The sequence below is a fragment of the Marinospirillum minutulum DSM 6287 genome, from assembly GCF_000422325.1.
Taxonomy (GTDB): Bacteria; Pseudomonadota; Gammaproteobacteria; order Pseudomonadales; family Halomonadaceae; genus Marinospirillum; species Marinospirillum minutulum.
In genome coordinates this window covers 287,577-344,730 of the sequence record NZ_AULO01000011.1, presented here as the reverse complement: position 1 = coordinate 344,730, position 57,154 = coordinate 287,577, and the positions used below count along the sequence as shown (strand labels likewise).

At 43.1% G+C, this 57,154-nt stretch carries 55 protein-coding genes, 1 other RNA gene and 3 pseudogenes (2 of these 59 only partly in view); 39 read left to right on the top strand and 20 right to left on the bottom strand.

The window, feature by feature from the left end:
* Positions 1-446: the 3' end of an ATP-dependent RNA helicase DbpA gene (dbpA, locus tag H571_RS0106950; protein ID WP_027848668.1), read on the top strand. 937 nt of this gene lie to the left of the window's left edge; the window shows 446 of its 1,383 coding nt (coding positions 938-1,383); its start codon lies off the left edge, out of view; the stop codon is at positions 444-446.
* 61 nt (positions 447-507) lie between these two features.
* Here the strand turns inward: dbpA and H571_RS0106945 are convergent, their stop codons facing one another.
* From H571_RS0106945 to H571_RS0106930, 4 genes are all read right to left on the bottom strand, one after another.
* Positions 508-1,683 (bottom strand): RNA-guided endonuclease InsQ/TnpB family protein, encoded by a 1,176-nt coding sequence (locus H571_RS0106945; protein ID WP_027848667.1) that lies wholly within the window; start codon positions 1,681-1,683, stop codon positions 508-510.
* A gap of 90 nt (positions 1,684-1,773) precedes the next feature.
* The gene (locus H571_RS0106940) at positions 1,774-2,772 is read right to left on the bottom strand and encodes a sensor domain-containing diguanylate cyclase (protein WP_036217806.1); all 999 of its coding nucleotides are present in this window, start codon (positions 2,770-2,772) and stop codon (positions 1,774-1,776) included.
* Positions 2,765-3,760: a response regulator gene (locus H571_RS0106935; RefSeq protein WP_027848665.1), complete on the bottom strand. Its 996-nt coding sequence runs from the start codon at positions 3,758-3,760 to the stop codon at positions 2,765-2,767. Before H571_RS0106935 ends, H571_RS0106940 begins: the two co-directional genes overlap by 8 nt.
* A 15-nt stretch (positions 3,761-3,775) precedes the next feature.
* Positions 3,776-5,281 carry an aldehyde dehydrogenase gene (locus H571_RS0106930; RefSeq protein WP_027848664.1) on the bottom strand — a complete coding sequence of 502 codons (1,506 nt, stop codon included), beginning with the start codon at positions 5,279-5,281 and terminating at the stop codon, positions 3,776-3,778.
* A 134-nt stretch (positions 5,282-5,415) separates the two neighbouring features.
* Here H571_RS0106930 and H571_RS0106925 point away from each other — a divergent pair, with 134 nt between their 5' ends.
* From H571_RS0106925 to ffs, 6 genes and pseudogenes are all read left to right on the top strand, one after another.
* Positions 5,416-6,294: a mechanosensitive ion channel domain-containing protein gene (locus H571_RS0106925; RefSeq protein WP_027848663.1), complete on the top strand. Its 879-nt coding sequence runs from the start codon at positions 5,416-5,418 to the stop codon at positions 6,292-6,294.
* A gap of 34 nt (positions 6,295-6,328) precedes the next feature.
* The gene (locus H571_RS16010) at positions 6,329-6,667 is read left to right on the top strand and encodes an MliC family protein (RefSeq protein ID WP_027848662.1); all 339 of its coding nucleotides are present in this window, start codon (positions 6,329-6,331) and stop codon (positions 6,665-6,667) included.
* A 6-nt stretch (positions 6,668-6,673) separates the two neighbouring features.
* Complete coding sequence (locus H571_RS15820) at positions 6,674-7,336, top strand: glutathione S-transferase (RefSeq protein ID WP_027848661.1); 663 nt, start codon at positions 6,674-6,676, stop codon at positions 7,334-7,336.
* Between the two features lie 37 nt (positions 7,337-7,373).
* Positions 7,374-7,505: pseudogene (locus tag H571_RS15905) on the top strand (YaeQ family protein); the annotation flags it as partial.
* A 27-nt stretch (positions 7,506-7,532) separates the two neighbouring features.
* The gene (locus tag H571_RS0106905) at positions 7,533-8,108 is read left to right on the top strand and encodes a DUF1415 domain-containing protein (protein WP_051168201.1); all 576 of its coding nucleotides are present in this window, start codon (positions 7,533-7,535) and stop codon (positions 8,106-8,108) included.
* A gap of 128 nt (positions 8,109-8,236) precedes the next feature.
* Positions 8,237-8,333: signal recognition particle sRNA small type (gene ffs, locus H571_RS15815), an RNA gene on the top strand.
* 40 nt (positions 8,334-8,373) lie between these two features.
* Here the strand turns inward: ffs and H571_RS0106900 are convergent.
* Positions 8,374-8,841, bottom strand: coding sequence for a flavodoxin family protein (locus tag H571_RS0106900; RefSeq protein ID WP_027848659.1), 468 nt, complete (start codon positions 8,839-8,841; stop codon positions 8,374-8,376).
* A 79-nt stretch (positions 8,842-8,920) separates the two neighbouring features.
* Between H571_RS0106900 and H571_RS0106895 the strand changes: the two genes are divergently transcribed.
* Complete coding sequence (locus H571_RS0106895) at positions 8,921-9,382, top strand: YaiI/YqxD family protein (RefSeq protein ID WP_027848658.1); 462 nt, start codon at positions 8,921-8,923, stop codon at positions 9,380-9,382.
* Between the two features lie 222 nt (positions 9,383-9,604).
* Positions 9,605-9,808 carry a cold-shock protein gene (locus H571_RS0106890; RefSeq protein WP_027848657.1) on the top strand — a complete coding sequence of 68 codons (204 nt, stop codon included), beginning with the start codon at positions 9,605-9,607 and terminating at the stop codon, positions 9,806-9,808.
* Positions 9,809-9,911: 103 nt separating this feature from the next.
* Here the strand turns inward: H571_RS0106890 and H571_RS0106885 are convergent, their stop codons facing one another.
* Positions 9,912-11,291 (bottom strand): class II fumarate hydratase, encoded by a 1,380-nt coding sequence (locus tag H571_RS0106885; RefSeq protein WP_027848656.1) that lies wholly within the window; start codon positions 11,289-11,291, stop codon positions 9,912-9,914.
* 198 nt (positions 11,292-11,489) lie between these two features.
* Between H571_RS0106885 and H571_RS0106880 the strand changes: the two genes are divergently transcribed.
* Positions 11,490-12,245: an EI24 domain-containing protein gene (locus H571_RS0106880; RefSeq protein WP_027848655.1), complete on the top strand. Its 756-nt coding sequence runs from the start codon at positions 11,490-11,492 to the stop codon at positions 12,243-12,245.
* A 22-nt stretch (positions 12,246-12,267) separates the two neighbouring features.
* Positions 12,268-13,032, top strand: a complete 765-nt coding sequence (locus H571_RS0106875) for an SIR2 family NAD-dependent protein deacylase (protein WP_027848654.1) — start codon at positions 12,268-12,270, stop codon at positions 13,030-13,032.
* 19 nt (positions 13,033-13,051) lie between these two features.
* Here the strand turns inward: H571_RS0106875 and metG are convergent, their stop codons facing one another.
* Positions 13,052-15,109 (bottom strand): methionine--tRNA ligase, encoded by a 2,058-nt coding sequence (gene metG, locus H571_RS0106870; protein WP_027848653.1) that lies wholly within the window; start codon positions 15,107-15,109, stop codon positions 13,052-13,054.
* Between the two features lie 195 nt (positions 15,110-15,304).
* Between metG and dmeF the strand changes: the two genes are divergently transcribed.
* The 4 genes from dmeF to H571_RS0106850 all read left to right on the top strand — a co-directional run bounded on the left by dmeF (position 15,305) and on the right by H571_RS0106850 (position 19,827).
* Positions 15,305-16,282, top strand: a complete 978-nt coding sequence (gene dmeF, locus H571_RS0106865; protein WP_027848652.1) for a CDF family Co(II)/Ni(II) efflux transporter DmeF — start codon at positions 15,305-15,307, stop codon at positions 16,280-16,282.
* Between the two features lie 154 nt (positions 16,283-16,436).
* Positions 16,437-17,624, top strand: coding sequence for a thiamine pyrophosphate-dependent dehydrogenase E1 component subunit alpha (locus tag H571_RS0106860; RefSeq protein ID WP_027848651.1), 1,188 nt, complete (start codon positions 16,437-16,439; stop codon positions 17,622-17,624).
* Entirely contained in the window at positions 17,621-18,598 is a 978-nt protein-coding gene (locus H571_RS0106855; RefSeq protein WP_027848650.1) for an alpha-ketoacid dehydrogenase subunit beta, read from the top strand. The genes H571_RS0106860 and H571_RS0106855 overlap by 4 nt, the downstream gene beginning before the upstream one ends.
* 11 nt (positions 18,599-18,609) lie before the next feature.
* Entirely contained in the window at positions 18,610-19,827 is a 1,218-nt protein-coding gene (locus tag H571_RS0106850) for a 2-oxo acid dehydrogenase subunit E2 (protein ID WP_027848649.1), read from the top strand.
* Between the two features lie 8 nt (positions 19,828-19,835).
* On the opposite strand, the gene H571_RS0106845 is transcribed toward H571_RS0106850, so the two are convergent.
* Positions 19,836-21,515, bottom strand: a complete 1,680-nt coding sequence (locus H571_RS0106845; protein WP_027848648.1) for a sensor domain-containing diguanylate cyclase — start codon at positions 21,513-21,515, stop codon at positions 19,836-19,838.
* Positions 21,516-21,772: 257 nt separating this feature from the next.
* Between H571_RS0106845 and H571_RS0106840 the strand changes: the two genes are divergently transcribed.
* The 8 genes from H571_RS0106840 to H571_RS14530 are packed head-to-tail and all read left to right on the top strand — an operon-like array spanning position 21,773 to position 31,514.
* On the top strand, positions 21,773-23,767 hold the full coding sequence (locus H571_RS0106840) for a methyl-accepting chemotaxis protein (RefSeq protein ID WP_027848647.1): 1,995 nt from the start codon (positions 21,773-21,775) through the stop codon (positions 23,765-23,767).
* Complete coding sequence (gene cheB, locus H571_RS0106835; protein WP_027848646.1) at positions 23,764-24,846, top strand: chemotaxis-specific protein-glutamate methyltransferase CheB; 1,083 nt, start codon at positions 23,764-23,766, stop codon at positions 24,844-24,846. Before H571_RS0106840 ends, cheB begins: the two co-directional genes overlap by 4 nt.
* On the top strand, positions 24,843-26,294 hold the full coding sequence (locus H571_RS0106830; RefSeq protein ID WP_027848645.1) for a CheR family methyltransferase: 1,452 nt from the start codon (positions 24,843-24,845) through the stop codon (positions 26,292-26,294). The genes cheB and H571_RS0106830 overlap by 4 nt, the downstream gene beginning before the upstream one ends.
* Before the next feature lie 2 nt (positions 26,295-26,296).
* Positions 26,297-28,438: a hybrid sensor histidine kinase/response regulator gene (locus H571_RS0106825; protein WP_027848644.1), complete on the top strand. Its 2,142-nt coding sequence runs from the start codon at positions 26,297-26,299 to the stop codon at positions 28,436-28,438.
* Positions 28,439-28,468: 30 nt separating this feature from the next.
* A complete protein-coding gene (locus H571_RS0106820; protein WP_027848643.1) occupies positions 28,469-28,831 on the top strand; it encodes a response regulator in 363 nt (120 codons plus the stop codon).
* 32 nt (positions 28,832-28,863) lie between these two features.
* Positions 28,864-30,552: a diguanylate cyclase gene (locus H571_RS0106815; protein ID WP_027848642.1), complete on the top strand. Its 1,689-nt coding sequence runs from the start codon at positions 28,864-28,866 to the stop codon at positions 30,550-30,552.
* Positions 30,549-31,073, top strand: a complete 525-nt coding sequence (locus H571_RS0106810) for a chemotaxis protein CheW (protein ID WP_027848641.1) — start codon at positions 30,549-30,551, stop codon at positions 31,071-31,073. The genes H571_RS0106815 and H571_RS0106810 overlap by 4 nt, the downstream gene beginning before the upstream one ends.
* Positions 31,074-31,514, top strand: coding sequence for a hypothetical protein (locus tag H571_RS14530; protein ID WP_036217804.1), 441 nt, complete (start codon positions 31,074-31,076; stop codon positions 31,512-31,514).
* On the opposite strand, the gene H571_RS0106800 is transcribed toward H571_RS14530, so the two are convergent.
* From H571_RS0106800 to ppsR, 5 genes are all read right to left on the bottom strand, one after another.
* Entirely contained in the window at positions 31,444-34,968 is a 3,525-nt protein-coding gene (locus H571_RS0106800) for a hypothetical protein (protein ID WP_027848640.1), read from the bottom strand. The two genes, H571_RS14530 and H571_RS0106800, sit on opposite strands and share 71 nt — an antisense overlap.
* A gap of 12 nt (positions 34,969-34,980) precedes the next feature.
* Entirely contained in the window at positions 34,981-35,262 is a 282-nt protein-coding gene (locus tag H571_RS0106795; RefSeq protein WP_027848639.1) for a hypothetical protein, read from the bottom strand.
* 3 nt (positions 35,263-35,265) lie between these two features.
* On the bottom strand, positions 35,266-38,670 hold the full coding sequence (locus tag H571_RS0106790; RefSeq protein ID WP_027848638.1) for an AsmA family protein: 3,405 nt from the start codon (positions 38,668-38,670) through the stop codon (positions 35,266-35,268).
* Positions 38,671-38,757: 87 nt separating this feature from the next.
* Positions 38,758-39,177 (bottom strand): hypothetical protein, encoded by a 420-nt coding sequence (locus H571_RS0106785; protein WP_027848637.1) that lies wholly within the window; start codon positions 39,175-39,177, stop codon positions 38,758-38,760.
* Positions 39,178-39,217: 40 nt separating this feature from the next.
* A complete protein-coding gene (ppsR, locus tag H571_RS0106780) occupies positions 39,218-40,048 on the bottom strand; it encodes a posphoenolpyruvate synthetase regulatory kinase/phosphorylase PpsR (RefSeq protein ID WP_027848636.1) in 831 nt (276 codons plus the stop codon).
* 146 nt (positions 40,049-40,194) lie between these two features.
* Between ppsR and ppsA the strand changes: the two genes are divergently transcribed.
* The 5 genes from ppsA to H571_RS14525 are packed head-to-tail and all read left to right on the top strand — an operon-like array spanning position 40,195 to position 46,148.
* A complete protein-coding gene (gene ppsA / locus H571_RS0106775; protein ID WP_027848635.1) occupies positions 40,195-42,567 on the top strand; it encodes a phosphoenolpyruvate synthase in 2,373 nt (790 codons plus the stop codon).
* A 16-nt stretch (positions 42,568-42,583) separates the two neighbouring features.
* A complete protein-coding gene (gene rraA, locus H571_RS0106770) occupies positions 42,584-43,072 on the top strand; it encodes a ribonuclease E activity regulator RraA (RefSeq protein WP_027848634.1) in 489 nt (162 codons plus the stop codon).
* A 5-nt stretch (positions 43,073-43,077) separates the two neighbouring features.
* Positions 43,078-44,913, top strand: coding sequence for a gamma-glutamyltransferase (gene ggt / locus H571_RS0106765; protein WP_027848633.1), 1,836 nt, complete (start codon positions 43,078-43,080; stop codon positions 44,911-44,913).
* Positions 44,906-45,508, top strand: coding sequence for a Maf family protein (locus H571_RS0106760; protein ID WP_245562331.1), 603 nt, complete (start codon positions 44,906-44,908; stop codon positions 45,506-45,508). Before ggt ends, H571_RS0106760 begins: the two co-directional genes overlap by 8 nt.
* A 58-nt stretch (positions 45,509-45,566) precedes the next feature.
* Positions 45,567-46,148, top strand: coding sequence for an IMPACT family protein (locus H571_RS14525; RefSeq protein WP_051168200.1), 582 nt, complete (start codon positions 45,567-45,569; stop codon positions 46,146-46,148).
* Here H571_RS14525 and H571_RS0106750 read toward each other — a convergent pair.
* A complete protein-coding gene (locus H571_RS0106750) occupies positions 46,131-46,697 on the bottom strand; it encodes a glutathione peroxidase (protein WP_027848631.1) in 567 nt (188 codons plus the stop codon). The genes H571_RS14525 and H571_RS0106750 overlap by 18 nt on opposite strands.
* A gap of 70 nt (positions 46,698-46,767) precedes the next feature.
* Here H571_RS0106750 and H571_RS0106745 point away from each other — a divergent pair, with 70 nt between their 5' ends.
* The 3 genes from H571_RS0106745 to yghU are packed head-to-tail and all read left to right on the top strand — an operon-like array spanning position 46,768 to position 49,368.
* A complete protein-coding gene (locus H571_RS0106745; protein WP_027848630.1) occupies positions 46,768-47,376 on the top strand; it encodes a hypothetical protein in 609 nt (202 codons plus the stop codon).
* Positions 47,357-48,520 carry a DUF3095 domain-containing protein gene (locus tag H571_RS14520; protein ID WP_051168199.1) on the top strand — a complete coding sequence of 388 codons (1,164 nt, stop codon included), beginning with the start codon at positions 47,357-47,359 and terminating at the stop codon, positions 48,518-48,520. The genes H571_RS0106745 and H571_RS14520 overlap by 20 nt, the downstream gene beginning before the upstream one ends.
* A gap of 14 nt (positions 48,521-48,534) precedes the next feature.
* Positions 48,535-49,368 (top strand): glutathione-dependent disulfide-bond oxidoreductase, encoded by an 834-nt coding sequence (yghU, locus tag H571_RS0106735; protein ID WP_027848629.1) that lies wholly within the window; start codon positions 48,535-48,537, stop codon positions 49,366-49,368.
* A 29-nt stretch (positions 49,369-49,397) separates the two neighbouring features.
* On the opposite strand, the gene H571_RS0106730 is transcribed toward yghU, so the two are convergent.
* Entirely contained in the window at positions 49,398-50,639 is a 1,242-nt protein-coding gene (locus H571_RS0106730) for an MFS transporter (RefSeq protein WP_051168198.1), read from the bottom strand.
* Positions 50,640-51,027: 388 nt separating this feature from the next.
* Between H571_RS0106730 and H571_RS15900 the strand changes: the two genes are divergently transcribed.
* Positions 51,028-51,219: a hypothetical protein gene (locus H571_RS15900; RefSeq protein ID WP_156887849.1), complete on the top strand. Its 192-nt coding sequence runs from the start codon at positions 51,028-51,030 to the stop codon at positions 51,217-51,219.
* Between the two features lie 18 nt (positions 51,220-51,237).
* Here H571_RS15900 and H571_RS0106720 read toward each other — a convergent pair.
* Positions 51,238-51,585: pseudogene (locus H571_RS0106720) on the bottom strand (IS66 family transposase); the annotation flags it as partial.
* 154 nt (positions 51,586-51,739) lie between these two features.
* Here H571_RS0106720 and H571_RS15810 point away from each other — a divergent pair.
* Positions 51,740-52,900 (top strand): annotated as a pseudogene (locus tag H571_RS15810) (IS3 family transposase).
* Positions 52,901-52,993: 93 nt separating this feature from the next.
* On the opposite strand, the gene tnpA reads toward H571_RS15810, so the two are convergent.
* On the bottom strand, positions 52,994-53,359 hold the full coding sequence (gene tnpA, locus H571_RS14505) for an IS66 family insertion sequence element accessory protein TnpA (protein WP_051168196.1): 366 nt from the start codon (positions 53,357-53,359) through the stop codon (positions 52,994-52,996).
* A gap of 10 nt (positions 53,360-53,369) precedes the next feature.
* Between tnpA and H571_RS0106700 the strand changes: the two genes are divergently transcribed.
* The 3 genes from H571_RS0106700 to H571_RS0106690 all read left to right on the top strand — a co-directional run bounded on the left by H571_RS0106700 (position 53,370) and on the right by H571_RS0106690 (position 54,998).
* Positions 53,370-53,702, top strand: coding sequence for a hypothetical protein (locus H571_RS0106700; RefSeq protein WP_156887848.1), 333 nt, complete (start codon positions 53,370-53,372; stop codon positions 53,700-53,702).
* A gap of 2 nt (positions 53,703-53,704) precedes the next feature.
* Positions 53,705-53,893 carry a hypothetical protein gene (locus H571_RS0106695; RefSeq protein ID WP_027848624.1) on the top strand — a complete coding sequence of 63 codons (189 nt, stop codon included), beginning with the start codon at positions 53,705-53,707 and terminating at the stop codon, positions 53,891-53,893.
* Between the two features lie 76 nt (positions 53,894-53,969).
* A complete protein-coding gene (locus H571_RS0106690; protein WP_027848623.1) occupies positions 53,970-54,998 on the top strand; it encodes a toprim domain-containing protein in 1,029 nt (342 codons plus the stop codon).
* Positions 54,999-55,255: 257 nt separating this feature from the next.
* Here the strand turns inward: H571_RS0106690 and H571_RS0106680 are convergent, their stop codons facing one another.
* From H571_RS0106680 to H571_RS0106670, 3 genes are all read right to left on the bottom strand, one after another.
* On the bottom strand, positions 55,256-55,558 hold the full coding sequence (locus tag H571_RS0106680) for a helix-turn-helix domain-containing protein (RefSeq protein ID WP_027848622.1): 303 nt from the start codon (positions 55,556-55,558) through the stop codon (positions 55,256-55,258).
* A 5-nt stretch (positions 55,559-55,563) separates the two neighbouring features.
* A complete protein-coding gene (locus H571_RS16305) occupies positions 55,564-55,752 on the bottom strand; it encodes a type II toxin-antitoxin system RelE/ParE family toxin (protein WP_425411350.1) in 189 nt (62 codons plus the stop codon).
* Between the two features lie 334 nt (positions 55,753-56,086).
* Entirely contained in the window at positions 56,087-56,290 is a 204-nt protein-coding gene (locus H571_RS0106670) for a toxin-antitoxin system HicB family antitoxin (protein WP_156887846.1), read from the bottom strand.
* 158 nt (positions 56,291-56,448) lie between these two features.
* Between H571_RS0106670 and H571_RS15890 the strand changes: the two genes are divergently transcribed.
* The 3 genes from H571_RS15890 to H571_RS14495 form a co-directional block, all read left to right on the top strand.
* On the top strand, positions 56,449-56,619 hold the full coding sequence (locus H571_RS15890; RefSeq protein ID WP_156887845.1) for a hypothetical protein: 171 nt from the start codon (positions 56,449-56,451) through the stop codon (positions 56,617-56,619).
* Positions 56,620-56,965: 346 nt separating this feature from the next.
* The gene (locus tag H571_RS15800) at positions 56,966-57,118 is read left to right on the top strand and encodes a type II toxin-antitoxin system RelE/ParE family toxin (protein WP_084482731.1); all 153 of its coding nucleotides are present in this window, start codon (positions 56,966-56,968) and stop codon (positions 57,116-57,118) included.
* A 29-nt stretch (positions 57,119-57,147) separates the two neighbouring features.
* Positions 57,148-57,154 carry the 5' end (the start) of an addiction module antidote protein gene (locus H571_RS14495; protein ID WP_084482721.1) on the top strand. Its footprint extends 173 nt past the window's final position, so only the first 7 of its 180 coding nucleotides appear in the window; its start codon is at positions 57,148-57,150; its stop codon lies beyond the right edge, outside the window.

Below are 57,154 nucleotides of genomic sequence, written 5' to 3'. Positions count from 1 at the left end.
ATATGGTGTTTAACTATCAGCTTTCTTTAGACCCAGAAGTGCATGTTCACCGTGTGGGTCGTACTGGCAGGGCAGGCGAGCAGGGCATTGCTTGTACACTTTACAGCGCTGCCGAGGAGTTCCGCTTAGCCGCTTTGGCAGACTATTTACAGCAAAGCCTAATGGCAGAACCCTTGCCTGATGAAAAGGCCTTACAAAAGCAGCCTAATAGCGCCTTAATGCAAACCCTGTTGATTGATGGTGGTAAAAAAGACAAGCTACGTCCAACGGATATTCTAGGTGCGTTAACTGCTAAACAGCAGCTAGCAGGAGCGCAAATAGGCAAGATTAACGTCACAGCTAGACGCACTTTTGTAGCAGTAGAGCGTAAAATTGCTAAACAAGCTTTAAAGTTAATGAGTGAAGGCAAGCTTAAAGGGCGTAGTTTTCGAGCCCGTTTGCTTTAGTTAATTTTGTGACTGCTCCCCGCCCTAGCGCTAAAGCGCCACGGGCGAGGCTTCCAACTTCTCAGGCAGCAACTGGTGCGTGACCAGATTGACGCTTGCCTCCATTGGCAGAAACCGACAGTCCTTCGGCCTTTAATTTCAAAATACCCTGCGCCTTGATATTCAATGCGGCATTGATGTCTCGATCATTCTGTGCTGAGCAGGCTGGACACTGCCATTGACGGATGGTTAACGGCAAATCATCCAGCTTGTGTCCGCAGCAAGAGCAGGTCTTCGAGCTGGCAAACCACTGGTCAATCTTGATCAGGTGCTTGCCTTGCTCTTTGGCCTTGTATTCCAGCTTCTGGATCAAGCCCGTCCAACTGGCATCGGCAATATGCTTGGACAGTTTTCTGTTCTTCAGCATATTTTTGACTTTTAATGTCTCGACAATCACCGCTTGGTTTTCGTCAACAATCGCTCGAGACAGCTGGTGCTGAAAATCAGCACGGGTATTGGTCAGGCGCTGATGGGCTTTAGCCACCAGTAACCGGGCTTTTGCACGACCTTTGCTGCCTTTTTTGCAGCGGGACAGGGCTTTTTGCTTACGGCGCAGGTTCGCGCTGGCTTTCTTCAAAAAACGTGGATTCGGAGTTTTCTTGCCTCCAGAGTCAATGACCAGGTGCGTTAAACCCATATCCAGAGCCAGCACTGCGGATTCATCGAGACTTTGTATGGGTGCTGGAGCCTCTGCACCATCCTCATGCAGCAGCGAGGCATAGTATTCACCCGTCACGGTGCGAGACAGGGTGATGCTTTTCAGCCTGCCCTCAACCTTGCGATGAATTCGCGCTTTGATCGGCCCCATTTTCGGGATTTTGATCCAGTCATCACCACAACTGACACTCATGCAGTGATAGCTGGATTGCTTGCCGTGCTTGCGCTTGAACTTGGGGTAACGCACAGGCAGCTTGGGATCAAAGAAGTTGTTAAACGCCTTATCAAGATTGATCACGGCCTGCTGAAGCGCAATAGAATCGAAGCCTTTGAGCCAGTGATATTTGCGAGACTTTTTCGCCACGGCCAGCAAGGGTTTCATATCCCTTTTGGCATTCAGCTTGGTGCCATGACGCTTGTACTGACTGCTGATGATATGCAAAGCCTTGTTGTACGCAAAGCGCACAGCACCGAACTGGCGGTTTAAAAACTCCGCCTGCTCAGGTGTGGGATAAATGCGTACTTTTGTGGCTTTGATCATGCTGTATATAATGCCAGTGATCGCTGCGACCAGCAACCCATGACTGCTACGCAGTCATCCGCTTATATCCCCGCCCGATTGGGCGAGGGTTTACGCGGGGGTTGCTAAGTCTTTACTCCAAACACTCGATTGGTTACGGCCTTGGTGTTTGGAGTGATAAAGCGCTTGGTCAGCCCTTTCCAACCATAGGTTAAAACTGTCTAGCTCGGGGGTGAAATCACATATACCAAGACTTACGGTAACGTTTAACTCTAAATCTTCGTGCTTGACCACTAAAGATTGAATTTTTGTTCTTAACCGTTCAGCAACACCTAAAGCACCTTCCACACCTGTATCGGGTAGCAGTAATACAAACTCTTCACCACCATAACGGCCAGCAAAGTCTGTGTCTCTAGCTGTTTCTTTTAGGCATTTAGCAACGGCTCTAATCACTTCATCGCCCGCAAGGTGGCCGTGGGTGTCGTTGACAGGTTTAAAATGGTCAATATCAAAAATAATTAAGCTAGATTCTACCTTGCCTAGCTCGCTGGCACGTTTGCTGCGTCTATATTCCTGCTGTAAGCACTCTTCCCAATAGCCACGGTTGTTTAAGCCTGTTAAGCGATCGGTACGGCTAAGTTTTTCTAACTGAATATTGGCTTCTTCAAGCTGTAATTTGCTGGTAACGCTTTCTGTTACATCATAAACCAGTAAGCACACCTGATTAACCTTACGGCTAGGGTCAAGCAAAGGCATGAAAGTAATGTTTTGATACATGCGTTCTGAGTGCCCAGTTAAAGGGCGGTAGCTTTTAAAAGGAAATAAATGCGGACGTTGTTCCCATGTTGAATAGGCTGGGCTGCCCAGTTTAAAAACCGACTCAACCTTACGCTCTATCCAAGTTCTAGGTAGGTTAGGAAAAATACTGAAGATTTCTTTATCAATTAATTGCTTGTTGGTGATGCCACTGTGGTTTTCCATAAAGCCATTCCACAGTTTAATGCGGTAATCACGTTCTAAAATAACGAGGCCTACGTCTACCGTTTGTAGCATTTGCAGCATCCAGTAAAAGTCAGCAATTTCAGGTGGTTGTTGTTCTGGCTTATTCATTTAAGCATCCCATGCGTTCTGTTAAAGCGGGTAAAGAATCTTCAGTAAAAACCAGTAGTAAATCACATTGAATGTTTTTATCGGGTAGTTGGTAGTCTAAATCTATCGCTAAAACCTGTTGTTGTTGATTATCACCTAACAGCCTGTGTAATTCTGTATGTTGCCCCAGTAAGGTAGGGTGACCTAGGCTAAATTGCACGTCTAATTGCTGTGAAATACCCTTTAAACACGCGCCTGCAAGTAAACCCGCTAAGTCGGTTAGAATTTCTAGTTCGCTGGCTTGTAAACCCTGTTGGCCTGTAGGTATCAATTTAGCTAGAACAGGTAGGTTGTCTGTGCTGATAATAACAATAGCTTCGCCTGCAATGCCCGAGCCTATAAAACCTTGCGAAACACCTGAATAGGTAAGTGCCTGACGAGTGCTAATTAAGCTAGGTAGGAGTTGATAAGGCTGCAAATGCACCCTAGGTATAGGTAGGTGAACAAAAGTTCCTAGAAGCTCGCCTAGCTGCTTGCCTTCTTGCCCCATAGCCACGTTAACAACTTCTTGCACTAGGTCAGTTAAGTCAGGCTGTTGGTCATCAAAGCGGGCTAGTTCAGTGGGGTTTTGTGGTTGGCTATCACTAATAATGCCGTAGCTCAGCAAAATACTAGTGACGAGCTCTGAGTTAATGGGTTTATTTATAAAGTCTAAAGCACCTAAAGCCATAACGCGCTTTTTGGCTTCGGGTTGAATGTCACCAGAAACTACCAGCACTAGGCTAGATAAATCTTCACGGCGGATAACTTCTAAGGTTTCATAGCCATCCATTACCGGCATATTAAGGTCTAAAAATAATAGATCACCTTTTCCCTGTTTAATGGCTTCTATTGCCTCTTGCCCATTATTGGCAAAAGTAATGCTGATATCCCAGCCACCAGGCAAAGACTTGGCTAGCTGCTTACGTGCTAGCGCTGAGTCATCACAAATAACTACCGGTAATGTCATTGATTTAATACCTTTTTATTCTAAGCTCAACCAAGTTGCTTTTATTTCAGTGTATTTATCAAAGGCATGTAAAGATTTATCGCGTCCATTACCCGACTGTTTGTAACCACCAAAGGGTGCAGTCATATCGCCACCATCGTAGTTATTAATCCATACACTACCGGCTCTTAAGGCTTTTGCTGTTTTATGGGCTTTGTTTAGATCTGCTGTCCAAACCGCAGCAGCCAAACCGTAAACCGTTGCATTGGCTTGAGTAATTGCCTCTTCCATGGTGTCAAAGGTTAGTACGCTGAGTACCGGACCAAAAATTTCTTCTGCTGCAATTTGCATAGTGTTTTTAGCTTCAGTAAAAACGGTTGGTTGTACGTAATAACCACCGCTGGTTTCAAAAAGCTGTTCGCCACCAGCCGATAAATGAGCACCTTCTTGCTGACCTTTTTCGATATAGCCCAAAACTTTAGTTAACTGCTGCTTATCAACAATTGCGCCGTTTAAAGTGGCGGGGTCTAGTGGGTGTCCTGGCTGCCATTTAGTTAAGGCTTTGTTTACTAAAGCAACAAACGCATCTTTAATGCTGGCTTCTACTAATAAACGTGTACCTGCGGTGCACACTTGCCCCATATTAAAAGCCATGCCTTGGGCTGCTGCTTCTGCTGCTTTTTCTAAATTGGGTGCATCGGCAAAAACAATATTAGGGCTTTTGCCACCGGCTTCTAACCAAACCCGTTTCATGTTGGATTCACCAGCATAAACCATGAGTTGCTTAGCTACGGCTGTAGAGCCAGTGAAAGCAAGGGTGTCTACATCCATGTGCTGTGCTAGTGCTTTGCCAACTTTAGTACCAAAGCCAGGCAGTACATTGAATACACCATCAGGAATACCCGCTTCTTTTGCCAAGCCTGCAATGCGTAAAGCCGTTAAAGGGGATTTTTCAGAAGGTTTTAAAATAACCGAGTTACCCATAGCTAGGGCAGGTGCAAACTTCCAACTAGCCATTAATAAAGGGAAGTTCCAAGGTACAATAGCAACAACTACACCCACAGCTTCACGGGTAATCATGCCAATTTGGTTGGCGGGTGTTGGGGCAACTTCACCGTACACCTTGTCTATAGCTTCGGCTGTCCAGCGAAGGACACGTGCAGTGCCACCCACATCAACGCTACTGGAAAAACGTATAGGTTTACCCATATCTAGGGTTTCTAGGAGGGCTAATTCATCTTTATTCGCTGCTATTAGATCTGCAAATTTAAGCAATATTTGCTTACGCTTGGCGGGTGGTAAATCACGCCATACGCCCGATTCAAACGCTGTGCGAGCCGCTTTAACGGCACGGTCTGCATCAGCAGTATCACAGCTGGCAACTTGGGTTAAAATACGGCCATCAATGGGGCTTTCACAAGCAAAGGTTTCTCCGCTTAAAGCGTCTAGGTATTCACCCCCAATAAAGGCTTGGTGGGGGAAGGTTAGGTCTGCAGCAAGTTTTTCCCAGTCTTCACGGGTTGGATGTTTCTTTTTATTCATTTTGGCCTCATTGAACTGTTTTAATGCTTTCTGCTTAGTAGTGAGTGGCATAAACTCTAGTATTGAATGGTCTAAATCTAATGCTACTTTAAATTAACGGTTTTTGTTAGAAGCTTAAAGGAAGTAATACACCCATGTTGGAATCTCTAATAAGTTGGTTTGAAAATTTTCCAGTTTCTCACGAATTAACTCGGTTACTTGCCAGCACCTTGTTTTTAATTACTTCCATGCTGGTGTTACGTGCCTTGGCGAATCGGCTTATACGTCGTAGTGTGAATTCTACTGATTTACGACGAAAATGGTTAGTCCAATCTCGAAATGGGTTATTACTACTAACCCTGCTGGGGTTGTTTATGATTTGGGGCGAAGAACTGCGTACCCTTGCACTTTCTGTGGTGGCTATAGCCGTTGCTTTTGTGGTGGCAACCAAAGAATTAATTATGTGCATTACTGGTAGCCTACTAAAAACAGGTGCGCGTTCTTTTGATATAGGTGATCGTATTCAGGTAAAAGACTTTAGAGGGGATGTAATAGATCAAAATTTGCTTGCCACAACTATTTTAGAGGTGGGGCCAGGTAAGCTAACCCATCAGCGCACAGGGCGAATGATTGTATTACCCAATGCCTTGTTTGTTTCTGAGCCGGTGATTAACGAAAGCTTTACCCATGACTATGTTCTCCATGCCTTTACAGTACCTTTTATGCGCGAAGATAATTGGCGAGCAGCCCAACAAGCCCTGTTAGCAGCAGCAACCAAACACTGTGCTCATAACTTGGAAGCCATACGTCGCCACATGCAAAGGGTGGCGACCCAGCGTGGTTTAGAAGTACCGACAGTTGACCCAAGAGTTACTTTGCAGTTCCCTGATGCAGAAGAGGTGCATTTAATTGTTCGGGTACCAGCCAATGCCTCCCAAAAAAGCTTTATAGAGCAGTCGATTTTAACGGAAGTCTTTGCTGAGAAGGATTACTTGCCCGCAGAAAAACTAGCGCAGGATGCGCTACAATCCTAGTTAAAGTTTTTTACTATATAAAATAGAGGCTTGTATGAGATTTTTTTTACCTTTGTTGCTAGTTCAAACATTGTTTTTAGCTGCTTGTGCTAGCAGTTCCTTAACTAGCGAAACACCCGCAAAAATTTATAGCTATCAGTGCGAAAGTGGAGAAGTGGTAGAGGCAAGTTACCCTTCGACTGAATCAGCAATTATTGAATACAAGGGCAAGCAGCATTATATGAATATTAGTGTAGCTGCTAGTGGTTCACGTTATGTAAACGATGACTTGGTTTGGTGGACTAAAGGGCAGGGAAAAGGCGCAGCTGGAACACTTTTTCTACATCAAAAAAGTCAGACAGGCGATCTTCTAGAAACCTGTCGAGTTGAGTAATTAAACGTGTCTTTACCCTGCCTCTATTCTTTTCGCCGCTGTCCTTATGCTATGCGAGCTCGGCTTGGTATTTTGTTTGCTGGGCTTGAAGTTGAATTACGAGAAATTGCCTTAAAAAATAAGCCTGCACAGCTACTTGCTGTTAGCCCCAAGGCTACTGTCCCTGTTTTAGTCCTAGCGGAAACTAAGACGAGTCAGGGAAGTGTTATAGAAGAAAGTAAAGAAATATTGGAATGGGCACTAGCCCAGCAAGATCCACAAGGGTTATTGACTAGGCATTTAACCAGAGCCAAGGCACTGATTGATAAAAACGATAATGAATTTAAGCCTTGGCTAGACCGTTATAAATACGCTGATCGTTACCCAGAGCTAACCCAGCTAGATTACCGGCAAAAAGGCGAGGTATTTTTGCAGCTATTAGAAAGCCTGCTAGCCAAACATCACTACTTACTGGGCGATAACCCTAGCCTTGCTGACTTAGGCATTATGCCTTTTGTACGCCAGTTTGCTCATGTTGACAGAGAAGTGTTTTACAGCTTGCCTTACCCCAAGCTACACAAGTGGCTAAAAGACTGGTTAGAACATCCTCTGTTTCAGCTTACTATGGTTAAGTTTCAACCCTGGCAGGAAGGCGATGCACCCTTAATATTTCCAAGGCCACTCATTTAAATGCTTATGCTATGAACCCTAAGGTTATCAGTTTGATTGGAGCCAAATTCAAGTCTTGGCTGGTTTTGCTGAACGAACGATGAGCTGGTCGCTAAGTATTAGTGACGATACGGTTTATGTTACGGCAGGTGAACAAGAGTGCCAGCTAGTTGTTACTGAACTAGCTTAATTTTATAACTAACCAACTGGAAGACAAATGAAAGCACTGCTTAAAGTTAACGAACCCGCCAAGGATGAATCCATTATTTTAGCGGTGCGCCAGTGGGTTGATACCCTAGTGGTGGGTATGAATCTCTGCCCTTTTGCCAAGCGTGAGCTAGTAAAAGACCGTGTACGCTTTATTAGTACTGAGGTAACCACAGAAGAAGAATTGCTAGTTCTTCTACAGGCTGAATTAGAGTTGTTAAATTCAGACCCCTCCATTGAAACCACTTTGTTGATTCATCCTGAAGTGTTGCAAGATTTTTACGACTTCAATGATTTTTTAAATTTTACAGACCACCTCTTAGTTGAAATGGGTTTAGAAGGTGTTTATCAGATAGCTAGTTTTCATCCTGATTACCAGTTTGGTGGTACTGAGCCAGAAGATGCAGAAAACTATACTAACCGTTCGCCTTATCCGGTATTGCATCTAATTCGCGAAGAAAGCCTAGAGCGTGCAATAGCCAGCTATCCTGATGTGAATAAAATTCCAGAACGCAATATTGCCTTAATGAATGAGTTAGGAAGTGAAAAGTTACAAGCCTTATTAAAATCCTGTTACAAAAACTGATTACGACCCTTTGATTTTTCAGTCTTTTCTTACTTGGGTCTTGCCAAGGCTGGTTACTCTTGTTAGTATGCTGCCCGCAATCAAGCAGTAATAGGTTGCAGTTTTTAGTAAGTATTTGTGGTGGCCCTTATTGGTCCTCCCGCAACACGAAATCATGAACCCCGCCAGGCCCGGAAGGGAGCAACGGTAATGATGGAGCTGTGTGCCGGGATGTGGCTGGTAGGGGCCATCTCCATTTAGACTTTAAGAATCTGTTCCAAAGAATTTAGAAAATCCCATTTTCTAAACCAGCCGCCATCGTTAAGCCTAGCTCTTCAACCCTTTCCAAAAACTCGCTTTGCCACTCGCCTTTAAGGGTGAGAGGTTCTTGTACCCAATTCCAGCGCAAGCCAGTGACTATGCTTTCTACTGCGCGGCGTGTGCCTGTGCCATCTAAACCAGCACGTATATAAAGTGCGCAGGGTAAACCTTGCTTCTTTTCTAGTACTGGGTAATAGCAACGGTCAAAAAAATCTTTTAACGCACCGCTCATATAGCCTAAGTTTTCTGTAGTACCTAAAATAATCCCGTCAGCGGCTAGCACGTCTTCGGGTGTGGCTTCTAAAGGCGGTATCCAGTGGCTAGAAACGCCTTCAATATCTGAATGCTGTGAACCTTTCAGTAGAGCCTCAACCAAAGCTTGAGTATTGGGCGAGGGCGCATGAGCAACAATAAGCAGTTGTTTTTTAGCCATGATAAAACTCCTTAAAAAGTAGACACTTGTAGTAGAATAGCAGCAATTAATTAGGTTTCAGCTTAACTTAGGAAAGTGAATGAAAATTTGGGTGGATGCAGATGCCTGTCCTGGCGTGCTGCGAGAAATTTTATTTAAAGCGGCAGAGCGGGTAAAAATTCCCCTAATTATGGTGGCTAATCAACCTTCACGTGTACCAGCGAATTCAGAATGGATTAGTGCTATTCAGGTGATGCAAGGCTTTGATGTGGCCGATGATGAAATAGTGCGTAGGGTTGAAGCAGGGGATCTAGTAATAACTAGCGACATTCCTTTAGCGGCTGAAGTGATTGAAAAAGGTGGCTTGGCACTGAATGCCAGAGGCGAGCTTTACACCCTAGATACGATTAAAGCACGGCTGAATATGCGCGACTTTATGGATACGATGCGCAGTAGCGGTATTCAAACGGGCGGGCCTGCTGCTTTAAGTCAGGCAGATAGACGAGAGTTTTCTAATCAGCTAGATAGAATTTTAACCCGTTACTTACGTCAGAAGAAGTAAAGTAAGATAGTGGTTGACTTAAGTTGTGGATAGGCGCACTATTCAATTCGTTGGTTGCAAGGTAGTAATAAGTGTTTTGAAGTACTGTGATCGAAGTTTAGCATTAGCTTTATTTTTTCGGTAACCCCAGTCCTTGATTAGGCCTATCTTGATTCCCGCAACATTGAGCTTTGGAAATCATTCCTAACAGTTCTGAATTTAATTTTTTAAGGTATTATCGAAATGGCTAACGGCACAGTAAAATGGTTTAACGACACTAAAGGTTTTGGCTTTATTACTCCTGATGATGGCGGCGACGACCTATTTGCTCACTTCTCTGAAATTCAATCTTCAGGCTTCAAGTCTCTAGCAGAAAATCAGAAAGTTTCCTTTGATGTGACCACTGGTCCTAAAGGCAAGCAAGCTGCGAACATCCAAGTTATCTAATAACTTAGAGTTCAACTAGTTTTTAACTAGTTAGCTGCTTAAAAACCCACCTTATTTGGTGGGTTTTTTTATGCCTGCTATTTAGTAGTCAACACTGGTAGCCTTACACACCGCCTTGCGTTAGGCGTGCTGGGTCAAGCAACACTGCTAGTTCTTCTCGTGAAATATCTGTCTGCTCTGCTGCTACATCAATTATTGCTCTACCTTCTTTATAAGCTTGTTTGGCTAGTTGTGCGGCTTTTTCATAACCAATTAAAGGGTTAAGCGCAGTCACCAAAATTGGATTGCGAGCTAAGGCTGCTTCTAGCTGAGCTGTATTTACTTTAAAGCTACTGATGGCTTTATCTGCCAAAAGTCTGCTGGCGCTACTAAGAATCTCTAAGCTATCAATTAAGCAGGCAGCAACCAGTGGCAGCATCACATTCAGCTCAAAGTTACTCGACTGCCCCGCAATACCAATGCTAGCGTCATTGCCTATCACTTTAGCAGCCACCATAGCCACTGCTTCGGGTAAAACTGGGTTTACTTTACCAGGCATAATCGAAGAACCAGGCTGTAAAGCTTCGAGTTCGATTTCACCTAAACCCGCTAAGGGACCTGAATTCATCCAGCGTAAATCATTACTGATTTTCATAAGGCTAACTGCGGTGGTTTTTAACATGCCAGATAAAGCAACAGCGGTATCTTGCGAACCTATCAAAGTAAAAAGGTTATTACCGGGTTTAAAGCTAAGCCCAGTTTGTTCGCTTAATAGTGCAGAAAAGCGTTCAGCAAATTCAGGATGAGCATTTATACCAGTACCTACCGCTGTGCCGCCTTGGGCTAAACTTTGTATTTGTGGCTGAAGGTTCGTTAGGCGTTCAATGTTTTGTTGAATTTGTGCAGCCCAGCTACCTAGTGTTTGCCCCAAAGTCACTGGCATGGCATCCATTAAATGCGTACGTCCCGTTTTAACCAAGTGGCCAACTTTTTTAGATTTTTCTAAGCAACTTGTTTCTAAATGCTTCAGTGCTGGTAATAGGCTTTCATTTAATAATAATGCCGCACTTAAATGAATGGCGGTAGGAATCACATCATTACTGCTTTGGCTACAATTAATATGGTCATTAGCACTAACGGTCTGGCCTAAAATACGTGTTGCTAGGGTAGCTAACACCTCATTGGCATTCATATTACTACTAGTGCCAGAGCCGGTTTGATAAATGTCGATGGGGAAGTGACGCATCAAATCGTCATCGGCTAGCAGCACATCAGCTGCTTCTTCGATGGCTTCAGCCATTTCTGGGGTAATTAAACCCAATTGTGCATTAGCTTTAGCGGCGGTTATTTTTACCAACAATAAAGCACGAATAAAGCTTTCTGGCAGGGGTTGCCCACTAATAGGAAAGTTGTTAATTGCACGTTGAGTTTGTGCGGCATACAGCGCCTTAGCAGGCACTTCGATTTCGCCAAGGCTGTCTTTTTCTATACGTAAACTAGTCATAATAGTTGAACCTTTTGATAATTAATCGCATTTACCTAGTTAGTCTAGAGCAAGCCAAGCAAAAGAGTAAGGCATTATTTAAATAAGCAATATAATGCCGATTAATAGCCTTTTTTTGGTATTTTAGGCATTAAATTGCCTGCTTTAAGGGCTTGTGTTCAAATTATAGATTCTTATATCTAAAGGGTGAATCAACAAATGCTACCTTTACTTTGGAAAACGCTACTCGACCTTAAGCACCCCGCTATTTTGTGGCGGTTGTTTTTGCCCTTTCTAATTTCTATGGCCTTAGTGTCTTTAATGGGTTATGGCTTTTTAGCACTATTTTTAACGGGCGATTGGATAACTCAAAACGCTTATGTTGTCGAGTTTAATGAAACAGCAACGCAGGCTGAACAGTGGGTTGCTGGCATTCCCTTGGTGGGTGGTCTGTTGGTTTGGGCTGTTACGCTCATGTTTACTTTAATGGTGGGCGTGGTTGGTCTTTTGCTAGGCAGTTATCTGGTTTTGCTCTTAGCGATGATGATTACTGCTTTTATGACCGATAGCCTGATTAAAGCCATAAGGGATATTCATTACCCAGCTATTGATTACCAAGGCCACGGTAGTTTTTTTGGTTTATTAATAAAAATGCTGGGTTATGGTGCTCTGTTGCTTTTGCTACTGCTTTTAGGGCTTCCGTTATTATTTATTCCTTTAGTGAATATTGTCTGGCTGTGGTTCTTGGGCTTTTTGTTTTTCCGCTATGCGCTGGTGCTAGATGTGGGTCAGGTCATTTTAAGTGAACCAGAGTTTCAGCGGGTGCGTTCTATTTGGCTAACCACGCCAACTTTAGGCTTAATGCTGTTATATTCTGCTACTATTTTGCCTTTGGTTAGTTTTTTTATACCCATAATTGGAGTGATTTTTTTAGCTCACTGGATGCTGAGCAATAAAGCAAGGGAAGTAAACTAATTCATTTAAAGGAGCAGAAATAATGCAACTGCCTAAAGAAGTTGTTAAAGCCGTCGCAGAAGCGAAGCATTTGGTTGTTTTTACTGGTGCTGGGGTGTCGGCTGAAAGTGGTATGCCAACCTTTAGGGATGCTTTAACTGGCCTGTGGTCGAACTTTGACCCTATGCGCTTAGCAACTCCCGAAGCATTTTTGCAAGATCCGCCCTTGGTTTGGGGTTGGTATGAGTGGCGGCGGCAGTTATTGTTAGCAATAGAGCCTAATCCTGCGCATTTGGCGATTGCTCAACTGACTAAAAAAGTACCTAAGCTAACGCTAATTACGCAAAATGTGGATGACTTGCATGAAAGGGCAGGCAGCCAAGGGGCGCTGCATTTGCATGGCAGTATTTTTGAGCCACGTTGTTTTACTTGTGCGAAGCCTTATGTTTTTGAAGGTGTGCCTGCAATGGATGAAGAACAGGCCATTACACCGCCTCCTTGTAAAGCCTGTGGCGACCCAGTGCGCCCCGGCGTGGTTTGGTTTGGGGAAGCCTTGCCTGAAACAGAATTAGACGCAGCTTTTGCAGCGGCTGAGAACTGCGATTGTTTCTTGTCGATAGGAACTTCAGGGGTAGTGCAGCCAGCGGCGCAATTGCCAGTATTAGCCGTTGAAGCAGGTGCTTGGGTGGCACACATTAACCCCGAAGCGATTGATGTTGAAGGAAGTAAAGAATTTAGCCTAGTGGGTAAAGCAGGAAGCTTGCTACCCCAACTGCTGAAGCAGGTTGAGGCTTGGCAAGCTTCTTAGTATTTTTGGCTAGAAATAACTAAACCACCCGCATACCTGGCTGTGCGCCTTCGTGCGGTTCTAGGATATAAATCTCACTACCATCGCCAGCGGCTAATACCATGCCTTCCGACAAACCAAACTTCATTTGGCGGGGGGCAAGGTTCGCCACCATCACGGTTAGCTTGCCTTCCAATTCTTCTGGTTTATAAGCACTTTTAATACCTGAGAAAACTGTGCGCGTTTCGCCACCTAAATCTAGGGTGAGTTTCAGTAGCTTATTCGCCTTAGGAACGGCTTCACACTTAATGATTTTGGCAATGCGTAAATCAACCTTCATAAAATCATCAAAGTTAATTTCAGCAGCAATAGGCTCTTTTTGTAGCGGGCCATCTTCCTGAGCGGCTTCTTCAGTACCCGCCTGTAAAGCCAGTTCTTTGGCCACATCTTCGCGGCTAGCTTCTAGCAAGGCTTCAATTTGTTTATCGTCAACCCGCTGCATCATAGGCTTAAAAGTTTCTATGGCATGGTCTTCTAGCGGCTGAATACGGCTCTGCCAATCCATGCTGTCGACTTTCAAAAAGTCAGCGGTGGTTTTAGACATGGCAGGCAACACAGGCGTTAAATAAACCATCAGCACACGGAAAAGGTTAATACCGGTAGAACAAATGCCTTGCACTTGGGCAGCTTGGTCTTCTTGCTTGGCAACCACCCAAGGCGCTTGGTCGTTTATCCAAGTATTGGCTTCATCGGCCAGCTCCATAATTTGACGCATAGCACGGCCAAATTCACGGCGTTCGTAATCAGCGGCAATGCTTTCACCAGCATCTACAAAACGCTGGTAAAGTGCTGGCTCGCTCATTTTGCTTAATACACCGCCGCCTTTTTTAACAAAACCAGCACAGCGGCTGGCAATGTTGACTAGTTTGCCGACTAAATCAGAGTTCACACGGAAAACAAAGTCTTCAAAGTTAAGGTCTAAATCATCAACACGGCTGGTGAGCTTGGCAGCAAAGTAGTAGCGCAGGTGCTCAGGGTTTAAATGGTCTAAATAGGTGCGGGCTTTAATAAAAGTGCCGCGTGATTTAGACATTTTAGCGCCATTGACCGTTACAAAGCCGTGGCAGTAAACGCTGTTGGGCGTGCGGAAATTAGCACCTTGCAACATGGCAGGCCAAAATAAGGCGTGGAAATAAACAATGTCTTTACCAATAAAGTGATAAACCTCAGCAGTTGAATCTGGCTTCCAGTAGTCATCAAAGTTTAAGTCATCACGCTGGTCACACAGGTTTTTAAAACTCGCTAAATAACCGATCGGGGCATCTAGCCAAACGTAGAAGTATTTACCCAGCGCATCAGGAATTTCAAAACCAAAATAGGGCGCATCACGGGAAATATCCCATTCTTGCAAATCAATGCTGAACCATTCTTTTAGCTTGTTGGCGACTTCATCTTGCAGGCGGCCATCTTGCGTCCATTCGGCTAAAAACTGCTGGAAATCGGGTAGTTTAAAGAAGTAGTGTTCAGAGGTTTTTAAAACTGGCGTTGCACCTGAAATGGCAGAACGTGGATTAATCAGTTCTGTGGGCGAATAGGTGGCCGAGCACTTTTCACAGTTGTCGCCGTATTGGTCATCTGCTTTGCATTCTGGGCAGGTGCCTTTAATAAAACGGTCGGCTAGAAAAATGCCTTTTTCTGGGTCGAACATCTGCTCTATGTCACGCCTTGCAATGTGCCCAGCATCACGTAAACGGGTATAGATTAGCTCTGAAAAATAGCGATTTTCTTCTGAGTGGGTGGAATGGTAATTATCAAAATGAATGTGGAAGTTTTTAAAATCTTCGTGGTGTTCAATTCTCACCCGATCAATTAGCTCTTCAGGTGTAATACCTTCCTGTTCAGCACGCAGCATAATGGCAGTACCGTGGGCATCATCGGCACAAACAAAGGTACACAGGTTGCCACGGCTGTTTTGAAAGCGTGACCAGATATCGGTTTGAATGTATTCCAGCAGGTGGCCTAGGTGAATAGGGCCGTTGGCATAGGGTAAAGCGCTGGTAACCAGTATTTTGCGTTGGGTGGGCTGTTGTTGGGGCATGGGGTTCCTGAATTCTTGATAAGCATAAATGAGGTATAAAAATAATGGCTCTATCTTAGCGATTTTTTATCTTGTCTGCACCAGTGAACTGCTTGAAATATAAGGTGTCTTCATTCTTAATGGTGGAATTAACCGATTAGACTTAAGTTTTAGGTCTTTAGCTATTTTTTCTTGAGGTGTTGCTTGGATAAAAATATGCAGGCTTGTACAACAGCAGAGAAGCTACATTTAGCCCACGACTTTGGGCAGGGTAAAAAGCGCAAAGCTGAGCAGCGAACCTTATTTGTCACCCTTTTAACCCTAGTAACCATGGTGGCAGAAATTTTTGGCGGTTGGATAACCGGCTCTATGGCATTGTTGGCCGATGGTATTCACATGGGCGGTCATGCGCTGGCGCTAGGTTTGGCTACTGCGGCTTATTATTTTTCACGCCGCCATGCCAAAGACAGGCGCTTAAGCCTAGGCAGCGGTAAAATTGCCGACCTAGCTGCTTACACCAGCGCCTTGTTTTTAGGTGTTTCAGTGGTTTGGCTAGTATTTGAGTCGATTAATCGCCTGCTTAACCCCCAAGCCTTGATGGCTAAAGAAGCTTTGTTAGTGGCAGTCATAGGCTTGGTAATTAACTTATTATCGGCTTGGCTGTTAGCCGGTAGTGAAGAGGCTTGTCAGGGGCATAGCCATAATACTAGCCACAGCCATGATCACGGTCACCAGCATAATCACGGCGCTTCGCAGGACAACAATTTAAAAGCCGCCTTGGTGCATGTTATTGCCGATGCTGTTACTTCTGTAGCAGCGATTTTAGGTTTAATTGCCGCTTGGTTGTGGGGTTGGTTATGGCTAGACCCAGTAATTGCCTTGGTTGCTTCGTTAGTGGTGTTGCGCTGGGCGGTGGGCTTATTGCGCCAAACCGGTGCTATTTTGTTAGATGCTGAAGCACCTGAAAAATTAAGAGCCGATGTTTTAAAGCACTTAAATGCGGTAGAAGGCACACAAGTGATGGATTTACACCTTTGGTCAGTCGGGCAAGGGGCGTGGACTTTAACCGCTAGCCTAGTCAACCACTTGCCTACTTCGCCCGATGCCTACAAAGAACAACTGAAGCATTTATCTAGCTTACACCACCCAGTAATTGAAGTATATATTTGTGAGGTATGCGATTTTCCTGTTTGAAGAGGCTTGTCAAAAAAATACCAATGCTGTTAATCTGAATTGAAGCAACAAGTTACAAGCTTAGGGTGGGAATGATCTTCTCGCCTTCCGGTAAACCTAGCTGACACAATCGGCAGGGTTTAAAAAACAATAAAGTAACTGAGTAGGTGATCTTATGAGTGACCAGCGCAGTCTGTTTCACCAGCAGGTTTATCAGCCTGATTTCTTAGACCCTAAGGCATCAGCGATTCCCACTTTTAGTCTCTTGCAACAAAAGGGTGAGCTTTACCCCACAGCTAAAGCCCCAGACCTTTCTAAAGAAAAAGCTTTAAAAATTCACGATACTTTTTTATTTATACGCGCCCTAGATGAGCGAATGCTCGCCTCGCAACGCCAGGGGCGTATTAGCTTTTATATGACAGAAATAGGTGAAGAAGCGGCAGATATTTGTAGTGCTGCGGCGCTTAAGCCAGAAGATACTATTTTTGCTCAATACCGTGAACAGGGCGCTTTGGCTTACCGAGGCTTTAGTGTTGATCAGTTTATGAACCAAATTTTTGCCAATGAATTGGATTTAGGCAAAGGCCGACAAATGCCGGTGCACTATGGTTCTAAAGCACTTAACTACGTCACTATTTCTTCCCCTTTGGCCACGCAAATTCCGCAAGCCACAGGTTATGCCTATGGTTTAAAGCAGGATAAAAAAGACCAAGTAGTGATTTGTTATTTTGGAGAAGGTGCTGCTTCAGAAGGTGATTTCCATGCAGGTTTAAATATGGCTGCGGTTTTAAAAGCACCGGTTATTTTCTTTTGTCGTAATAACGGTTATGCCATTTCAACCCCAGCGCATGAACAATTTGCTGGTGATGGCATTGCCAGCCGTGGTACTGGCTATGGTATTAAAACTTTAAGGGTCGATGGTAACGATGCTCTAGCCGTTTATGAGGCAACGCGTTTAGCTCGAAAAATAGCCCTAGAAGAACACCAGCCTATTTTAATTGAAGCCATGACCTACCGTTTAGGCGCTCACTCTAGCTCAGATGACCCGAGTGGTTATCGAAGCAAAGCAGAAGAAAGCAAATGGCAAGAACAAGACCCTGTGGCACGTTTTAGAAACTGGTTAATTAAACAGGGTTGGTGGAGCCAAGAAGAAGATGAAGCCAGCCTTGCCAAGCACAGAAAGCAAGTAGCAGAAGCCATGAAAAAGGCTGAAAAGTTACCTAAACCTGCTTTAGATACGCTGTTCAGTGATGTTTACGACGAGCTACCTTGGCATTTAGAAGAACAGCTTGAAGAAGCCAAAGCGCATATTTTACGCAATCCAACGGCTTATCCAGCAACCGCAGGGAGGCTAGTTAAATGAGCAAAATGAATTTACTCCAAGCCGTTAACTCAAGTCTAGAAACTGCCATGCAGCAAGATGAGCGGGTGTTATGTTTTGGTGAAGACGTGGGTGCTTTTGGTGGGGTTTTTCGTGCAACCAGTGGCTTACAAGAAAAGTTTGGTAAGAGTCGTTGCTTTAACACCCCTTTAACCGAACAAGGCATTATTGGCTTTGCTCTAGGGTTAGCCGCACAAAAACAAGTACCAGTTGCTGAAATTCAGTTTGCTGACTATATTTTTCCAGCTTTTGATCAGCTAGTAAACGAAGCTGCTAAGTACCGTTACCGTTCAGGCAACGAGTTTAATGTGGGCAGCTTAACGGTGCGTGCTCCTTATGGTGGCGGCATTAACGGTGGCTTGTACCATTCCCAATCCCCCGAAGCTTATTTTACCCATACACCGGGTTTAAAGGTGGTAATACCACGCAATCCACATCAGGCCAAAGGCTTATTATTAGCTTCAATAGCTGATGACAACCCAGTATTATTTTTTGAACCTAAAAAGCTTTACCGTGCTTCTACAGGTGAAGTACCAGATGAGCATTATCTTTTACCCTTAGGTAAAGCAGAAGTGGTTAGAGAAGGCACAGATATTACTCTGGTGGCTTGGGGTGCTCAGGTACAAGTAATTGAAGCAGCAGCCGATTTAGCGGCAGAAAAAGGCATTTCTTGTGAAGTGATAGATTTGCGTACCCTGTTGCCTTGGGATAAAGCCACTTTAGTTGCTTCCCTTAAAAAAACAGGCCGTTTAATTATTAACCATGAAGCACCCAAAACTAGCGGCTTTGGTGCCGAACTAGCAGCGAGTTTGCAAGAAGCCTGCTTTCTTCATCTTGAATCTCCCATCTTGCGGGTGACTGGTTGGGATACACCCTTCCCACTGGCATTAGAAAAAGAATACTTCCCTAATGCTTTACGCACCCTAGATGCCATTCAATCCAGCATGGATTTTTAAGGAGATAACTAATGAAAATCGATTTTATTCTGCCAGATATTGGTGAAGGCATCGTTGAGTGTGAACTGGTTGAGTGGCATTTAGCTGAAGGTGCTGCCGTTGAAGAAGATCAACCCGTAGCTGATGTAATGACCGACAAAGCCTTAGTTGAAATTACCGCTATGCATACGGGAATCATTACCAAGCACTATTGGAAAAAAGGGGAAATAGCCAAGGTGGGTCAGCCACTGTTTGAAATTCAAGTGGCAGGTGAACAAGCTGCTAATACAGGAACAGCAGAAGCTGTAACGGCACAAGTTGAAGAACAGAAAGCGCCTGAAGCAAAAACTAATGATCAAACACCCCTGGGTAGCAATGCCAAAGCCTTAGCCAGCCCAGCGGTCAGACGTATAGCCAGAGAGTTAGAGTTAGACCTAAACCAAGTAGCTGGTAGCGGTAAAGAGGGGCGAGTGCTTAAAGAAGACCTTTTACCCTATCAGCAAACACAAGTGGCTCAGTCTGTAAACCAGCCTGTAAACCCAGCCGTTAATCGAACCGAACCGATTACTGGCATTAAAGCGGCTATGGCCAAACAAATGCAGGCAGCCTATTCCAGTATTCCACATTTTACCTATGCTGAATCCATTGATGTAACTGAGCTAGAAGCACTACGTCAAGAACTTAAACCTGAATTTGAGCAAGCAGGTCAGCGACTGAGCCTGATGCCTTTTATTATGAAAGCACTGGCTTTAGCGGTTAAACAGTTCCCAATTTTAAATAGCCAGGTGAATGCAGATTGCACCCAGCTAACTTACCTAAGCGATATTAATATAGGTATGGCAGTGGCTAGTGCTAAAGGTTTGCTAGTACCCAATATAAAACAGGTACAAAACAAAACTTTAAGAGAGTTAGCGGCTGAAATAACTCAGGTAACTGAGCTGGCGCGGCAAGTGCGTTTACCACCAGCTAGCATGAAGGGCGGCACAATAACCATTTCTAATATTGGCGTTATAGGCGGTACAGTTGCTACGCCGATTATTAATAAGCCAGAAGTGGCTATTGTGGCTTTAGGGCGGATGCATAAGCTGCCACGTTTTAATGTGGCAGGTGAAGTAGAAGCACGCTTAATCATGGATATTAGTTGGTCAGCAGATCATCGCGTTGTTGACGGTGCAACCCTGGCGCACTTTTGTAATCTATGGAAAAGCTACCTAGAAAAGCCAGCCAGAATGCTGGCGGAGCTAAGTTAAGCTGACTGCTATACTACAGGCATTTCCTGATAAATAGCCACGCGATTACGGCCTTGCTCTTTAGCTTGATAAAGCGCAAGGTCAGCTTTTTGCATAAGGTTATCTAGCTGCTGTGCTTCATTGGTTAAGTGGGTTAAGCCTATAGAGACAGTAAAGTTAATTGAGCCACCTTCAGGCAAAAAGACTTGGCAAGTAGCAAGGTTAGATCTGAGGCGTTCAGCCACTTGTTGCGCTTCTTCTAAAGGTGTATGAGGAAGTAAAACAGCAAACTCTTCACCACCAACCCTGCCTAATAAATCTACATCACGTAGAGTAGATTTTATGGTACTAGCTAGGTGTTTCAGTACTAGATCGCCAATAGCATGACCATGCTTATCATTCACTTTTTTAAAGTGGTCGGCATCTAACATTAAGACGGCTAAAGGCGTATCTTTGCGTTTAGCTTGTTTAAGCGCTTTTTCAGCTTGCTCATAAAAACTACGGCGGTTATTAATGCCTGTTAATGCATCAATGTTGGCTTGTTTTTCTAAAATTAAGCGAGTTTCTTTATCTTTTTGCACAGCAAACTTTTGTTGTACTCGGTAGGAAGCAGCAAAAAAAGACAAGACACCAATTAATAGTAAAATTAAAGCCGTTAAAGCACGCCCTAAAGGCTGGTATAAAAAAGTGTGCTGGTTAATTACTTCTTGTGGAATAAAAATTACCAATTTCCAGCGAGTATTAGCAAAAGATTCTTTAGATAATTTTGGGTGATGCTCTAGGCGAAAGTGGGCTGGCTGATCGTCTAGGTAATTGAGTGGTTCAATAGCTTGGTAACGAAAAATGCCACTGTCCATTTCAAGAATACCTGAGTTATTTGCCTTAATACTTGGCCAAGCTTTGGGATAAAAGCTTGCAAAGGTGTGGTCAGGCTTACCTAAATCGGCACCCCACTCATTGCTTCGTACATGATTACTAAGCCAGTAACCTTGATGATTGAGCAGCATACCTTGCTGGCTAACTCGTTGCGTCATTAAATGCCGAAAACGTTTTAACATACCCTCGGCTAGGTAGTTAATAACAAATACACCCACTGCTTCGCCCTGTTCATTGTAAAGGCGAGTCGAAATGCGCAAGGTGGGCTTATAGGGTAGCTCTATTGCTCCTTGCTCTATGTTTAAATCCATAGGAGAAACGTAAATTTGGCCAGCAGGCATTTGCAAAACTGAATTAAAGTAATAGCGGTCAGCTTTATTTTGTAATTCATTGGCCGCTACCAGCACACCCTGGCCATTGACTAGATTGACTCTAATTTTTTCTTGACCTGAGTTATCGAGTAGGCGAATTTGATCAAAGCGATGAAAAGAGGTTGAAATACTTGTAAAGAAATCTTCTAACCTAAGCTGGTTTTCTAAGCTGTTATCATTAATATAAGTGTTTAAAATATTAGATTTAACTACCATATCGAATATATGTAGCTGTTCGTACATTTCTCTTTGAATCATCTGCCTAGCAGCTACAACAGAGGTTTCTTCTTGGGCAATTAGCTGATCTTCTATGCCTTGCACATACTGTAGGTAAATAGGTAGGCTAATAGAAAATAAAAAAAGCGAAATGGTTGAAAAAAATGCAAAAAAATACCTCAAGGTTAAATGCCTTAACCTTGGGTTGGGGGGCAAAGTTTCTGTGTTTGCTAGGTTTTGATTCAAAGAGGGTTCCTGTTTAGAGCGTTCCTTTTATCCTACTTTAACAGCTTTAAAAATATAGCATCCTTTGCTCTTTTTAAAACAATGTGCGGATTATAAGCCTTAAAGCACCAATGTAAACCCAGTTGAGCTAAGACTTTATTGCTAGGGGCTTGTGTTAAGTTTCTTTATTCAAGGGTAAATCGAATTTCCTCTTGCTTTATTGCACTATAAAAATTAGCTTTGTCTCTACCTCTATCTACCCTAGTAAAAGGCTATCTATGCTGCTTTTTTGGAAAAAACTGTCTTTACGTTTACGGTTATTTTTGTCTTTTGGTGTGCTTTTTGGCTTGATGACAGTGCTTACACTGGTTATACAAACAAGCCTTTACACCAAAAGTCGTGTTGAAGGGCTTATACAGCAAGAACTACCAGCCCACCTTGCACACTTAGGTACTGAGGTGGCTTTAGAGTTGGCACCTAGCATCTACTTGTCTCGGGGTCTGGCAAATAATCCGCTGATAGTGCGCTGGGTTGAAGAAGGTCGGCCAGATGCTGAGTTAGCCAAGGTTAGCAATGAAATGGCTAAGACCTTTCAAGATTTAAGTTATGCTTCAGTTTTTTTTGTTGTTAATGATGGCGAAGAAATTAGCTACTATTATTTTTCTAACACCCTTAATACCACTAAGTTAACCAAAGCCAATGCTGATGATGCTTGGTATTTTGATTACTTAGCTAGTTTGAAACCTTATGAGCTGAACTTAGATAGCAACAAGTTCACTGGCAAAGAATTACAAATGTTTGTGAACTATAGCGGTAGTGAAATCAATAGCTTAGGTCAGCCGCTTATAGTTGCGGGTGTTGGCTTAGATATGCAAAAGCTAGCTGATTTAATTAGCAACTACCGTTTAGGCGAACAGGGCAGGGCATCACTTGCTAACCATAAGGGTTTAGTTGAAGTTAGCTCAAAAGATTCAACGATTACCAACCTAGCAGCGACACCCGAATTAGAGTCCTTGTTGGGCCATGATGAGCTACTAGTTAAGCAGGTCACTTTTCAAGGGCAAGCACTTTTTGTTGGTGTAGTGTGGCTTGAAGACTTGCAACGCTACTTGGTTGTTGAAGTACCCCGCAGCGAATTTATGGCACCCATAATGCAACAGCTTTATCAGTCTTTACTGGTGGGTGGCTTGTTTTTATTGCTTAGCTTGGCTTTATTTTACCCTTTAGCTGTTTCTTTAAGTCGTCCTCTGGTTCACTTTCAAAGGCAATTGGGTGTTATAACTCGTACTTTAGATTTATCCAAACGCTTGGAAACTACTGATCAGGCAGAGCTAGGTGATCTGGCTATTCAAATTAATAGCCTACTTGAGCGCATCGAAGTTGCTATTAGTGGTGTATTAGGTAGCTCTAAACGTCTAACCACAACGGCCACATTACTGGCACAAACGGCTGGTTTGGTTGGACGTAATACCGATAAGCAACAAGAAGTTAGCCAAACCATGGCGGCTGCAGTTGAGCAAATGTCTTCTTCGGTGGCAGAAATTACCTCAACTATGGAAGAATTATCAGCTTCTTCTACGCAAATAGCCGACCATTCCCAATCAGTTGTTGAAGTTGCTAACCTCACCCTAGATAGCAGTAAAAAAGGTGCTGAGGCTATGCAGCATTTACAGGCACGTATGGGCGATATCCACCAAGACAGTGCCACTAGCCTGCAAGAAATTATTCAACTGGGCAGCAAATCTAAAGAAATTAGTAAAGTTATGGATTTAATCAATACCCTGGCTGATCAAACTAAGTTAATTGCTTTTAATGCGGCTTTAGAAGCCTCAAGCGCAGGCGAGTCAGGTAAACGCTTTTCTGTGGTTGCCAGTGAAATTCGTCGCCTAGCCGATAGTGTGACTGATTCCACTCATGAAATAGAAGATCGTATCCAAGAAATCCAAGATTCCATTAGTCGGTTAGTTATTACCTCAGAAAAAGGTGCTCACTCCATTCAACTAGGTATGCAGGTAAGCTCTGAAACAGCCGAGGATTTAAACGCGCTCGTTCAAGCAGCTAGTAAAACCAGTAATGCAGCACAACAAATTTCACTTTCAACCAAACAGCAAAAAACCGCCAGCAACCAGGTGGTGATTGCCTTGCACGATATAGCCAATGCTAGTAGCCACAATGCCGAGTCGGTTAGAGGTATAACGGAAGTTAGTAAAGAAATGATCGAAATGTCGCAGCAACTTAATGAACTGGTGCATGAGTTTAAGGTTAAGCAATGATTAAACCCAAACTAATCAGGGTATTGATTGTTGATGACTCTAGTGTTGCAAGGGCAATACTGCGTGAAATACTAGAAGGGCAGGAAGATATAGAGGTGATTGCTGAAGCGGTTAATGGTAAAGAAGCAATCAGCCTAGTGGAACAGCTACGCCCAGATTTAGTAACTATGGACCTTAATATGCCAATTATGAATGGTTTGGAAGCCATAGAGCATATTATGCACCATAAAGCAGTGCCTATTTTGGTGGTGAGTAGTGAAACCGATGCCGATTTAGCCTACCAAGCCTTATCTAATGGGGCTTTAGAAGTTATTGCTAAGCCCAATTTTGATCCAGAACAAGTTGAGCAGTTTATTCACCAAATACGTCTTTTATCGGGTGTGCCTGTTATTACGCGAATGAAGCGTTTCAACCCTAATGACAAGCTAGACAAAATGGCCACACAAGTTTGTTTTGTTGAAAAAAATGCCACTGAACACCCCATCTTTGCTATAGCTTCATCCACTGGTGGCCCTAAAGCCTTAGCTAACTTACTGTCTTTGCTACCTAAAGATTTTCCAGCCCCCATATTAATAGCCCAGCATATAAGCAATGGTTTTATTGAAGGTATGGCCTATTGGCTTTCCACACTTAGTTTATTGCCTGTTAAGGTGGCTGAAGAAGGTGAACTGCTAGAGCCTGGTAAGGTGTATTTATCCCCTTCTGAACAACACCTCACCATTACTCCAGACTATCGAGTAAAACTTCAGACCCGAGCAGAAAAAGATATTTATCACCCCAGCTGTGATGTCATGCTTAATTCGGTAGCCGAGGTTTTTGGAACAGAAGCAATCGGTATTATTATGACTGGCATGGGGCGTGATGGCACTAAGGGAATGACTGCTATTTATAATCGTGGCGGTATTACTCTAGCTCAAGATGAAGCCAGTTCAGTTATTTATGGTATGAACGCTGAGGCAGTTAATGCAGGTGTGATTCACCGTGAGTTACCTTTAAGTTGCTTAGCCGATGAAATGCTGCGTATTTTGCTTTTAAAGCCAGCAGGTTATCTAGCTGCTATGCGGCGAGGTGACTTATGACCAGCAGTGAGCTAACAAGCATAAAAAAAATGGTGTACCAGCATTGTGGTTTATTGTTAGAAGGTGTTGCTGAAGAACGCTTACGCAAAGCTATACAAACTAAGCTAGTAAAAGAAGGTTGTGCCGATCTAACCGCCTACCGCAAGTTAATAAGCCAAAATAGCCAAGCTTTTGATCAGCTGGTGAACCATTTAACTGTAAATGAAACCTATTTTTTTCGTGAACCAGAACAAATTCAGCTGCTGGTCAATCACCTTTTACCCCAAGTTTTGGCGAATAAAAGTTCAAATGAACCAGTGCGGATACTCAGTGCAGGTTGTTCCTCAGGTGAAGAACCCTATAGCCTTGCTATCGCTATTCGTGAAGCCTTGGGTGTTAATCTAGCCAAGCGGGTAGAGCTAGACGCTGGTGATTTAGACCAAAATATTCTCAAAAAGGCGCGTGCAGGCTTTTATTCTGAATTTTCTTTTCGAGGCGTCACAGCAGACCTGCGTAAACGTTATTTTTTACCCCAAGAACGTGGCTTCCAGCTAATTCCAGAAATACGCCAACAGGTTAATTTTTATGAACTTAACCTCTTAGCACCTGTGTTTCCTAAACAGCTACACAACTACGATCTTGTATTTTTTCGTAATGTATCTATTTACTTTGATTTAGAAACACGCCGAATTATTCAAAAAAAGTTTTATGAATTAATGCCAAGCGATGGGCTACTAATTCTTGGTAGCTCTGAAACACTAGGCAATAACCTAGGTGTGTTTGAGCTAGTAGAACAGCATGACCAATACTACTTTGTTAAAGGAAGTCGCTACCTTCCCAAAAGCAGTGCGTTGGAAGTTAAGCCAACCACAATAACAACAAAGCCTGAAGTTAAATTACCCAGTTTAAACAACCCCATTAAGCCACCCCTTGGTGACTTTCCTTTGCCTGATATTCAAACAGTTCAGCAATTGGTTGCCGACAAAGAATACCCACGAGCCTTGCACTTGTTAGCTAGCCTGCTAGTAAAAGATATAAACAACCTGCCAGCGCTGCTACTAAAAAGTTGGATACTTTTAAATAGCCAAGACTTTATCGCTACTGACCAGCTTTTAGAAGAAGCCTTTGCGCTAGATGCTTGGTCCATTGATATGATGTTTATGAAGGGGTTAAGTGCCAAATGGCAAGATCAGCAAGCCGTTGCTATTGAATGGTTTAAAAAGGTGGTTTACACCAACCCAGAATGTTGGCCAGCCCATTATTATTTAGCTGAGATATACCGAAGTCAGCTGCAGCCAGAAGCAGCTTTGAGAGCCTACCAAACCCTGGTGCGTACTTTAACAGCCAATATTAAGGCCAGTGATGCTATGCAATGGATACCCCTATCTCTTCCAGCAGGTGATCTATTATTTTTAAGTCAACGTCATTTGCAAAGCTTAACTGATGACCTGCAAGTGAAGGAGAAATAAACATGGCTTTAGATATTAAAAAGTTTATTTCGCGCTTTATAGAAGAAGCTAGAGATCACCTAGGTCGTTTAACACAAGGCTTAGCAGACTTAGAGCAGGGAATAGATACAGAACAGATTAACAGCCTTTTTCGTTCTGCTCATACGCTGAAAGGCTCTTCTAGAATGCTCAAGTTAGAGCCTATAACGCTGGTCGCTCATAGCCTAGAAGACCTATTAAGTGCTTTGCGAGATAAGCGTCTTGGTAGCTCAGCCGGGGTGAGTGCTTTACTTTACCAAGCGGTAGACACCTTAACAGATCAAGTCGAAGCCTTAGAAGCTAAGGGTGAGGTTGCCGAGCTAAATGCCACTCAACTAGAATTTTGTAAAAAGTTAAGTGCGCTTGCTGAAAACCCAGACTTGTTAAACACCCCAGTAACTCCAGCAACAACAGCATCGCCAACAGTCGTTAGTGAAGCTAAAGCAGAACAAGATAAACCCGCTTTAAAATCAACTGATACTGTCCGTATTAAGCTAAGCAAATTAGAAGAGTTGATTAAACTCATGGGTGAGCTGGTTTCTAATCATGCTGGTATGCGCGAGCTAGCTACGAGTGCACGCCAGTTAGAGAAAACAGCAGAAAGTAAGCCTAATAGTCATTTAGAAATGCAGCAATTTTCTCGAAATATCCGAGAAACAGTGCTAGCACAAGAAGACTTAATGCAAGAGTTACACGATAAAGCCTTGCAGATGCGAATGCTGCCTCTAGGCATAGTATTAGACTCAGCTTCGCGACTGGTTAGAGATATGGCACGTTCGCTAGATAAGCAGGTAGAGTGCCGCATACAAGGCAGTGAAATAGAGCTAGATAGACAAATGATTGATCAACTAGCCGACCCTATGATTCACCTGTTACGTAATGCACTAGATCATGGTATAGAACCGCCTGCTGAACGTCAGAAAAAAGGTAAGCCAGCGAGAGGACTAATAAAAATTACTGCTCGCCAAGATGCAGGTTGGGTTGTTTTAGATATAAGTGATGATGGTGCAGGGTTATCTTTAGAAGCTATACGTGACAAGGCACTAAAAAAAGGTTTGGTTACTGAAGCTGACCTAGCAGAAATGAGTGATCAAGAAGTTACCGATTTAATCTTTTTGCCGGGCTTTTCAACGAGCGCTTTAATAACCGAAGTATCAGGGCGTGGTGTGGGCATGGATGTTGTTAAGCGCTCTATTGTTGATGAGCTGCAAGGCGTTATTAGTGTGCGAACCCAGCTAGGAAAGGGCGCTTGTTTTACCTTGCGCCTACCCTTGTCCTTAGCCAAAATGCGTGTTCTAACCATAAGCGCGGCAGGGCATGAACTAGGCTTTACAGCACAATACATAGCAGAATTACTAAGCGTACCAGAAGCCTCGTTAATCAAAGTAGCCGACCGTAATGCGGTTATAATTCGTAACGAGTTTGTGCCAGTGGTAAAGTTAGCCGACTTAATTGGTTTACCGGTTAAAGCCAAGCAAGCCAGTAAACCTATAGCAGCCAACAAGAAAGCGCTATTACTGCTAGTAATACGTGTGCACACCGAGAAGCTAGCTTTAATTATTGATAAACTGTTAGATGAACGTGACCTAGTAATAAAACAGCTGCCTGAACACCTACACAGCAATACACTTATTTCTGGTATGGTTACTACAGGGCAGAACAAGTTAGTTAGCCTCTTGCATGTACCCTACCTTTTAGCCAAAGCACGTAAGGTAAGAGGCACAGCTAAGAATGAAACCCCAACGCTCGGTAAAGAGCAACGCAAGCGTATTCTAGTGGTTGATGATTCACTGAATACCCGTGAAATTGAGCGAGATGTGTTAGAAGCTTGGGGTTACCAAGTTACCCTAGCAGAGCATGGGCAAGATGGTTTAGATAAAGCGCGTGCAGAGGTTTTTGATGCGGTATTAACCGATGTGGAAATGCCAATTATGGATGGTTTTACCCTAACAGCACGTTTACGAGAAGAAGAAAATTACCGAGATAAACCAATAATAATTATTACTTCTCGTGCTAAGGAAAGTGACCGTCGCAGAGGAATAGAAGTGGGAGCAGATGCCTACATAGTTAAAGGCAGTTTTGATCAAAATAGCTTGGTTGATACGTTAAAAATTCTGCTGGATTAAAAGTAAGCAAACCCAATTAAGAGACAAAGTATGCAAATTTTAGTTGTAGATGACGACCCTTTAGCAGGTGAAATGATAGCAGCTGTTCTTGAAGATCAAGGACATCAAGTTTTCCAAGCAGAAAATGCAGTGGTAGCCCTTGAACTATTAAATGCGCAGCCTGGCGTTGAGCTAGTTGTTAGTGATATGAATATGCCCCTAGTCAGTGGTGTAGAGCTTTACCGTGAACTCCAAACCCAAGGGCGTAAACTACCTTTTATACTACTAACAGGTGATGACCCTGAAGCAGCCAGAGCACAAGAACCAGCCATTGATGCTTGTCTGATGAAAGATTTTAGTATGGAAGAAACCCTTCCTGCTGCTATTGCCAAGGTTATGGCAGCATCTAGCTAAATAATCCCATATTTGGGAGGGAGTCTTCATACATGAGTATGAGCAAGCCAACACTACAAGAAAAAATTGCACGCTTAAGGGCCAGTTTTGTTAATCAATTACCTGCTCGGCTAGAAGAAGCTCAAGAGCAGATGAAATTATTAAAGTCTGACCCTGAAATGAATAGGGTAAGTGCCGTTGAGCTACACCGTGCTTTTCATAGTTTAAAAGGTACGGGTAAATCTTTTGGTTTTATCGATTTAGCCAAAATTGCAGAGCAAGCAGAAAGCTATACCCAGCAGCTAATCGACTTACCCGTTAATCGCACACCTTCTGGCTGGCCAGACACCCTAGAAGATTTATTGCACCAGCTAGCATCGCAAGTACAAATACTTGCTTATGCAGATTTGCAAAACGGTCACCCCCAAGATGCGCCCTTTTTTGATGTTGAAAAAACATCAAGTATGCAAATTTCGAGTGATAGCCCACTTATTTACCTTTGTGATGATGAACCCGAACAGGTCGATCACCTAGCGAATCAACTCCGCTGTTTTGGTTATCAAATAGAGCATTTCAACGATACCCAGTCTTTTCACAAGGCAGTGATTAATAAGCGCCCAGATGCGGTTATTATGGATGTGTACTTTCCGCAAGGTCGCACCGCAGGTACGGATGAACTGGCCAGCCTAAAAGAAGTAACCGGCCAGCAGCTACCTTCCATTGTTTTATCGGGTCGTGATGACTTTGAAGCAAGGCTAAGTGCTGTAAGAGCTGGGTGTGCGGCTTATTTTCTCAAGCCAGCTAAGCCGTTAGAGTTAGCAGCCGTGCTTGATGATTTAATGAATGATAAGCCCGATGAGCCCTATCGCATTCTGCTTGTTGATGACGAGCCAGACGTAGCTGAGTACCACAGTTTAATTTTAGAAGAAGCGGGTATGCTGGTTTATCAAACCCATAAGCCAGAAGTCATTCTTGAAACACTGCGAACCTTTAACCCTGATCTAGTGTTAGCCGATATGTACATGCCTGTTTGTGATGGCGTAGAAATGGCCGCCATAATAAGGCAAGTACCTGAATACGTGGGTTTACCCATAGTCTTTCTTTCAAGTGAAACTAACCGCAAAAAACAGTTTAAAGCCATGCAGGTAGGGGTAGAAGGATTTATTACTAAACCAGTCATCCCAGAAGAGTTGGTTGCTTCTGTTGCGCTACGTGCCGAGCGTATGCGTACTCTGCGTAGCCTAATGGCTAGAGACAGCCTAACGGGCTTGTATAACCACACAACCACTACAGAAATGATGAATACAGCCTTGGCTCATGCGATGCGTCAGGAAGAAACCCTAGCTGTAGTAATGATAGATTTAGACAAATTCAAAGCAGTGAATGATACCTATGGCCATATGGCAGGTGACCAAGTCATTGTTGCTTTGGCAAGGTTGTTTAAGCACCGTTTAAGAAATACAGATGTTATCGGTCGTTATGGTGGCGAAGAGTTTGCTTTATTGCTTAAAAACTTAACACCTGAAAAAGCTAAAGGGCTGGTTAACGAGCTAAGAGAAGACTTCTCAAAAATTATTTTTAATGCAGGCAATAAACAGTTTAAAGTAACTTTTAGTGCGGGTATTAGTTTTTATCCGGGCTGTAGTCGATCCGAAGACTTGCGTATGGCAGCCGATGCAGCACTTTACAAGGCAAAAGAACAGGGACGTAACCAAGTTGTTGTGAGCAAGGAAAAAACATGACCACTAGCCAGTTAGATCAACTGCTGAATGAGCGTGCAGGTAACGACCAAGAAATTGTCGACGTTGATGAACCCGTTGTTAAATTGGTTATTTTTAGGCTAGGTGAACAACACTTCGCCTTTGCTGGCGCTAACATAACAGAGGTTTTACCTGGTGAAGAAGCCGTACACTATTTACCCGGTATGCCCGCATCTGTTGAAGGTGTAATGAATGTCAGGGGCGATATTGAATCTGTAATTCGCCTAGATGACTTATTACAACTAACCACTAATACCAACCAAAGTAAGGCTGAAAACTCGACTATTTTATTGGGTAGAACCAAAGCCATGCATAGCGGCTTAAGGGTGGATCAGCTACTGGATGTTGTTGATCTGCCAGAAAGCCAATTAAAAGCACCACCTGAAGCCTTGCCAGAGCATTTAAAACCCTATGTAACTAGCCTGTTTAATTTTAATAACCTAGCCATAACTCTGCTAGATTTAGACGCTGTGTTTACGGCTTGGTTAGCAGGGCAGGGGTAAATGATTAAGCAGCTAACAGTTGTTCTCTTTTGCCACCAAAACCAGTGGTTTGCATTTGAAGCCAGTTTGGTTAAAGGCCAAGGGAGTTGTTCTTTTTATGACCCTAAGGCGTTGTTATTGCCTTTTAATCAGTTTTTAAACCAGAGTACCGCTAAGGACAAAGCTCAGCAGACTACCCACTGGTTGCGTTTAGCTGCTCAATCAACTGACGCAAAGCCTTGGTTGTTAGGCATAGCAAGCGAAGCTGAGCTGATTGAGTTGCCTGCAGAACAAATCCATACCCTGCCACCTCACTTGCTTGCTCGCCGTACCTTCCCAGCCTTACAAGCCGTTGCTTGGTATCAGCAACGGCTGGTTAGTATAATTGATGCTAGGGTTTTGCAAGGGCTAGCACACCCTTGGCTAGCAAGTGTAACTCCCGATGCAAGTCAGGCCGAGTAACTGCTAAACCTTGCCAGCTAGCTGTTTCTTCTAAGACAAGTAGCTGAGCCTTTAACTGGTTTGCTGTTTGCTCTTGTAAGCGAAAGCGATAACCTGCCTCTAATAATTTTAGTTTAAGCTGCTGTGCTTGGTTATAAGCCGGTGTTTGAGGTTCAACGACCCATTCTTTATCTATTTTCTGAATAAACTCAGCTAAAAGCTGGGGCTCTTCTTTAAATGCTGCTGGGTGATCAGTGGCCAAAACTAGGTAGTTATAAACACTCTGCAAAACGGGTTGACCAATTAAACTACCACCATTTTTTTGCCAAGCGACTAGGTTGTTTAGGTTGTTTTGCATTAGCTTAGCTAGCTGTGCTGGGCGGTTCATCTTTTCAAGCAGAAGCGCTGCCTGCAACTGTGTTTGTATTAGCTGGCTTATACGACCTGCCTCATCAAACCCATAGCGTAAATCTTGTACTTTTAAGCCAGCCAGTAGCTGACTACGTTTTTCTAGCCAGTCTAGCTTTTCTTCAGGGTTATTGGCTAACTGGGCTAAAAAACCATAGCTTTGTAACTTTAAACGCTCTGGTGAAAAATCAGGTAAATCACCTACTTTAAAAGGTTTTGCCGCCAGCTTAGGTAGGGCTTGTAAAACCTGCTTAAACCCTGCTTCTGCTAGCGCTGGTTGGCCCAGCTTAAAGTTTAAATAGGCGAGGCTGAAGTTAGCTTTGGTTAGGTTTAAACCCTGTAATTTATTGGTTGCTAATAAAGCTTGGTAATGTTGTTTAGCTAATAAAAAGTCTTCAGCTTGTAGGGCATAAAATCCGGCTTTTTCTAAAGCAGCTAGTTGTTCAACTTCACCTAACTGTTGGCTAGAAGCCAGTGCTATTTCAGCCTGTTCAGAAGCTTCTTGCAGACGGTTACTGTAAAAAAGGCTTTTCGCTAGCTGCCAATGCGTTAAAAGCTGTTCTTCAGAAGTAATAAAAGGTAGCTGCAAGCGCTGCGCAAAAAACTCACTGGCTAGGCCGTAGTTGCGTACAGTTAAATGCAACTGACCTAGGTTGTTTAACACTGCAACTTGGGTTCGTTGGTTATTCCAAGCTAGGTCTAAACCCAACATATAGTGGTAATGGGCTTGCTGGTAATAGTTTTTATTGTGGTTATAGCCAGTTTGGGTAGCCAGTAGTAGCCGATGATAAATACTGCCTGTCAGTAGATCGGCCGCACCTCGGTTAAGTCCTTTAGGTTGATAAGCTTGTAACCCAGCGGCAAGTTCTTCTAAACGCTTAATGCTCAGTTGCGGATTTTTTAATAACTCTAAGCTGGCCGCAGCTACTGGGTCATCTTTAGGAATTAATTCTTCTGCCATTAGCTGGTTTAGCAATAACTCCATACGCGGTTGCAGGCTGGTATCTAGTTGTAAGGCAATATAAATTAGCTGATAAATTGCCTCAGGGTCAGAGGTTTGTCTAACCAGCGCATAAAAGCTATTGAGTGCAGTTAAATTTTCTTGCTGCTGCAAACTACCATAGGCACGGCTAAGGTTAATGCTGCCGTAGTATTCAGCGGTTTGCGCAAAGCCAGGGTCGTTAATGGCGGTATGGGTTAACCAGTGGCGCGACATCAATTCCATAAAATTGTACTTTTCAGCTAAACCCGTTAACTGAATGGCACGTAAATGCGCTAAGCGGCGTAGCTGGGCATCGTCTTTGGCTGGGGAAAGGCGCTTACTAATGCTGGTAAAGTAGTCACGTTCAACTGCAAATTCACTGGCTGCAACAAGTTTTAATAAGTCCACTTCATTAAGCAGTAGAATTTTAACCCGCTCATCTCTACTAGCTGTTGCCATTTTTTCTAGTTTTGTTTGTTGTTGCTTAGAAGTTAAGTTTAAAGCAGGACTACTTAGCTGCTTTAACCACTGAAAAGCATAAAACAAGCGAGCTTCACTAGAAATTTTATCAACCGCTAAGGCTCTACCCAAAAGCTTTTCTAAAGCAACTGGGTCATCAGCAAATAACTCTGTTGCTAGCTCTAACTGTAAATAAACTTGTAAGGGGTGCAGGTTATTAGCATTAGGCTGAGCTAGGGCGCGTTTTGCTGCTTGGGGTTCTTTAAGTAGATAACTCACCCAAGCTTTAAACAAGGCTAGGTTGGGTGAGTTTTTGCCTTGGGCAGCAAGCCTTTGTTGCTCATCTAACAAGGCTTGGCGGTAGCTAGCAGTTAACATGCCTTGTGGCTGTAGGCGTTGTTTGGCCTGTAACTGCAACAAAATACCAAGGTTAGTAAAGAAAGCATTTAAGTCAGCGTCGGCTAGGTAAACCTCGGCTAGTTGCGCCACATAATAGCTAGCAGCGGTTAATTCATTTAAAGCCAAGTGGTTGCTTAACAAGCGCTCTAACATGGCTGGGCTAGTTTGCTGCTGACGATAACGCTGGGTATTAAGTAATAACAAGCGTTCTTCATAACTGCTTGCCTGAGCGTGGGCTAGATTAATAGCTTCTACTTGCCAAACAGCAGGAATTTGCCCAGTAACCGGCATACGGTAGGTGTCTAAAGAGCCTTCAAAGGCACAGGTCATGTAGAGTTTTTCTTTGGTTAAAGCAGGAAAACTACAGTTTTGTGCTACGGAGGTAAGCTGTTCTGGCAGGTGTTTTTTACTGGTATCTAAAGCCTGCTTTAAAGGTAAACGAAATAACACGCTATGGTCTTGCGCATCTATTTGTTGGTCGTTATTGGTGTCATTCAAATAATGGCTAAAGTAAATAAACTTTTGCTGGCTATCAAAGGTTGCAAAGCTGCTATTACCGGGTAAATCGAGCTGAATCGGGCCTAATTCTTTCTGTTCAGCCAAATGATAAAGAAAAAGCCCACCCTGCTGCTTGGCTGTGGGTTCACGGTTGTAAATTAACCATTGACCATCTGGGCTGGCCGCAGGTGCTGATAGCTGCCCCTGAGTAATCACTTGCTGGCTGTTGTCTGCTAGTGAGTGTAAAACCAGTTCTGTAGAAGCTTGGTTAATGGATTTTCTTAAATAGCCTAGGGTTTGGTTGGTTACCCAAAAAGGCTGCCATTCACGGCTACCACTTTGAGTAACACACTTCACCTTGCCTTGGGTAAGCGGTACTAGGCAAACATCGCCTAATGCATCAAAACGAAACAGGGTTAGTGCAAGCTGGCTAGCATCGGGCGCTAGTGCTGGGTCTTTACTGTCATAATCCTTGGCTAATAGGTAGCTGCTAATGCCTGTTTTAAGATCTTGCTTAACTAAGTTAGACAGAAGGTTTTGGTGGCGAGTGTAATAAATGACTTCATTATTCGTGTCTATCACCGCTTGGTAATTATCTGTTGGGCCAACAGTTACTTTTTCTAAGGGAAGAATGCGGTTAGTACGCCAATCAATGTCTGCAAGCAGTGGGCTAGAAAAAACACTGGTTAAGATTAACCAAGGTAAGAGTTTAAGGCGGCTGTTTAACATCAATGCTTACCCCTAGTTATTTTTGCTGCTGGGTGCGGCATATTCAGCATTTAAAGCACGAAAGCCTTCCTGGTTATCTAGCTGCTCGTCTATGCCTGCATAGGGTTCAGAAGCATTTTTAATAGCAGTTTTCATCAAGCGGTTTTCAAGCTCTGGCCATTCACCAGCTGCATCGGCCTCCATTAGCGTGTGCCTATCAACCAAATAAACATCGGGTACTAGTTTGTTTACCAGACCAGAACAGCCAGTAAATAGCAGACTAGCTAAAAATATAATCAAAAAACGTGGCAGCATTATTTACTCCAAGGGTAACTGGTTAGGAAGTAGCAGTGCTTCTTCACCAAAACGTTCAATAATTGGGCTAAGGGGTAAGCCATGAGCGCGTAGGGGTTCGCTAAATAGCGATAAACCAAAGGTTAAGTCCATTAGGCCATCTTGCATTACCGCACTTATCCATTCTGGGTGGGCTAGGCGCAGTGCCGAGCGAACATTGTTAATTTGTGGGTCTTGGTATTCAGGATCAACCAGCTCTAATAGTTGTAATAGCTGGCTGCGGGTAATATCGGTGATATCCATGCGCCCAGCCAAGAGGCGGCGATTAAAATCAAACTCTAACGCAGTGCGAGCACTGATAGGCGTGTAGTCGCTGGTGGCTCTTTTGGGCAGTAACAGGCGTAAATCTAGCTGTGAAATACGGCTTAATAAACCTAAACGCCAAGCATTGGGTGTTATATCTAGGTAAAAACGCCCAGCTAAATCACCAGCAAGAAGTTGCAAGCTAAATTGCGGCAGTTCAATCAGGTTTTGATTAACCTTAAACCTTGCTTGTAAAGGCCCAACGGAAAGATCGCCCAGCTGTAACTTTTCAAAACTAAAGCCTTTATTGCCAGCTAGGTAGGGTTCTATTTGGTTAAAATCGACTCGCTCAAAAGCTTCAGGCGTTAATAGGTAGAAAAAGCTGAGTTTATTATTTGAGCTGAGTTTTAACTCTTCATTAATGGCTAAAGCACCTTGCAAGCCCTCTAAATTTATACCCTCTAAGGCGAGGGAGAAGTCGTTAAACGCTAACTCTGCCTGAAGAGAAAGCTGCTCGCCCTCATTTACTATTAGCTGCCAAGGGGCAGTTAAACTACCTGAGGTGGTTAAATCTAAATTAGGAATAAGCTGACGAGTGGGGCTAAGTTGCGTTGTGCCGTTTAGCTGTAGGCTAGGTTTGTCTAGGTTAGCTAGTTGTACTTCCCCAGTTAGCTCTTGTTTAAACCATTCACCTAGCTGTAGCGAAACTTGGTGAAGACTTAGCTGTTCACTTTTGGGGTTAAAGTGGATTTTACCTTGGCTGTGTAGGGGTAAAAGCTGGCTTAATTCTAAAGCGGGTGTTTCTTCTAACCAGGTTAAGCTTTTGGCTTTGCTAGTGAATGCCCAGCTAAGCATTTCAGGTGCTAGTCCTGATGTGGCTGTAACTTCTAGATTAAAGTTTAAATCTTCGGCATTTAACCTTCGGGGTAGTTGTAAAGCCGCCAACTGGTAGTTACCAGCTAGGCTAAATTCTTTAGCACGCCAATTAAGGGTTTGTTGCAGTTTAAAAGGTTTTTCTAAACGCACCTGTGCATTTTTAGCAGGTGTTTGCTCTAGCTGTAGGCCGTGTTTTAAGTGGGCTTCTAAACTGTGCAAATCAAGATCTGCCTTGGCTAGAGTCATTAAATCGGCTTCGGGGTGATTCAGTTGTAGCTGAAATTGTTGATCGACTAACAAATGACCCAATTCAGCAAGGGGGTTTAAATCGGCTAGGTAGCTTGCAAGGTTGGGGTTAAGCGATAAATTTAATAAGCCATTCAAATTAAGCTGCTGTGGTTTATCTGTCGCTTGTAGGTCTAGCTTGGCTAAAGGCTGGTTATCTACCTGAAGGGCTAATTGAGTTTTAAGTGCTTTAAATCCAGCCTCTACTTGGCTGGCTATTTCTAAATGAAAAGGCAAAGGCTTTAATAAAGGGGGGTGCTGAAGGGCTTCTGAGCTAAGGCTAAGGCGTATTTCAGGCTGAAATTCAGGAAAAGCACTGCTGGCGTGTAGCTTTATAAATAGCGGTTGCTGAATAACTAGCTCAGTGGTGGGCGAGCTTTGGCTAAGCGCTAAGTCTAAAGACTGTTCTACAAAGCCAGTTAGCTTTTCAAAATCAGCGGTTAAGAGGTTTTCTGCACCGTGGTTTAAGCGTGTTTTAGCGGTTAAGTTTAGCTGTAAATCACCAGGGAGTTCTTTTAGGCTAGGCTCAGTCAAAATACTGGCTAGCTGGTTGGGCAGGTTCAAATAAAGCTGAGGTTCTAAACTTAACTGCCTGGGTAGATTGCTTACCCCAAGGTTTAGCTCTGCTAGGTTTAATTCATTAAGTTGGCTCGTTGCTTGTAACTTTAAATTAGATAAATCTTGCTGCAACTCAATATTTAGCTGTTGCTTAAAGTCGATTGGCTGAAAAGAGAAGGCGCTGGCTAGTTGGTCAAGGGTTAGCAAAAGTTTTGCTATAACCGCATCTGGCTCGTTATGGCTGGTTAGCTGCAAATTAAGGCTTTCAAACTGATAGTTGTCTTCATCTAGCTGTAAATTTAAATTGCTTAGTTGTTGTTCTAGCTTAACCCTAACCTCTAGGTTTTCTGGCTGTAAATTAGGTAGGTTAATTTGAGAAGCCAAGTTTAACTGGTAGCTGGGCAGCGCTAGGGTTATAAAGTTTAAAGTTTCATCTTGCTGTGCAAGGTTTAGCTGGGTGTCAGTCAAACTAAAATCTAGCTTTGCTGGCGCTAGCTTAAACTGCCAAGCATTTTGTTCTTTGGTGAGTTCAACCAGTAGGTTTAAATTCAGGCTAGGCTGGGTAGTTAAATCTAGCGTTAAGGCAGGTTGTTGATTATAAGCGGCTTGTAAGGGTGCTAAAGAGTTAAGTTGGCTGGCTATCTTTGCATTTATACCGTTATCTTGCCAAACTGCCGTGGCAGAAAAATCAAACTCGCCTTGCCAAGCTGCGTGGAGGCGTTGCTGGCGTTCTTTTACTTCTAAATCAATTTTAAAATTGTTTAAAGCCAGCTCTTTTAAGCTAAGGCTAATAGGCGGGTTATCGAGTAGTTCAGTCATTTCAGCCAGCAAAGCAGGAATATCTAACGCTTCTTCGCTGGCATCTAGCTCGGCAATTTCTGCATCAGTATTTAAATCCAGCAATAAACAGCCTGTCGCTTGTAGGTCATTTAAAGCTAATTTATTAACTTCTAAATGCTTACCCATTAAAGCTAAAGCAGAAAAATCTAACTCAACTTCTGCCAAGGTAAGGTTAAAACCATCGCAGTTAGCAGCAGTTGAGCTAGAGCCTTCAGCTAAAGGGTTGTTAGGTAAAGAGCCTTCAGCTAAAGGATTATTAGGTAAAAAGCCATCAGGCAGTTGGGTAACTTGAATGCCTTTAATATGAATGGAGTTAAGTAAGTCGATGCGTAAGTGGCTTAACTCCACCTGAAAGCCTGTTTGCTCGGCAATTATGGGTTGTAGCCTTGGCCAAACTTGAGTTTCAACTAAAGAAGATTTAAGCGCAAAATAAACGCCAGCTACCGCAAGTAGCGGTAAAGATAAAAGCACAAAAAAACTAATCAGCCAAAAGCGCGGGCGTTTTAAAAAAAACTGCTTAGGCTTTACAGCTTTTTTATCAGTAGCCGCTGGCGATTCCTGTGACATTGATTACATTCCTTAAACAACTAATTAGCAGAGGCAAAGGTCATTTAGTTTAGCCCTTATTTAAAGATTTACTAAAGATGGTAGAAATTATCTAGCACCATTTTCTATCCATTCAACTAGTTTAGTAACATCTGATTTAGATAGGGTTGCTTTTCCATTCTCATGGACACCAATGGCTGAAGAGCAGCCAAGTGTACTTTTGTTTCCATATTCTTGTGATACAGCCATAAGTATTGCGGATTTATCTGGCTCACCTGGTTGTATAAATGGATGTTTATCTAAGCAGTCAGTAGTCTGGATAATATTCCACGGTATTTTAGGCGGGTTTGTTGTGTAATAACCATTAGTAAGGTCTATACCTCCAGCTTCACCATAAGGACTATGACAGGTTCCGCAGCTAGAACCCGTTGAACCCTTGTCATCATCACTACAACCCGCAAAAAGTGCTAGCAAAACTAATACCAGTAAAATACGGCCATTCAACAACCAGCTTTTTAGGTTTTGCATAATTAAATTCCTTTCCTGTTCTTTGTACATTTTAAACCAATTATCTAGGCGAAAAACGTCTTTCTATGCCAGCTTCTGCCATGATTTTAGTTGAAATTTCTTCAATAGAATAATGGGTTGAATCGACAAAACCAATATTATGACGGCTATAAAGGCTTTCTACCTCTTCTACCTCACGAATGCACTGTTTTAATGACGCATAGTTACTGTTAGCACGGCGTTCATTACGTATAGAAGAAAGGCGCTCGGGTTCTATGGTTAAACCAAATAATTTATGACGGTAGGGGTGTAGAGCTTTAGGCAATTCGCTATCTAACAAATCATCTTCGGTAATAGGGTAGTTGGCTGCCCTTACACCAAACTGAAGTGCCATATAAATACAGGTAGGGGTTTTTCCACAACGCGAAACGCCAATTAAAATAATATCGGCTTTATCATAGTGGTGGGTGCGTGCACCGTCGTCGTTGTCTAGCGCAAAGTGTACTGAGTCGATTCTAGCTTTGTAGGTATCTTCTTTGGCTTTAGAAAGGCCATGGCTTTGACCAACCGAATAGGTAGAGCGTGTTTTTAGTTCTTCTTCTAAAGGTTCTAAAAAAGATGAAAAAACATCAATGTTTAGCGCTTCACTTTTGCTAATAATGGTGCGTATAGTTTGATCGACCACGGTATCTATTAGCAGAGGGCGGGCGTCATCTTTAATGGCAGTGGCATTAACCAGCTGAACTATGGCATGGGCTTTTTCTTCAGTATTAATATAAGGCTTGGTTATTTGTTCAAACTGTATGCCTTCAAATTGTGCCAGCAGGCTACGGCCAAGCGCCTCTGCAGTAATACCAGTACCATCTGAAATGAAAAATGCGGTGCGCTTCATAGGGAGTTCCATCGTCTTAATTCGTGTTATCATCTGCATAAAATAGAGTGGCTTAGCACTCGGTAATTGATTTTGCCTGTTTTTAACTGCTAAAGCCATTGAGTGAACTTTTTTCTAACTGGAGACGTGTCTTGAGCAAAACAGCTGTGGGTGAATATATTGTCTGGTTTGACCAGCTGGGTATGCAGGACGTGGAGCGGGTTGGCGGTAAGAACGCTTCGCTAGGTGAAATGATTAGTAACTTAGCCAATGCTGGCGTGCAAGTACCCGGTGGTTTTGCCACAACTGCAGAAGCCTATCGTGAATTTTTAGCACATGAAGGTTTAGCAGATCGCATCAATAAAGCCTTAGATGAATTAGACGTTGAAGACGTTAAAGCACTAGCCGTTTGTGGTGCGCAAATTCGTCAATGGGTAATAGAAACGCCTTTCCCTCCTGCTTTAGAAACAGCCCTAGCTGAAGCTTATGCTCAGCTAGAAGCAAAAAGCCCCGGTTTAAAAGTAGCCGTACGCTCTTCTGCAACGGCTGAAGACTTACCTGATGCTTCTTTTGCAGGCCAGCAAGAAACCTTCTTAAACATTCAAGGCTTTAATGAAGTAAAACAAGCCGTTCACGAAGTTTTTGCTTCTTTATTTAATGACCGCGCCATTTCCTACCGTGTTCACCAAGGTTTTGATCATGCCGGTGTAGCCTTGTCTGCTGGTATTCAAAAAATGGTACGTTCAGAAACTGGCGCTGCTGGCGTTATGTTTACTCTAGATACAGAGTCCGGCTTCCGTGATGCAGTGTTTGTAACCAGTGCTTATGGTTTAGGTGAAACCGTAGTGCAGGGTGCGGTTAACCCAGATGAATTTTATGTTCACAAACCCACCTTGGCGGCAGGTCGTCCGGCTATTTTACGTCGCAGCTTGGGTAGCAAGTTAATTAAAATGGTTTATGGTGAAGCAGCCACTACCGCCAAGTCAGTTAAAACCGTTGATGTAGCAAAAGCAGAAAGGGATCGCTTCTCTTTAACTGATGAAGAAGTGATGAACCTTGCCCGTCAAGCCATGATTATCGAAGAACATTACCAGCGCCCTATGGATATAGAATGGGCAAAAGACGGTGATGATAAACAGCTTTATATAGTGCAAGCTCGCCCAGAAACAGTGAAAAGCCGCGATTCCAGCAATGTTATGGAGCGCTTTTTACTTAAAGAACAGGGCAAAATTTTGGTAGAAGGCCGTGCCATAGGTCAGCGTATAGGTGCAGGCAGAGTACGCATTGTTTCGGGTCCTGATGAAATGGACAAGGTAGAAGAAGGCGATATTCTAGTCACTGATATGACCGACCCAGATTGGGAACCGGTAATGAAACGTGCTTCTGCCATAGTAACTAACCGTGGTGGTCGTACTTGTCATGCTGCCATTATTGCGCGTGAAATGGGTATTGCTGCTGTAGTGGGTTGTGGTGATGCAACCGAGCTCTTAGAAGACGGCCAACTAGTAACCGTTTCTTGCGCTGAGGGTGACACGGGTTTTGTTTATGAAGGTAAGCTAGATTACGAATTGCTGACTAACAGCATCGAAGCCATGCCAAAAATCCCCTTCAAAATCATGATGAATATTGGCAACCCAGACCGTGCCTTTGGCTTTGCTGCTTTACCCAACGAGGGTGTTGGTTTAGCACGCTTAGAATTCATTATTAACCGCATGATCGGTATTCACCCTAAGGCCTTGTTAGAATTTGATAGCCTGCCAACCGATTTACAAAGCACTATAAATAGCCGTATTAAAGGCTATAACGGTCCAGTCGACTTTTACGTTGAAAAGCTAGTAGAAGGTATTGCCAGTTTAGCTGCTGCTTTCTGGCCTAAGCGCGTTATTGTTCGCCTGTCTGACTTTAAATCTAACGAATATGAAAACCTAATTGGCGGTAAGCTCTACGAGCCAGCCGAAGAAAACCCCATGCTAGGTTTCCGTGGTGCTTCACGTTATTTATCACCTAAGTTCCGCGACTGTTTCGAGCTAGAATGCCGTGCCTTAAAGAAAGTACGTGATGAAATGGGCCTAAATAATATAGAAATTATGGTGCCTTTTGTACGTACTGTGGGTGAAGCCAAGGGTGTATCTGAGCTACTAGAAACCAAAGGCTTGGTGCGTGGCGAAAATGGCTTAAAACTTATAATGATGTGCGAACTACCAGCCAATGCTTTGCTAGCGGAAGAGTTTTTAGAATACTTTGATGGTTTCTCTATTGGTTCTAACGACTTAACCCAGCTAACCCTAGGTTTAGACCGTGACTCAGGCATAGTGGCGCACTTGTTTGATGAGCGTAACCCAGCAGTCAAAAAACTACTTTCTATGGCAATTACTGCCTGTAAAAAACAGGGCAAGTATGTAGGTATTTGTGGTCAAGGACCTTCAGATCACCCAGACCTAGCACGCTGGTTAATGGAACAGGGTATTGATTCTGTTTCACTTAACCCAGATGCAGTGCTAGACACTTGGTTTATGTTGGCAAATCAAACCCCTGAATAACTAGCTGGAGTTAAAAATGGACTATGTAACACCTGATTTATGTGATGCTTACCCAGAGCTGATTGAAGTGGTTGAGCCAATTTTTAATAACCTTGGTGGTCGTATGTCTTTTGGTGGCGAAGTCGTCACCATTAAGTGCTTTGAAGACAATTCTTTGGTTAAAGAAGAAGTCGAAAAAGACGGTACAGGCAAAGTGCTGGTGGTCGATGCTGGCGGTTCTTTCCGTTGCGCTATGCTTGGCGATATGCTCGCTGAAAAAGCCATGCGCAAGGGTTGGGAAGGCATCATTATGTACGGCTGTATTCGTGATGTTGATATTATCAATGAGCTAGATTTAGGCGTACAAGCACTAGGCACTCACCCTAAAAAGTCAGAAAAACGCGGTGTAGGTGAATACCAAATTCCCGTTTCTTTTGGTGGGGTAACTTTTGTGCCGGGTGATTACGTTTATGCTGATAATAACGGCATTATTGCTTCTCCCGAGCCTTTAACCATGCCTGAGTAAACGTTATGTTACGCACTGCCCGTTGTTTATTATTGCCCTTAAGCGCTGTAGTATTTTTAGCAGCCTGTGGTTCTGAATCCACTGATACAGCTAAGGCCGATAAACAACCGGCAGCTGTACAAACGCCTAAAGTTGAACAACAACCTGAAATGGCTAGCGGTTTACTAACCCGCCCAGGTTGGACTTACTCCAAACAAGCAGTAGCAGCAGCCAACCCTTTAGCTGCTGAAGTCGGCCAAAGCATTCTTGCCGCTGGCGGCAATGCCTTAGATGCAGCCATAGCAGCACAACTAGTACTTAACTTGGTTGAACCCCAATCGAGTGGTATAGGTGGTGGTGCTTTCTTATTAAGCTGGAAAGAAGGCGAGCTAATCGCTTGGGATGGTCGAGAAACAGCACCTGCTGCCACAACACCCAACTTGTTTTTAGATGAAGAAGGTAAACCTCTTCCTTTTATGGCTGGGGTAACCAGTGGTAAAAGTGTAGGCGTACCAGGCTTATTAAAAATGCTGCAGGCCGCGCATAAAACGCATGGGCAGCTTGCTTGGCAAGATTTATTTCAGCCTGCTATTTTACTGGCAAAAGAAGGCTTTGCAATTAGCCCTAGACTCCACCTGCTACTAGATAAAGACCCAAAGTTAAGAAATAACCCTGCTGCAAGAGCCTATTATTATCAGCCAGATGGCAGTGCCTTACCTGTTGGTCATCTGCTTAAAAACCCTGCTATGGCAGCAATATTTACTCAAATTGCCAAAGAAGGTGCTGATGCTTTTTATCATGGTGCAATTGCCAAAAGCATTGTTGCAGCCGTTAATCAAGCCAAACTCCCTGGCAAAATGGAGCGTTCCGACCTAGCTAATTACCTACCGTTAGCAAGGGAAGCACTCTGTGGTAACTGGCAAGAATACCAAGTGTGTGGCTTTCCACCGCCTTCGTCTGGTCAGCTGGCAATAATGCAACTGCTTGGCATTCTAGATCAAGTAGAAAACCCTGCAACAGCTAGCGAAGAAAGCTTTTATACCGCTGAAGGTTTGCACCAGTATTTAGCTGCTTCTAACCTGGCCTTTGCTGATAGAGCCTTGTATGTGGCTGACCCTGAGTTTGTTGAAGCACCGGCAAATAGCTGGCTAAGTTTAATTAACCCAGCCTATTTACAAGAACGTGCCAGCAAAATAGGCGAAGGGTTTCAAGGTGTTGCTCAAGCAGGCAAACCAGAAAATTTTAAAAGTAGTTATGCGCTTCAGCCTGAACAGCCAGAATACGGCACTAGCCATTTAAGTGTGATAGATGCTCAAGGCAATGGAATAGCCATGACCAGCTCCATAGAACAAGCCTTTGGTTCACGCATTTTTGTTGATGGCGGTACAGGTTTGGCAGGTGGTTTCTTTTTAAATAACCAGCTAACAGACTTTGCATTCAAGCCCGAAGATGAACAAGGCAAGCCCGTTGCTAACCGAGTAGAAGCAGGCAAGCGCCCACGTTCTAGCATGAGTCCTACCTTGGTTTTTAGTAATCCTGCAAATGAGCTAGTTGCTAGTCTAGGTTCACCCGGCGGCGCTGCCATTATTCATTTTACTGCTAAAACCCTTTTAGGTAGCTTAGGTTGGCAACTGGCACCGCAAGAAGCTATTGAACTACCCAATATGGCTAGCTTTAACTCAACGGCTAGCCTACTAGAAACTAAGGGATTTTCTGCGGCAATGAAAGCAGGTTTAGAAGCCAAGGGTTATCAACTGCAAGAAAGGGACCTAACCAGTGGTATTCAAATGCTACTAGTTACCCCTCAGGGTATTTTAGGGGGTGCAGACCCGCGCCGTGAAGGGTGGGTGGCAGGTGAATAAGAAAATTCCGGCAGGCCTTGTTCTAGCCTCTGCTTCACCGCGAAGGCGCGAGTTATTATTACAGCTAATGCCAGAAGTTAAACTGCATATTTTGCCTGCCAATTTAGATGAAAGCCTTATTACTTCAGAAACGGGTACTGCTAGGGTTTTACGCCTAGCCGAAGCTAAAGCCACTGCCGTAAAGGCTAACCTGCCAAAAGCGTTTACCAACTACCCAATTTTAGCTGCCGATACCGAAGTGGTTTTAAAAGGTGTACCACTAGGTAAGCCTGAATCTTTTGATCATGCTGTTGCTCTTTTACAGCAGCTTTCAGGTTGTAGCCATCAAGTTACTACCGCAGTACAACTGCTACAAGGCGAAAAAGTACAACAAGCTGCTATTACTACCGAAGTTAGCTTTAAAGAACTTACCAAAGGTGAAATTGTTGCTTATGTAGCAACAGGTGAGCCCATGGATAAAGCCGGTGGCTATGGCATTCAAGGTTTAGGTGCAGCTTTTGTTACAGGCATTCAGGGAAGTTATTCCAATGTAGTCGGCCTACCACTAGAAACAGTTTATTTGCAGTTACGTCAGCTTGGTTATACCGTTATCTAAAATTGTTTTTTTAAAAACGCCTCCCATCTTTTACTAAAAAGGCTAGGAAGTTAATTTTGTGTCCAAAACCCTTGCATCCCCTGTTGAGCAACTATTAGAAATTAAAAAATCACGCTTTATTGGGCGAGTTGAACCCATTCAAAGCAGTGAAGAAGGTTTAAAAAAAGTAGAAGAACTCCGCAAAAAACACCCAGAAGCAACCCATGTTTGTTATTCACTTCTTGCTCAAGGGCAGGTTAAACAGTCGGATGATGGCGAGCCTTCAGGTACAGCCGCTAGCCCTATGTTGAATGTGTTACAGCACAAAGACCTAGATAACGTATTAGCAACGGTAGTGCGTTATTTTGGTGGAGTAAAGCTAGGTGCAGGTGGTTTGGTACGTGCTTATAGTCAAGCCATTAGTGAACCGCTGCAGCAGGCTGAATACGTTGATTTAACCCTACCAGCCCAACTAAAACTAGCCTTGGCTTTTGAGCATGAGTCTTTAATTAGACACCTAGCAGAACAGCAAAAACTTAGCCTAACAATCAACTACACCCATGAAGTAATTGCTGAACTTGAGGGAGAGGAAACTGCTCTGAAGTGTTTTTTAGATGATTTTTCAGAGCAGGTAAGAGGCCAATTAAGGCTGCTTGAGTAATACTTCTATCATTTGCTTCATTTCTGGCGACTCAGGTTCAGTTTTACTGGCAAAACTGCCAACCAGTTCACCATCAACATTAATCAAGTATTTATGAAAATTCCAACGAGGTAGGGGAGCACCAAGGTTTTTCAAGGCTTTAAATACAGGATTTAAATCGCCTTTGGCCACCGAGCTAGTAGAGAGCATTAAAAAGGTGACGCCATAATTAATAAAGCAAACCTCTGCAGTTTTGCTTTCATCCTTTTCTTCTTGATTAAAATCATTGGAAGGAAAGCCTAAAACAACCAAGCCTCGTGCAGCATATTCTTTATGTAAAGCCTCTAAGCCCTTGAATTGTCCAGTATAGCCACAATGACTAGCTGTATTCACAATTAATAAAGGCTGGCCAGCAAACTGACATAGGTCGATACTTTCAGTAGAGTGAAGCTCTCTTTGTGTGGAATCTAACAGCGCTGGGCAAATAGAGGGTTCTGCCCAAGCTGGTGTACTAACTAGACTAAAAGGTGCAAGCAAGAGCAATAAAAAAAAGGTATAAATAGGTTTCATAAGTCTGAGCATAGTTGGATTGTAAGGTGATTTACTGCACTAGTTAAACCAAACAAGGTGGAGGTAACCAATGAAAGTAAAACTTTGGGTAATTGGATTAATTTCCATCTTTGGTTTGCTGCTGTTAATTTACACCCTGCCTGCCATAACTGCCAATTTTTCTGTACTAAAAGATACTGGCCGACCTGTACCGGCAGAAGTGATAGAAATTGTTGATGCACAAACCCTGCTCGTACGCTTTCAAAACCGTAAAGAGCGCTGCGTGGTTTTGAATGGCGTTAATACCCCACTTAGGCAACAAGAGGGTTATAGGCGCTCTGTTTTAGGCATTATCGACCTAGTTCAAGGTAATTTTCGTAACCACATTTTGGTCAAAACCGATGCAGTGCTTAATTCTAAAGTTTGGTTGGCAAGCATTTATGACCTTGAACAAGAAATTTTAGGTAATTTGGCTTTGATTCGCTTTGGTTATGCTTGGCCAGACACCTACCTAGGCGACTTAGACGAACACAATTCAAACTACCTAGCCGAAGCTAATTCAGCTTTAGCAGAAGCCAAAAAAAATACGCGTGGCCATTGGGCAGGCATACATATTGGTGAGCTACCCCAAGAACCACAACAATCTTACTTAGTGCAACTACAAGCACTTGGACATTCTAGTGAACTATGCCAACCCTAATTTTTACCAAGATTTACCACCAGTTAATGATTTTAAAGCAGTTTTAGACCTTGATTGCTACCAAGAACTACCTAGCGACTGGTGGATTGTCATAACAGATATTAAAGCCTCAACTACAGCCATTGAACAAGGGCGTTACCGTGATATCAACAGCCTAGGTGGCTGTACAGTAGCTGCTATTTTAAATGCTGTTAAACCCACCGCTATTCCTTATGTTTTTGGGGGTGATGGAGCAACGTTTTGTATTCCTTCTCAACACTTAGAAAAGGTAGAGCAGGCTTTACGAGGCTGCATTAAGCTAGCCAAAGAAAGCTTTAACCTAGAGCTAAGAGCAGCGTTAATTCCTTATGAAGCCATTAAAAACCAAGCGAAGGTTTTAGTGGCTCGCTACGCAAAAAGCGACAGCTTGCACCAAGCAATTTTTGTGGGTGGTGGGCTGAGTGAAGCGGATAGACAAATTAAGCTAAATACCAAATGGCACGTACAACTGGCGGCGGGTGAGGCTAAAGCCGATTTAACAGGCTTTGAGTGCCGTTGGAATAGAATTGTAAGCCCGCAAGATGTAACTGTTAGTTTAATAGTTCAAGCTGTTTGTAAGCTAACCAGTCAGCAACTTGATTTATACCAACAGTTAATGCAAAAAATACATGAGTATTTTGGTGAAGATGAACAGATACAGCCCTTAAGTGTTGACGGTTTAGAATTAATGTACGGTAAAAAATACCTAGAAGCTGAAACTAAAGCACGTACTTTTTCTAAAAATAACACTTTTTTTTACAATCTATGGGATATTCGAGTTCAAAATCTTCTAGGTAGTATTTTTATGAAACTAAAGCTAACCCTAGGTAAAGCCAAATGGGGGCGCTATAAAGAAGATACCTTGCTTAACAGTGATTACCGTAAATTAGATGATACTTTTCGCATTGTATTTGCAGCCAAAAAAGCTGCATTAGCAAAGTTTGAAACCTGGCTAGCTAGCCAAGAAGAAGCTGGAACACTTATTTATGGGCTGCATATTAGTGATGCAGCACAACTAACCTGTTTAATTAGCCAAGTGGGTGTAAAGCACCTACATTTTGTTGATGGTTGTGACGGTGGCTATGCCTTAGCAGCCAAGACGTTAAAGTTAAAACAGAACCAATAGTGGAGAAAGACACCATGAGCAATTCAAGTTACACACCACCTAAAGTGTGGGTATGGGAAAAAGGTAATGGTGGCCAATTCGCCAATATAAACCGCCCCGTTTCTGGTTCAACCCATGATAAAGAACTGCCAGTAGGCGAGCACCCAATACAACTTTATTCTTTAGGTACGCCTAATGGTGTAAAAGTAACCATTATGCTAGAAGAACTGCTAGCTAAGGGTATAACTGCTGCAGAATACAATGCCCACTTAATTCGCATAGGTGAAGGCGATCAATTCTCTAGTGGTTTTGTAGACGTTAATCCCAACTCTAAAATTCCTGCTTTAATTGATACCAGCGTAAACCCACCACTGAGAGTATTTGAATCTGGCTCTATTTTATTGTATTTGGCAGAAAAATTTGATGCCTTTATTCCTAAAGACCTAGCAGGGCGTACCGAATGCCTAAACTGGCTGTTTTGGCAAATGGGTGCCGGCCCTATTTTAGGTGGCGGTTTTGGGCACTTTTATGCCTACGCACCAGAAAAATATGAATACCCTATTAACCGCTTTGCAATGGAAGTTAAGCGTCAGTTAGATGTGTTAGATAAGCAGCTAGCCAAAAACACCTATATTGCTGGCGAAGACTACACCATTGCTGATATGGCTATTTGGCCTTGGTATGGTGCTTTGGTTAATAATGATGTGTATGAAGCAGCAGAGTTTTTAGACACCCAAAGCTATAAAAATGTGCAGCGCTGGGCTGCGTTAATTCGCGAAAGACCCGCTGTACAACGTGGCCGAAAAGTAAACCGACCTTGGGATGAAAACCCAGTCTTAGAGCGTCATTCAGCCAGTGATTTAGACTAGTTATTCAGAATAATCAAAACCTGTACCCACTAGGTACAGGTTTTTTTACGTAAATCGACAGTAACAAGGCTGCTGTTTTTATTAACTTCCAACCTAAGTTGGCGTCCTGCTAACAAGGCCATAGAAGCAGAAAAAGCCAGTACCGTAAGCAGTAACCAAGTAATGCCTTTAATTCCTATACCCGCATCTAACATTAGCCCAACAACCAGCGGCCCCATAGCTGCAAGGGTGTAACCACCACCTTGGGCAAGCGCAGAGAGTTCACCCGCTATTTTGGCATTGCCGCTGCGCAATACAATAAGCGTAAGTGCTAAACTGAAAGAACCACCCTGACCTAAACCTAGAAGTATTGCACCTGGCCAACGCAGGGAAGGCGAGCCAAGCAAGAGCATTAAAAGCCCCGCAGCAATTAATAAAAAAACCAACATAAGTGCAGGGCGCTGATCTCGGCTTAACCTTGCTATCCAAGGTGCAGCTAGTGCAGAAACAAGCTGAGTCATAATAGAGCCACCCATAAGCCAACCTGCTTCACTTTCACTATAACCCTGCCTAACCAAGAGGGTTGGTAGCCAACCAAATACAATATAAGCCAAAGAAGACTGACTACCCATCAACAACATTACTTGCCAAGCTAGGGGCATTCTTAACAAAGCTTTGGCATAACCGCTAGATGACTTATTTTCAGCGTTAGGTGCAGGTTGAGGCATTATCCACCACCAGCCAACTAAAGAAGTTAACGCAAGGCTAGACCAAGACATAAGGCTAAGTGACCAACCACCTAAGGCATCAGCTAAGGGAATACTAAGTGCCGCACCCAAAGCCCCACCCAAGCAAAGCGCCATGGTATAAACGCCCGTCATTAAATCAGCACTATCAGCCAGCTCACGTTTAACTAGTGCCGGTAAAAGCGTGCCAAGAATACCTATAGCAGCCCCAGCCATGAGCGTACCTAAAAAAAGCAGCAGAGCAGTTGGAATACCCCGAAAAGCCAGCCCAGCACTAAGAATAATTAGAGCAAGTGCAAGACTACGCTCCAAACCTAACCGACGTGAAAACCAAGGAGCAAAGGGAGCAAAAAGACCCAAGCAAAGCACGGGAAGCGTGGTTAATAATGAAAGCGTAAGTACAGACAGCTCACCTTCATTTAAGATACGTGGCACAAGCGGTGCAAGGGAGGATAAGGCTGGACGAAGGTTTAAACCCACTAGCACCATAAGAAGAATAAAGCTAAAGCGGCTAGGGTTTTTGCGTTGAGAAGTAATAGGCAACATACAGACTTATAACTACCTTAAAAAAACTGAGTGTAAGAAGGCGCTAGAATAGCAGATATTGATTGAATAATGAGGACTTCGTACAATTGATAAAAAAGATTGTTGACTAAGAATAAAGTACCAGCAAAGCATGTAATTCATCTTTGGCTATAAATAAATAAAATACGATATAGTTAAATGCGATAACAATTTACACCCTAGAGGAAGCCTCATGCCACTACAGTTGATGATGTAACAAGCATGGGTGGTACACTAGCTGAGTTAGCTAATTACATTCTACTAAACGGTGGGCAAGTTGCTGGTAGTATAGTTTTGGTCAATGCAGGTCGATCTAAAGACTTTCAGCCAGTTAAAAAACACATTCAATTACTTGAGGAGCGGTTTAGTGATGAAATCAAACAAACCTTTGGCATACACACAAGAGCCCTCACAGCCAACGAAGCCAGCTACCTTGTCGGCTTTAGAACCGCTGACGAGATCAGAAATCGATGCATTAAGGCAAAAAAAGAGAGAAATCTCCGCTTATTATCAAAAGGTTTTGGATGAGCATTTTCGTAAAGAAGAAGCTCAAGGCACTTAAGCTTATGGAGTTTAGTCACTGGGCATGAGTGATGTTTTCTTGTGCGGCAGCATAGTGTGCATAAGCGGCATAGCCATCACTGATAAGCGTGCCTGAGAACTGTGATTTCAGCACTTGTTCAATATGAAGCTTGCCTCGACTATTTGAGTAGGTAAACACCACTTCATCGGCATCGCCATACATTGGCCAGAACCACCCGGATTTCATTTTGCCTTTTTGTGCTCCAGGCCGCTTTTGGTGACCGGCTTTAATGGGTGTTTCATCCATTGCCAGCACTCGACTGCGTAAAATGCTGTCGGTTTGGGCATCAACGATGGGGCGCAATAAATCAATGCTGCGTTTAACTAAATTGGTGAGGGTGCTGCGTTAAAGTCGAAGAAGTTTTTTATGCACCTTTAAAACGCTTAAATTGCCGGTATTTTTGCACTTCAATGCCATCAATTAACAGTTGCTGTTCTGGTCTAATTCAAATAGACACTTCAATGAGAGACAATAGATCCAGTCTAGCTTGAGGTGAATGATGAATCAAAAGCGTAAATATAAAACCTACTCTAAAGAGTTCAAAGAAGAGGCTGTATCCTTGGTGACAGAACAAGGTTACAGCGTTGCTGAAGCAGCTGAAGCGGTCGGGGTAAACCCCAACCAGATTTATAATTGGAAGAATCAACAAGAAGAGCAGGTTAAAGGCACCCTGCTGAACGACAACGAACGTACCGAACTGATAAAGCTCCGCGCTGAAAATAAGCGTTTAAAAATGGAGAAAGACATCTTAAAAAAGGCATCGGCCTTCTTCGCCAAGGAAATGAAGTAGGTTTTAAGTTTGCTCATTCCAAGGTGCAAGAAGGCTACTCAGTAAGCCTGTGTTGTAAAGCTTTAGGTTTAAGTCGTTCAGGCTATTACGCTTGGGAAAAACGTCCAGCACAGCTTATTACTAATGATACGCTGATGTTATACCGTGAAGCTAAGCAACTATTTAAAGAAAGTCGTTACAGCTTAGGAAGCCGTGAGCTGATGAAAGCTTTACGTAAAAAAGGCTATTTTATAGGCCGTTATAAAACACGCACAATTATGCGTAAGCTTGGTTTAGTTGTTCGGCAGCGAGTGGCTTACAAGGTAACGACTAAGCGTGACGAGCGCCACTTAGCAGCACCTAACTTGGTGAGTATGGATTTTAATCCAGCCCAACCTAATCAAGTATGGGCAGGCGATATTACCTATTTAAGAACCGGACAAGGTTGGATGTATTTAAGCGTTGTTATGGACTTGTATTCTCGCCGGATCATCGGCTGGTCTATTAACAAACGCATGACAAGCGACCTTGTCTTACAGTCGGTTAAGCAAGCTTATTGGCTTAGAGGGCACCCAAAAGGTGTTATCTTCCACAGCGACCGTGGCTCACAGTACACCAGTAAGAAGTTAAAAAACGCGTTGACTAAGCTAGGTATAAAACAATCGATGGGCGATGTTAGCTTGTTGGGACAATGCCGTTGTTGAACGCTTTTTTGGCAGTTTAAAACACGACTGGATACTCAAAGCTCAACACCCAACTTACGAATCTATGGCAGCCGATGTTGCTGCGTATATGAAATATTACAACCTAAAAAGGCTTCATACGTCTAATGGTGATATGACCCCAGTTGAGTATGAAAATTATCAATTAAAAGTGTCCACTTGGGCTTGACCAGTACATGCAGCCCGGCAGGCGTTAATAGTTTTTGGCCTTTGCTGGTTGGCTGCACTCGAAACTGACCCTGCTCCAAGCTTTAGCTGGCTTCTAACGAGGGCACTTAAGCCTTGAAAAGATTGACGCATATCCGTGGATTCGATATACAGCCAAGCGCAACTCAACCCCATTCCCTAAACTTAATACGATATCCCAACCCTGTTTAGCCGAGGGTGAAGCATCCACTAAAGCGGATAAGTCTAAAAAATTAGTTTTTTGGCTAGCTGAAGGCTTGGTTGCTATTGACTGATAAGGCTCTTGAGTAGGCGTCGCTTGTTCAGCGAGTCGTTTACGCCAAGTATAAAAACAGGAGCAAGCTAGTTTATGTTGCTGGCAAAACTGTTTAATGGACAAGCCACTGTTACGGTGTTGGTTTATTAGAGTCTGCCACTGCTCTGGAGTAGGATGTTTTTTCATGGAGGTCACCTTGTTAACTATAAAAAGTGACTGTAGAGAATTATTTGTTGAAGTGGCAGAACGTCTTAGAATGAACACTTACGTTGCACTGATGTTAATTATAATTCTCTACATAGCTGGCGGAATACTGGCTTTAGGCATACTAAGCCTTATACCTGGTGTGAAACTGCTGGTTACTCCTGTTATTACGCTACTTACTAAGCTGGTAGAGTCTTTTTTTGTAGTTTTTTTGGGTTACTTTATTTGGCTTATTAAAGCTGTTTTCTTTAGCTACATTGATATTTTTAAGCATTTATTTGGCAAACGAGAAAAATTCTTACCAACTGACAACATTAAGGAATAATTTTGACTGATAAAAATGAGAAAGAGTGGACTGAGTGTGTAGTTTTAGCAGAAAGACTACCTTCAAACCCTGATGACTTAAAACTTTTCATAGACCAGAAGGCAACACTAGAAGAGCTAAAAGCTGTAAGGGAAGGCATTGATAGTTACATTGAAATTCTTGAAAAAGATAGCATGAAGGTTCCTCACTAATAGCCGTTGTCATGCCTGCCTTACCTACTCATGAAAACTGCCAATTTGGGCTAGTTACTATGAATAGGTGTACATTATGATAAGCAAGCTAAAGCAAAAAGCTAAAGGTAACTGGGGTTATATTATTTCATCAATAGAACCCAGCACCCTTGATGCGATTAATTCAAATTGCAGCCATGTGCCTTGCCCTGTCCACGGTGGTAAAGATGGTTATAGGGTTTACCGTGACTTTCATGAAACTGGCGGTAGTGTTTGCAATACCTGTGGCAACTTTTCGGATGGTTTCGCTACATTAGAATTTGTCACGGGTATGTCTGTTTCTGAAGTTGTTAAGAAGGTGCGTGATCTTTTAGATGACAAGCCTAGCTTAATTACCAAGAAAGCAAAAACTGCTCGTCTGCCAAAGCCAAAACCAGTAGCAAAAGCAAATAAAGCTACTGAAAGGCTTAGGGCTGCTTGGTTGCAGTCGTCTCAGAATGATATTTCACTTATTGAGAAGTATGTTGTGAGTAGAGGGCTGCCAGTTGGCTTAGCAGAAGTTTGGGCTAGCCAGGCTAGGCAAAATTCTGTAATGCGTACTTACCAAAAGGTAGAGGGTGTTATCGTTAATTTCGGTGTTCAACCTGCAATACTATCTATTGTCTATAATGGTGATGGTCAGGCTATTAGTCTACATCGCACTTATTTAGACGGTGAAGGCGCTAAAAATACTGTTTTACCTAATGCTAAAACATTGATGCCATCTAAGGAGGGTGTTAAGTGGTTTAGTTGTGCAGTTAGACTTGGTGAGCAACCTGAAACTACTTTAAATGTAGCTGAAGGCATCGAAACAAGTTTAGCTGTTATGGCAATGGGTGAATCTCACTGCTGGGCTACAGTAAATGCACAAAATCTTGCTGGTTTTGTTCCACCTGAAAACATCAAAGAAGTTGTTGTATGGGCTGATTTAGATAAATCTGAAACTGGATTTAAAGCAGCACAAGCACTGCAAGAACGTCTTTGTAAAGAAGGTATTGAGGTGATTATTAAATTGCCGCCAATGCCTGTACCTAAGTCTGCTAAAAGCGTTGATTGGCTAGACTATTATCAATCCCTACCTAAGTAGGTATAAATTCATCCCCAGCCACGGCTGGGGTTATTTTGAAACCAACAAATCCTGCTTACCAAGAAAAATCATTACAATCGCATGTATAAAATCTCTGGTTTGCCAACCTCATTTGCGGTAAGAAAAATGGAGTTAAGACTGTCTAGCTCTCAGCAAGAGCTTTTAAAATGGGTGGCCATTGTTCTTATGGTGTTAGATCATGTGGGCTTTTTTTTAGAGCAGTACGCATGGTTGAGGTATGAATGAGGCGTATTGGGTTAAACAGAAAAGCCATAGTGGGTACCGTCCGGCAACTCAACATCGAGCCGCAGCTTGCCACCAGAGGCTTCAACATATCGCTTAATGGAGGAGAGTTTTAAGTCTCGTCCAGGCTGCTCCATCTCGGAAATTGTTGGTTGTCTCACACCCAAAGAAGCAGCAATTTCCCCTTGAGTGAGATTCATGCGATCACGAAGCTCTGCTAGGTGGATATTCAACAACATCTCAGTAGCCACTTTCTGTGCTTTGGCAACAACCTCAGGCTTTTCTGCTGCCAGCATTTGGTTAAGAGTTCTTGCCATAACGTTTACTCCTTCTTCAATTTATCCAAGTGTGCCGCAAATTCACGGTCTGCAATTGGGATCATTACTTCATAAAACCGTTTCTCATCTCCGGTCTTGTTACCGGCGCATAGAAGAATTCCTTTACGCTTTGGATCGAATGCAAAGAACGCTCTGAGAGGATCTCCTTTGCTTTGGACCCGTAGTTCTTTCATATTGCTGTAGGATGAACCGTACAGAGTATGGTCTTGAAAGCCTAGGCCCCCTGTCTCGAAGTACCATCATCGAAGCTAGCACGTTGGCTCTATCAGTATCATCCAAAGTATCGAACCACTCATCAAAAGTATCGGTTGTCTCTATGGCCCACATGGTTTCTCCTAAACTATATAGCATCTATTCTATATAGGCTAAACCCTATAATCAAGAAGTGTAGAATATTTTAGCTACCTGTGCGGTAATTAACAGTAGGCAAAACCTTCCTGAAGCATATGATTGTAACTTATTGAATTTATAGAAATAGTTTTCACTTAAAGCAAAAAAACAATATTTTTAGGTAACACGGTCTATTGATAAATTTAACTTTTCAATCACCCACCCATTAAGTGATTTTCCTGCCCTTTCTGCCTCAAGTTTCCATCGGTATTTGTCATTTTCATTACACCTAAGGCTAAGGCTATCGTTAGCTGGTCTGTTGTGTTTTTTTGCGTACTGATTGCCAGCCATGTGGCTGTAACGGTTTGGGGTATCAGACATATTCTTACTCCTTTTGTTTTTCTATGTTTGAAGCACAAACATACAATGCCTTGTTTAAGGAATGTTTGCAATACGCTCTTTATTCTCATTTATCACCCTTGCATTACCTACCCATGAAAATAGCCAATTTGGGCTAGTTTCTATGAATAGGTAAAATCATGAATAACGTTAGTCAAGTAGCTCACGCTTTGTCTGTAAGTATAGACGTTGCCGAAAAGGCAGTTGAGTACGGACTGGTAAAACTAGCACACCACCCTGAGAAAGGTCCTGAGATTTTAGGGGTGGAGTCTCACGCTATCTTGGTACAAGAAGTAGGTAGATGCGTATAGATTTGGCTATGAGCGTCCAATAAACTATTGAATGACTTCATTCAATAAAATAATGAATATTAAGTTCATTCCCAGCCACGGCTGGGGTTATTTGTTAAACCAAGCTAAACCCTGCTTACCAAGAAAATAATTACCCAACCATAATGTACAAAATCCCTGATTTACTCACCTCATTTGCAGTAAGAAAAACGGAAGTAAGTCTTTCTAGCTCACAGCAAGAGTTTTTAAAATGGTTGGCCATTTTCTTATGGTGTTAAATCATGTGGGCTTTTTTGGTTGCCTACAATTACTTGCTTCAACGTAGCCTAACTTGCTTCAACGTAGCCTACGGGCTACAGTGAGCCATTTGAGATATACTATCAAAAGCACCGACCAGTTTGATAAATGGCTAAAAAAGCAAAGTGACCGTCAAGCAGTTAGAGCTATTGCTATACGTATTGTTAGGGCTGAACAAGGAAACTTTGGTGAGGGCGTGAGTGAAATGCGTATTTTTATTTAGCAGAATGTTTCCATGATGAAGACCCTGGGTTGTTTG

What these genes read in the sequence shown, in the direction of transcription:
- metG (WP_027848653.1), bottom strand. Translation starts at nt 15,109, where the DNA reads ATGCCCCAACAACAGCCCACCCAACGCAAAATACTGGTTACCAGCGCT.
- cheB (WP_027848646.1), top strand. Translation starts at nt 23,764, where the DNA reads ATGATTAAACCCAAACTAATCAGGGTATTGATTGTTGATGACTCTAGT.
- H571_RS0106900 (WP_027848659.1), bottom strand. Translation starts at nt 8,841, where the DNA reads ATGGCTAAAAAACAACTGCTTATTGTTGCTCATGCGCCCTCGCCCAAT.
- tnpA (WP_051168196.1), bottom strand. Translation starts at nt 53,359, where the DNA reads ATGAAAAAACATCCTACTCCAGAGCAGTGGCAGACTCTAATAAACCAA.
- H571_RS0106935 (WP_027848665.1), bottom strand. Translation starts at nt 3,760, where the DNA reads ATGACATTACCGGTAGTTATTTGTGATGACTCAGCGCTAGCACGTAAG.
- H571_RS0106890 (WP_027848657.1), top strand. Translation starts at nt 9,605, where the DNA reads ATGGCTAACGGCACAGTAAAATGGTTTAACGACACTAAAGGTTTTGGC.
- H571_RS15900 (WP_156887849.1), top strand. Translation starts at nt 51,028, where the DNA reads ATGAAATCAAACAAACCTTTGGCATACACACAAGAGCCCTCACAGCCA.
- H571_RS0106855 (WP_027848650.1), top strand. Translation starts at nt 17,621, where the DNA reads ATGAGCAAAATGAATTTACTCCAAGCCGTTAACTCAAGTCTAGAAACT.
- dmeF (WP_027848652.1), top strand. Translation starts at nt 15,305, where the DNA reads ATGCAGGCTTGTACAACAGCAGAGAAGCTACATTTAGCCCACGACTTT.
- H571_RS0106830 (WP_027848645.1), top strand. Translation starts at nt 24,843, where the DNA reads ATGACCAGCAGTGAGCTAACAAGCATAAAAAAAATGGTGTACCAGCAT.
- H571_RS0106680 (WP_027848622.1), bottom strand. Translation starts at nt 55,558, where the DNA reads ATGGCAAGAACTCTTAACCAAATGCTGGCAGCAGAAAAGCCTGAGGTT.
- H571_RS0106750 (WP_027848631.1), bottom strand. Translation starts at nt 46,697, where the DNA reads ATGAAACCTATTTATACCTTTTTTTTATTGCTCTTGCTTGCACCTTTT.
- H571_RS0106670 (WP_156887846.1), bottom strand. Translation starts at nt 56,290, where the DNA reads ATGTCTGATACCCCAAACCGTTACAGCCACATGGCTGGCAATCAGTAC.
- H571_RS14530 (WP_036217804.1), top strand. Translation starts at nt 31,074, where the DNA reads ATGATTAAGCAGCTAACAGTTGTTCTCTTTTGCCACCAAAACCAGTGG.
- H571_RS0106905 (WP_051168201.1), top strand. Translation starts at nt 7,533, where the DNA reads ATGAAAGCACTGCTTAAAGTTAACGAACCCGCCAAGGATGAATCCATT.
- H571_RS0106860 (WP_027848651.1), top strand. Translation starts at nt 16,437, where the DNA reads ATGAGTGACCAGCGCAGTCTGTTTCACCAGCAGGTTTATCAGCCTGAT.
- H571_RS0106820 (WP_027848643.1), top strand. Translation starts at nt 28,469, where the DNA reads ATGCAAATTTTAGTTGTAGATGACGACCCTTTAGCAGGTGAAATGATA.
- H571_RS0106885 (WP_027848656.1), bottom strand. Translation starts at nt 11,291, where the DNA reads ATGACTAGTTTACGTATAGAAAAAGACAGCCTTGGCGAAATCGAAGTG.
- H571_RS0106895 (WP_027848658.1), top strand. Translation starts at nt 8,921, where the DNA reads ATGAAAATTTGGGTGGATGCAGATGCCTGTCCTGGCGTGCTGCGAGAA.
- H571_RS0106730 (WP_051168198.1), bottom strand. Translation starts at nt 50,639, where the DNA reads ATGTTGCCTATTACTTCTCAACGCAAAAACCCTAGCCGCTTTAGCTTT.
- H571_RS0106880 (WP_027848655.1), top strand. Translation starts at nt 11,490, where the DNA reads ATGCTACCTTTACTTTGGAAAACGCTACTCGACCTTAAGCACCCCGCT.
- H571_RS0106945 (WP_027848667.1), bottom strand. Translation starts at nt 1,683, where the DNA reads ATGATCAAAGCCACAAAAGTACGCATTTATCCCACACCTGAGCAGGCG.
- H571_RS0106690 (WP_027848623.1), top strand. Translation starts at nt 53,970, where the DNA reads ATGATAAGCAAGCTAAAGCAAAAAGCTAAAGGTAACTGGGGTTATATT.
- H571_RS16010 (WP_027848662.1), top strand. Translation starts at nt 6,329, where the DNA reads ATGAGATTTTTTTTACCTTTGTTGCTAGTTCAAACATTGTTTTTAGCT.
- H571_RS0106930 (WP_027848664.1), bottom strand. Translation starts at nt 5,281, where the DNA reads ATGAATAAAAAGAAACATCCAACCCGTGAAGACTGGGAAAAACTTGCT.
- H571_RS0106785 (WP_027848637.1), bottom strand. Translation starts at nt 39,177, where the DNA reads ATGCAAAACCTAAAAAGCTGGTTGTTGAATGGCCGTATTTTACTGGTA.
- H571_RS0106940 (WP_036217806.1), bottom strand. Translation starts at nt 2,772, where the DNA reads ATGAATAAGCCAGAACAACAACCACCTGAAATTGCTGACTTTTACTGG.
- H571_RS0106800 (WP_027848640.1), bottom strand. Translation starts at nt 34,968, where the DNA reads ATGTTAAACAGCCGCCTTAAACTCTTACCTTGGTTAATCTTAACCAGT.
- H571_RS0106815 (WP_027848642.1), top strand. Translation starts at nt 28,864, where the DNA reads ATGAGTATGAGCAAGCCAACACTACAAGAAAAAATTGCACGCTTAAGG.
- H571_RS0106790 (WP_027848638.1), bottom strand. Translation starts at nt 38,670, where the DNA reads ATGTCACAGGAATCGCCAGCGGCTACTGATAAAAAAGCTGTAAAGCCT.
- H571_RS0106850 (WP_027848649.1), top strand. Translation starts at nt 18,610, where the DNA reads ATGAAAATCGATTTTATTCTGCCAGATATTGGTGAAGGCATCGTTGAG.
- ppsR (WP_027848636.1), bottom strand. Translation starts at nt 40,048, where the DNA reads ATGAAGCGCACCGCATTTTTCATTTCAGATGGTACTGGTATTACTGCA.
- H571_RS0106795 (WP_027848639.1), bottom strand. Translation starts at nt 35,262, where the DNA reads ATGCTGCCACGTTTTTTGATTATATTTTTAGCTAGTCTGCTATTTACT.
- H571_RS0106745 (WP_027848630.1), top strand. Translation starts at nt 46,768, where the DNA reads ATGAAAGTAAAACTTTGGGTAATTGGATTAATTTCCATCTTTGGTTTG.
- ggt (WP_027848633.1), top strand. Translation starts at nt 43,078, where the DNA reads ATGTTACGCACTGCCCGTTGTTTATTATTGCCCTTAAGCGCTGTAGTA.
- H571_RS0106875 (WP_027848654.1), top strand. Translation starts at nt 12,268, where the DNA reads ATGCAACTGCCTAAAGAAGTTGTTAAAGCCGTCGCAGAAGCGAAGCAT.
- H571_RS16305 (WP_425411350.1), bottom strand. Translation starts at nt 55,752, where the DNA reads ATGAAAGAACTACGGGTCCAAAGCAAAGGAGATCCTCTCAGAGCGTTC.
- H571_RS0106840 (WP_027848647.1), top strand. Translation starts at nt 21,773, where the DNA reads ATGCTGCTTTTTTGGAAAAAACTGTCTTTACGTTTACGGTTATTTTTG.
- H571_RS15890 (WP_156887845.1), top strand. Translation starts at nt 56,449, where the DNA reads ATGAATAACGTTAGTCAAGTAGCTCACGCTTTGTCTGTAAGTATAGAC.
- H571_RS0106825 (WP_027848644.1), top strand. Translation starts at nt 26,297, where the DNA reads ATGGCTTTAGATATTAAAAAGTTTATTTCGCGCTTTATAGAAGAAGCT.
- rraA (WP_027848634.1), top strand. Translation starts at nt 42,584, where the DNA reads ATGGACTATGTAACACCTGATTTATGTGATGCTTACCCAGAGCTGATT.
- H571_RS0106925 (WP_027848663.1), top strand. Translation starts at nt 5,416, where the DNA reads ATGTTGGAATCTCTAATAAGTTGGTTTGAAAATTTTCCAGTTTCTCAC.
- yghU (WP_027848629.1), top strand. Translation starts at nt 48,535, where the DNA reads ATGAGCAATTCAAGTTACACACCACCTAAAGTGTGGGTATGGGAAAAA.
- H571_RS0106810 (WP_027848641.1), top strand. Translation starts at nt 30,549, where the DNA reads ATGACCACTAGCCAGTTAGATCAACTGCTGAATGAGCGTGCAGGTAAC.